47 protein-coding genes and 1 riboswitch (1 of these 48 cut by a window edge) are annotated in these 50,643 nt (G+C 34.5%); of the genes, 34 read left to right on the top strand and 13 right to left on the bottom strand.

Translation table 11 applies throughout. The annotated features are described in order from the left end of the window. The first annotated feature begins 358 nt into the window (after nucleotides 1–358). Nucleotides 359–2,560 carry a beta-propeller domain-containing protein gene (locus CRO45_RS16760; RefSeq protein ID WP_097150773.1) on the top strand — a complete coding sequence of 734 codons (2,202 nt, stop codon included), beginning with the start codon at nucleotides 359–361 and terminating at the stop codon, nucleotides 2,558–2,560. Between the two features lie 53 nt (nucleotides 2,561–2,613). Here the strand turns inward: CRO45_RS16760 and CRO45_RS16755 are convergent, their stop codons facing one another. Then, nucleotides 2,614–4,098, bottom strand: coding sequence for a polysaccharide deacetylase family protein (locus CRO45_RS16755; RefSeq protein WP_097150772.1), 1,485 nt, complete (start codon nucleotides 4,096–4,098; stop codon nucleotides 2,614–2,616). Nucleotides 4,099–4,233: 135 nt separating this feature from the next. On the opposite strand from CRO45_RS16755, the gene CRO45_RS16750 reads away from it, so the two are divergent. Both CRO45_RS16750 and CRO45_RS16745 read left to right on the top strand, forming a co-directional pair. Beyond that, complete coding sequence (locus tag CRO45_RS16750; protein ID WP_097150771.1) at nucleotides 4,234–4,989, top strand: threonine/serine exporter family protein; 756 nt, start codon at nucleotides 4,234–4,236, stop codon at nucleotides 4,987–4,989. 12 nt (nucleotides 4,990–5,001) lie between these two features. Continuing rightward, nucleotides 5,002–5,487 (top strand): threonine/serine exporter family protein, encoded by a 486-nt coding sequence (locus CRO45_RS16745; RefSeq protein ID WP_097150770.1) that lies wholly within the window; start codon nucleotides 5,002–5,004, stop codon nucleotides 5,485–5,487. A 56-nt stretch (nucleotides 5,488–5,543) separates the two neighbouring features. Here the strand turns inward: CRO45_RS16745 and CRO45_RS16740 are convergent, their stop codons facing one another. Continuing rightward, nucleotides 5,544–7,556 (bottom strand): bifunctional diguanylate cyclase/phosphodiesterase, encoded by a 2,013-nt coding sequence (locus CRO45_RS16740; protein WP_235864638.1) that lies wholly within the window; start codon nucleotides 7,554–7,556, stop codon nucleotides 5,544–5,546. Between the two features lie 367 nt (nucleotides 7,557–7,923). Here CRO45_RS16740 and CRO45_RS16735 point away from each other — a divergent pair, with 367 nt between their 5' ends. The 4 genes from CRO45_RS16735 (at nucleotide 7,924) to CRO45_RS16720 (ending at nucleotide 13,615) form a co-directional block, all read left to right on the top strand. Then, nucleotides 7,924–9,666 (top strand): ABC transporter ATP-binding protein, encoded by a 1,743-nt coding sequence (locus CRO45_RS16735; protein ID WP_097150769.1) that lies wholly within the window; start codon nucleotides 7,924–7,926, stop codon nucleotides 9,664–9,666. Then, nucleotides 9,663–11,498 (top strand): ABC transporter ATP-binding protein, encoded by a 1,836-nt coding sequence (locus CRO45_RS16730; RefSeq protein WP_097150768.1) that lies wholly within the window; start codon nucleotides 9,663–9,665, stop codon nucleotides 11,496–11,498. Before CRO45_RS16735 ends, CRO45_RS16730 begins: the two co-directional genes overlap by 4 nt. Nucleotides 11,499–11,592: 94 nt before the next feature. Next, on the top strand, nucleotides 11,593–12,474 hold the full coding sequence (locus CRO45_RS16725; RefSeq protein WP_097150767.1) for a GNAT family N-acetyltransferase: 882 nt from the start codon (nucleotides 11,593–11,595) through the stop codon (nucleotides 12,472–12,474). A gap of 220 nt (nucleotides 12,475–12,694) precedes the next feature. Then, the gene (locus tag CRO45_RS16720; RefSeq protein ID WP_097150766.1) at nucleotides 12,695–13,615 is read left to right on the top strand and encodes a 1,4-dihydroxy-2-naphthoate polyprenyltransferase; all 921 of its coding nucleotides are present in this window, start codon (nucleotides 12,695–12,697) and stop codon (nucleotides 13,613–13,615) included. Nucleotides 13,616–13,685: 70 nt separating this feature from the next. Here CRO45_RS16720 and CRO45_RS16715 read toward each other — a convergent pair whose 3' ends face one another. Then, nucleotides 13,686–14,186, bottom strand: a complete 501-nt coding sequence (locus tag CRO45_RS16715; RefSeq protein ID WP_097150765.1) for a CarD family transcriptional regulator — start codon at nucleotides 14,184–14,186, stop codon at nucleotides 13,686–13,688. Nucleotides 14,187–14,321: 135 nt separating this feature from the next. On the opposite strand from CRO45_RS16715, the gene CRO45_RS16710 reads away from it, so the two are divergent. Both CRO45_RS16710 and CRO45_RS16705 read left to right on the top strand, forming a co-directional pair. Beyond that, the gene (locus CRO45_RS16710; protein ID WP_328588647.1) at nucleotides 14,322–14,759 is read left to right on the top strand and encodes a MarR family winged helix-turn-helix transcriptional regulator; all 438 of its coding nucleotides are present in this window, start codon (nucleotides 14,322–14,324) and stop codon (nucleotides 14,757–14,759) included. 136 nt (nucleotides 14,760–14,895) lie between these two features. Next, nucleotides 14,896–15,906, top strand: a complete 1,011-nt coding sequence (locus tag CRO45_RS16705; protein WP_097150764.1) for an LLM class flavin-dependent oxidoreductase — start codon at nucleotides 14,896–14,898, stop codon at nucleotides 15,904–15,906. Between the two features lie 34 nt (nucleotides 15,907–15,940). On the opposite strand, the gene CRO45_RS16700 is transcribed toward CRO45_RS16705, so the two are convergent. Next, complete coding sequence (locus tag CRO45_RS16700) at nucleotides 15,941–16,771, bottom strand: S1C family serine protease (protein ID WP_097150763.1); 831 nt, start codon at nucleotides 16,769–16,771, stop codon at nucleotides 15,941–15,943. A 223-nt stretch (nucleotides 16,772–16,994) separates the two neighbouring features. Between CRO45_RS16700 and CRO45_RS16695 the strand changes: the two genes are divergently transcribed. The 9 genes from CRO45_RS16695 to CRO45_RS20150 all read left to right on the top strand — a co-directional run bounded on the left by CRO45_RS16695 (nucleotide 16,995) and on the right by CRO45_RS20150 (nucleotide 24,916). Next, complete coding sequence (locus CRO45_RS16695; protein WP_097150762.1) at nucleotides 16,995–19,244, top strand: YcdB/YcdC domain-containing protein; 2,250 nt, start codon at nucleotides 16,995–16,997, stop codon at nucleotides 19,242–19,244. A 107-nt stretch (nucleotides 19,245–19,351) separates the two neighbouring features. Beyond that, nucleotides 19,352–19,449, top strand: a riboswitch (guanidine-I (ykkC/yxkD leader). Between the two features lie 58 nt (nucleotides 19,450–19,507). After that, nucleotides 19,508–19,867 (top strand): DMT family transporter, encoded by a 360-nt coding sequence (locus CRO45_RS16690; protein WP_097150761.1) that lies wholly within the window; start codon nucleotides 19,508–19,510, stop codon nucleotides 19,865–19,867. Then, a complete protein-coding gene (locus tag CRO45_RS16685; protein ID WP_097150760.1) occupies nucleotides 19,867–20,184 on the top strand; it encodes a DMT family transporter in 318 nt (105 codons plus the stop codon). Before CRO45_RS16690 ends, CRO45_RS16685 begins: the two co-directional genes overlap by 1 nt. A gap of 65 nt (nucleotides 20,185–20,249) precedes the next feature. Further along, complete coding sequence (gene thpR, locus CRO45_RS16680; protein ID WP_097150759.1) at nucleotides 20,250–20,816, top strand: RNA 2',3'-cyclic phosphodiesterase; 567 nt, start codon at nucleotides 20,250–20,252, stop codon at nucleotides 20,814–20,816. Between the two features lie 271 nt (nucleotides 20,817–21,087). Then, entirely contained in the window at nucleotides 21,088–21,921 is an 834-nt protein-coding gene (locus tag CRO45_RS16675; RefSeq protein WP_097150758.1) for a phosphate ABC transporter substrate-binding protein, read from the top strand. Between the two features lie 51 nt (nucleotides 21,922–21,972). After that, nucleotides 21,973–22,866 carry a phosphate ABC transporter permease subunit PstC gene (pstC, locus tag CRO45_RS16670; RefSeq protein WP_097150757.1) on the top strand — a complete coding sequence of 298 codons (894 nt, stop codon included), beginning with the start codon at nucleotides 21,973–21,975 and terminating at the stop codon, nucleotides 22,864–22,866. Between the two features lies 1 nt (nucleotide 22,867). Next, nucleotides 22,868–23,692, top strand: a complete 825-nt coding sequence (gene pstA / locus CRO45_RS16665; RefSeq protein WP_097150756.1) for a phosphate ABC transporter permease PstA — start codon at nucleotides 22,868–22,870, stop codon at nucleotides 23,690–23,692. 68 nt (nucleotides 23,693–23,760) lie between these two features. Beyond that, complete coding sequence (gene pstB, locus CRO45_RS16660; protein WP_235864640.1) at nucleotides 23,761–24,528, top strand: phosphate ABC transporter ATP-binding protein PstB; 768 nt, start codon at nucleotides 23,761–23,763, stop codon at nucleotides 24,526–24,528. A gap of 247 nt (nucleotides 24,529–24,775) precedes the next feature. After that, nucleotides 24,776–24,916, top strand: a complete 141-nt coding sequence (locus CRO45_RS20150) for a hypothetical protein (RefSeq protein ID WP_170949535.1) — start codon at nucleotides 24,776–24,778, stop codon at nucleotides 24,914–24,916. Nucleotides 24,917–24,984: 68 nt separating this feature from the next. Here CRO45_RS20150 and helD read toward each other — a convergent pair whose 3' ends face one another. The 3 genes from helD to CRO45_RS16645 all read right to left on the bottom strand — a co-directional run bounded on the left by helD (nucleotide 24,985) and on the right by CRO45_RS16645 (nucleotide 29,090). Beyond that, the gene (helD, locus tag CRO45_RS16655; RefSeq protein WP_097150754.1) at nucleotides 24,985–27,240 is read right to left on the bottom strand and encodes an RNA polymerase recycling motor HelD; all 2,256 of its coding nucleotides are present in this window, start codon (nucleotides 27,238–27,240) and stop codon (nucleotides 24,985–24,987) included. A gap of 164 nt (nucleotides 27,241–27,404) precedes the next feature. Further along, nucleotides 27,405–28,496 (bottom strand): copper resistance D family protein, encoded by a 1,092-nt coding sequence (locus CRO45_RS16650; RefSeq protein WP_097150753.1) that lies wholly within the window; start codon nucleotides 28,494–28,496, stop codon nucleotides 27,405–27,407. 3 nt (nucleotides 28,497–28,499) lie between these two features. After that, nucleotides 28,500–29,090 carry a copper resistance CopC family protein gene (locus tag CRO45_RS16645; RefSeq protein ID WP_097150752.1) on the bottom strand — a complete coding sequence of 197 codons (591 nt, stop codon included), beginning with the start codon at nucleotides 29,088–29,090 and terminating at the stop codon, nucleotides 28,500–28,502. A 394-nt stretch (nucleotides 29,091–29,484) separates the two neighbouring features. On the opposite strand from CRO45_RS16645, the gene CRO45_RS16640 reads away from it, so the two are divergent. From CRO45_RS16640 to CRO45_RS16625, 4 genes are all read left to right on the top strand, one after another. After that, nucleotides 29,485–29,856: an ArsR/SmtB family transcription factor gene (locus CRO45_RS16640; protein ID WP_141400336.1), complete on the top strand. Its 372-nt coding sequence runs from the start codon at nucleotides 29,485–29,487 to the stop codon at nucleotides 29,854–29,856. Then, the gene (locus CRO45_RS16635; protein WP_097150751.1) at nucleotides 29,849–32,002 is read left to right on the top strand and encodes a heavy metal translocating P-type ATPase; all 2,154 of its coding nucleotides are present in this window, start codon (nucleotides 29,849–29,851) and stop codon (nucleotides 32,000–32,002) included. Before CRO45_RS16640 ends, CRO45_RS16635 begins: the two co-directional genes overlap by 8 nt. A gap of 325 nt (nucleotides 32,003–32,327) precedes the next feature. Next, complete coding sequence (locus CRO45_RS16630; protein ID WP_097150750.1) at nucleotides 32,328–33,032, top strand: ABC transporter ATP-binding protein; 705 nt, start codon at nucleotides 32,328–32,330, stop codon at nucleotides 33,030–33,032. After that, on the top strand, nucleotides 33,019–34,131 hold the full coding sequence (locus tag CRO45_RS16625; protein ID WP_170949534.1) for an ABC transporter permease: 1,113 nt from the start codon (nucleotides 33,019–33,021) through the stop codon (nucleotides 34,129–34,131). The genes CRO45_RS16630 and CRO45_RS16625 overlap by 14 nt, the downstream gene beginning before the upstream one ends. Before the next feature lie 48 nt (nucleotides 34,132–34,179). Here CRO45_RS16625 and CRO45_RS16620 read toward each other — a convergent pair whose 3' ends face one another. Then, nucleotides 34,180–34,470: a DUF3784 domain-containing protein gene (locus tag CRO45_RS16620; protein ID WP_097150748.1), complete on the bottom strand. Its 291-nt coding sequence runs from the start codon at nucleotides 34,468–34,470 to the stop codon at nucleotides 34,180–34,182. Between the two features lie 316 nt (nucleotides 34,471–34,786). Between CRO45_RS16620 and CRO45_RS16615 the strand changes: the two genes are divergently transcribed. Then, nucleotides 34,787–35,356, top strand: a complete 570-nt coding sequence (locus CRO45_RS16615) for a hypothetical protein (RefSeq protein ID WP_097150747.1) — start codon at nucleotides 34,787–34,789, stop codon at nucleotides 35,354–35,356. Between the two features lie 150 nt (nucleotides 35,357–35,506). Here CRO45_RS16615 and CRO45_RS16610 read toward each other — a convergent pair whose 3' ends face one another. After that, a complete protein-coding gene (locus CRO45_RS16610; RefSeq protein ID WP_097150746.1) occupies nucleotides 35,507–35,923 on the bottom strand; it encodes a hypothetical protein in 417 nt (138 codons plus the stop codon). A 555-nt stretch (nucleotides 35,924–36,478) separates the two neighbouring features. Between CRO45_RS16610 and CRO45_RS16605 the strand changes: the two genes are divergently transcribed. The 7 genes from CRO45_RS16605 to CRO45_RS16575 all read left to right on the top strand — a co-directional run bounded on the left by CRO45_RS16605 (nucleotide 36,479) and on the right by CRO45_RS16575 (nucleotide 44,253). Continuing rightward, on the top strand, nucleotides 36,479–37,210 hold the full coding sequence (locus tag CRO45_RS16605; RefSeq protein ID WP_097150745.1) for a glycerophosphodiester phosphodiesterase: 732 nt from the start codon (nucleotides 36,479–36,481) through the stop codon (nucleotides 37,208–37,210). Between the two features lie 277 nt (nucleotides 37,211–37,487). Next, nucleotides 37,488–39,083 (top strand): ABC transporter substrate-binding protein, encoded by a 1,596-nt coding sequence (locus CRO45_RS16600; RefSeq protein WP_097150744.1) that lies wholly within the window; start codon nucleotides 37,488–37,490, stop codon nucleotides 39,081–39,083. A gap of 59 nt (nucleotides 39,084–39,142) precedes the next feature. Continuing rightward, complete coding sequence (locus CRO45_RS16595) at nucleotides 39,143–40,057, top strand: ABC transporter permease (protein WP_097150743.1); 915 nt, start codon at nucleotides 39,143–39,145, stop codon at nucleotides 40,055–40,057. A 14-nt stretch (nucleotides 40,058–40,071) separates the two neighbouring features. Continuing rightward, nucleotides 40,072–40,995, top strand: a complete 924-nt coding sequence (locus CRO45_RS16590) for an ABC transporter permease (RefSeq protein WP_097150742.1) — start codon at nucleotides 40,072–40,074, stop codon at nucleotides 40,993–40,995. Between the two features lie 74 nt (nucleotides 40,996–41,069). Next, entirely contained in the window at nucleotides 41,070–42,053 is a 984-nt protein-coding gene (locus CRO45_RS16585) for an ABC transporter ATP-binding protein (protein ID WP_097150741.1), read from the top strand. Further along, nucleotides 42,054–43,097, top strand: a complete 1,044-nt coding sequence (locus CRO45_RS16580) for an ABC transporter ATP-binding protein (RefSeq protein ID WP_097150740.1) — start codon at nucleotides 42,054–42,056, stop codon at nucleotides 43,095–43,097. It abuts the gene before it with no gap. A 10-nt stretch (nucleotides 43,098–43,107) separates the two neighbouring features. Beyond that, nucleotides 43,108–44,253 carry a M20 family metallopeptidase gene (locus CRO45_RS16575; RefSeq protein ID WP_408057167.1) on the top strand — a complete coding sequence of 382 codons (1,146 nt, stop codon included), beginning with the start codon at nucleotides 43,108–43,110 and terminating at the stop codon, nucleotides 44,251–44,253. A 96-nt stretch (nucleotides 44,254–44,349) separates the two neighbouring features. Here the strand turns inward: CRO45_RS16575 and CRO45_RS16570 are convergent, their stop codons facing one another. Further along, nucleotides 44,350–45,372 carry a DUF2804 domain-containing protein gene (locus CRO45_RS16570; RefSeq protein ID WP_097150778.1) on the bottom strand — a complete coding sequence of 341 codons (1,023 nt, stop codon included), beginning with the start codon at nucleotides 45,370–45,372 and terminating at the stop codon, nucleotides 44,350–44,352. Between the two features lie 491 nt (nucleotides 45,373–45,863). Between CRO45_RS16570 and CRO45_RS16565 the strand changes: the two genes are divergently transcribed. After that, entirely contained in the window at nucleotides 45,864–46,394 is a 531-nt protein-coding gene (locus tag CRO45_RS16565) for an amidase domain-containing protein (RefSeq protein ID WP_097150738.1), read from the top strand. 184 nt (nucleotides 46,395–46,578) lie between these two features. Beyond that, complete coding sequence (locus tag CRO45_RS16560) at nucleotides 46,579–47,163, top strand: nitroreductase family protein (RefSeq protein ID WP_097150737.1); 585 nt, start codon at nucleotides 46,579–46,581, stop codon at nucleotides 47,161–47,163. Nucleotides 47,164–47,269: 106 nt separating this feature from the next. Here CRO45_RS16560 and CRO45_RS20145 read toward each other — a convergent pair whose 3' ends face one another. Together CRO45_RS20145 and CRO45_RS16550 are read right to left on the bottom strand one after the other, a co-directional pair. Further along, nucleotides 47,270–48,007 carry a sensor histidine kinase gene (locus CRO45_RS20145; protein WP_170949533.1) on the bottom strand — a complete coding sequence of 246 codons (738 nt, stop codon included), beginning with the start codon at nucleotides 48,005–48,007 and terminating at the stop codon, nucleotides 47,270–47,272. 872 nt (nucleotides 48,008–48,879) lie between these two features. Then, a complete protein-coding gene (locus CRO45_RS16550; RefSeq protein WP_097150735.1) occupies nucleotides 48,880–49,506 on the bottom strand; it encodes a hypothetical protein in 627 nt (208 codons plus the stop codon). Nucleotides 49,507–49,825: 319 nt separating this feature from the next. On the opposite strand from CRO45_RS16550, the gene CRO45_RS16545 reads away from it, so the two are divergent. After that, the gene (locus tag CRO45_RS16545) at nucleotides 49,826–50,125 is read left to right on the top strand and encodes a hypothetical protein (RefSeq protein WP_097150734.1); all 300 of its coding nucleotides are present in this window, start codon (nucleotides 49,826–49,828) and stop codon (nucleotides 50,123–50,125) included. Nucleotides 50,126–50,288: 163 nt separating this feature from the next. Next, nucleotides 50,289–50,552, top strand: a complete 264-nt coding sequence (locus tag CRO45_RS16540) for a hypothetical protein (protein ID WP_097150733.1) — start codon at nucleotides 50,289–50,291, stop codon at nucleotides 50,550–50,552. A gap of 59 nt (nucleotides 50,553–50,611) precedes the next feature. On the opposite strand, the gene rlmD is transcribed toward CRO45_RS16540, so the two are convergent. Further along, on the bottom strand, nucleotides 50,612–50,643 hold the 3' end of the coding sequence (gene rlmD, locus CRO45_RS16535) for a 23S rRNA (uracil(1939)-C(5))-methyltransferase RlmD (RefSeq protein WP_097150732.1). The gene runs 1,366 nt beyond the window's last position; only the last 32 of its 1,398 coding nucleotides appear in the window; its start codon lies off the right edge, out of view — the gene reads right to left on this strand; the stop codon is at nucleotides 50,612–50,614.

The following is a 50,643-nucleotide window of genomic DNA, read 5'->3' as shown; positions in this document are numbered from 1 at the left end:
TGTGCAAAATAGCCCTCTATCTGAAAAAAATTAGCATAGTAGGGCTATTCGTAATGCGTACCAATAAGGTACGTTTTTTTATATTTCGGGCTTACCAAAATCGCAAGTAACCTCGCAAAATTCGCAAGTAAAACCAAAATCGCAAATAATTTTTAGAAAACGCAAATAAACTCCCGTAAACCGCAAGTAAATCATTCAAAATCGCAAGTAACCCAGCAAAATTCGCAAGTTAAACTCCCCACCCCATCCTCAACCCCCAAACATCCCAAAATTTTCAGAAAATAAATTTCCGAATATTGTAACTTATCCAATATAAATAGGTCTAATCCGATAAAGAAGTACTTAAAGGAGTGACAAGATGAAAAAACGATTCTATATAGGAGGATTACTTATTGTTTTAGCTGCAATTGTAGTAGGAGCGGTACTATTCCTAGGAAAGAAGGTTGAGGTAGAGGCGACATCTAAAGTAATGGTGAACCATCCATACCTTATCCATTTTTCTCAAAGCCTAGATGAAGCAAGTATAGATAACGAGCACATCTATTTAACGAATAGTGCAGGAGAAAAAGTTGAAGTTTCAATGAAGTTGCTAAATAACAATAAAACTCTTGCAATACTTAATGCAAAATCAGGCACGTATACAGCTCACATAGAAAAATCAGCTTTTAAGGATATTTCATCTAAAACGGAAAAACAGGAAATTGAATTTGAAGTAGTTGATGAAATTAAACATATTGCATCGAAAGAAGATCTCCAAAACTTCTTCTTAAATGTAGCTAATCGTGAGAAACGTTATTACTCTGGAGGAGAATTCGAAACAACTACAGTTGAAAGTTCTGACATGTCCGCAGCTGAATCAAAAAGTGATAGCGCTGGAAGTGGGGGTTCTGATCATTCTACAACGAATAACCAGGTAGAAGGGATAGAAGAAGGGGATATCGTTGTTACGGATGGTGAATTTATTTATTCTACTTTCGATAGCAACATTATCATTACAGATACCCGTGACCCAAAAAATATGAAACAAGTAAGTAAAATCCCACTGGATCAGTATAGCTATCCAATGCAAATGATGATACATGAGAATATGTTAATTGTTATTAAAGATCAGTATGTAGAGACGAAACATCCAGACAAACAACATTATATGGGTGGGTATAGCCTAACAACGGCAGCCATTTACAATATTGAAGACCCTACAAATCCATCATTAATACGTGAAGTAGGTCAGGATGGGTATATGAGTGCTGTGCGCAAATATAATGATGTACTTTATATTGTATCGAACAAAACTCCAAACTATTGGATTTTATATGATACTCCTGCAGACGAAGTTGAGTTAAGACCGTATGTTTATGATAGCGCGGAAGAAGAAAAAATCGCCCCAATGGAAATTGATCAGTTAACAATTTTACCTGGCGCGACAGAACCAAGTTACACGATCATTTCTGCAATTGATTTAAACAATTTCCAAAATGAAAAAATTGAAACGAAAGGTTTTTTAGGTGGGAGCCAAAACCTTTATATGTCATATAACGCTATTTATTTAACTGCTAACAACTACGAAATGCCTACAACGTTAGAGCTTGATGTTGAAGTTGATACTTCAGACGCTGTTTCTACATCAATTGCTAGAGATATGATCATTGCGCCTATGTCGACAAATACAGACATTTATAAATTCTCAATTGATGGAACGACAATTAACTTCTCTGCTTCAGCTTCAGTTGAAGGGACAGTATTAAATCAATTCTCGATGGATGAATATAATGGACATTTCCGAATTGCTGTAACCGAAGGACATTCTTGGGGGGCAGAACCTACTTCGAAAAACCATTTATACATCTTCAATGACAAGTTAGTTAAAGTAGGGGAAGTGACTGATTTAGCAAAAGGTGAGCGCATTTATTCTGCGAGATTTATGGGAGACAAAGCGTATATAGTTACCTTTAAAGAAGTTGACCCTCTATTCGTCATTGACCTAGCTAATCCAAGTGCACCGAAAGTATTAGGAGAATTAAAAATCCCAGGATTCAGTAATTACCTACACCCACTTGATGAAAATCACCTAATTGGGATTGGATACGATACGAAAACTATGGTTGATAGCTATTCTAAACAGCCATTTACAGTAACGGGTGGGATGAAAATATCACTATTTGATATTACCGATTTCTCAAATCCAAAAGAACAAGATAACGTAATAATTGGTGGTCGCGGTACGTACTCAGATGTCCAATACAATCATAAAGCGCTATTCAGAAATACTGATTATAGTTATTTTGGGTTCCCGATAACACTTTATAAAGAAAAAGGGGAATATGAAACTCAATATCAAGGATCTGGAGCAGTCATTTATGAAATAACAGATGAAAATGGAATTCAACTTAAAGGGAACTTAATAACTCCAGCAGCTAATGGTGAAATGTATGAAAATTGGGAGTTAATGATCCAACGTATGCTCTATATCGACGATACACTTTATACAGTTTCTAGAAATGAAATTAAAAGCTACGACTTACAGACGTTTAATTTGTTAGGTAGTGTTAAATTGCAGTAATTGAAAAACGATTGGCAACCCTGCAAGGGGTAATGCCAATCGTTTTATTTGTGTTATTTATTTTGTAGTATTTCACTAACTGTTACAAATTCATAGCCTTCATCTTGCAAATATTTTAGGACACTTTCAAGTCCATCAGCAGTCGATTGGTGGATGTCATGCATTAAAATAATGGCGTTATTGTGCATATTTTTTTGAACACTTGGTAATAGATTAGTAGAATCGCGGTATTTCCAATCCAACGTATCAATTGTCCACATCACTACTGGTAGGTCAATTACGCTAATGACAGAATCATTTTTTGCACCATATGGTGGTCTGAATACTGTTGGATATTCACCTAATACATTATGAATTGCAACATTTGTTGCGTTAATTTGGTCCATTACTTGATTTGAGGATACTTTTGTTAAGTTTTCATGATTCCAAGTGTGATTTCCGATTTCATGACCACGTTCTAACGTTTCTATTACAATATCAGCATACTTTTCTACTCGATTACCAACGACAAAAAAAGTTGCCTTTGCATCGTACTTATCAAGCGTGTCTAGTATACTTGTTGTTACCGTTGGGTGAGGTCCATCATCAAAAGTTAAAGCAACTTTTTTGCCAGTATTGCTGCTACTTTCTTTTTGTGGTGGAGGATTCGTGATTACAGAATGATTTTCGATTCCTGTTTGAAACTCTTTAGATAGTAAAGGATATATTGATGATAATGGAATAGTAGCCATAGGTACACCTATATCGCTATTACCAATTTCCCCTTTATTGAAATACAGAACTAGTGACTCTTCAATGATTGCAAATCGCTTGAAGTAAATCCATTTTGGTTCAGTCACTTTAAATAAAGCTTCTTGATTAATATGTTTTTGATAATCGTGGTTATTCACTATAGAATAACGTACAACATCTGATAATGATGTTAAGTGATTTTCATCGTCATTTAATATTTGTTGAAAATCAATTATACTTCCCGTTTCTAGATTAAAGAAAAGGGTATAGATTGATGTGTCGTAAGTATTACTTTTTACAGCCACATTTTTAGTGAAAACGAGTGAAAGATATTGATCTTGATGTGGATACATTTCTACTTCTATCTTTAAATTGTTTTCTAGATTTGTAGTCGTTTCATTTTGTTCAACAGTGTCTTTTAGGCGTATGATATTTTCATATTGGTTTTTTGCGTCGGATATGTATTTGTTTATTTCAGTATTAACTGATTCAAAGTTTGTTTTTACATATTGAATTGAGTAGGGTTTTGTGGAATCTTTTAATGTTTCATTTACTAAACGAATTCCGTCGATATTTGTATTAACAATTTCTTGAGTTGCTGATGAAGATATTTCTGGTTCAACATTTGAGTTTACGGTACCTGAACCTGATTGGTTTGCCGTTTGACTGTTTGCAGAAGCATTTTGAAACTTAAATTCATTACTAGTAGTAGTGAATATAATGATGAACACGGTTAACGTAGCAATCGTAGTAATTAGGACAATATCAATTAATCGACCGCCAAACTTGCGATCATTATTATTCATATTGAATACAAACCCCTTTCAAAAGTAGTTGCTTATGAAAAATATGTAAAAATAAATTGAAATAATATGCATTTGTATTGAGATTTCTATTTTTGTTCGATACTATGAGCAAGGAGAAAAAGGAGAATCTTGATTATGTCGAATAATGAAATCAATTTTGAAATGGCCTTAGACTGTTTCTTGCTTGCAGGTCGAATTATGATAGAGAGTGGAGCTGAAACATATCGTGTGGAAGATACGATGTTACGCATGGCCCGTTCACTCGGAATAGAAGATGCTCAAAGTTATGTAACACCAACAGGAATTATCCTATCGATTGGAAAAAAGCAAATAACAAAAATTACCTCTATATCAAACCGTATTACTGATCTTCACAAAATAGCACTAGTAAACAATGTTTCTCGCAAACTTACTAATAAAATAATAACATTAGAACAGGCTTACGAGGAGTTAATAAAGATACAAAAGACGAATTATTTTTTACCGATTTCCCTACAGTTGTTAACTGCAGCTTCCGCCGGCAGTGCATTAATGATTTTGTTTGGTGGACTATGGTCGGATCTACCAGCAACATTTGTAGCAGGTGCAGTTGGTTTTATTGTGGTGACTATCCTACACGATCTGACAAAAGTAAAATTTTTCTCAGAATTTTTAGCAGCACTCTTTATAGGATTAGTCGCACATTTTGCCGTAAAGTTTCACCTTGGTACAGAAATCGACAAAATAATTATTGGTGGTGTCATGCCACTAGTTCCGGGATTACTAATTACAAATGCAATTCGTGATTTAATGGCAGGTCATTTTACCTCAGGTATATCACGTGGTGCAGAGGCATTCCTAACTGCTTTTGCTATTGGTTCTGGTATTGCGCTTGTTGTAGTTGCTTTTTAAGGAGAATGAAAAATGGACTATTTAATACAATTTATAATGAGTTTTATTGCAACTGCATCGTTTGGAGTTATTTTTAATGCACCAATAAAGGCAATTCCTATTTGTGGTCTAGTTGGTTCAGTTGGTTGGATGGGTTATTACTCGTTTCTTCAAGTCAATGCCACAGAGGTTCATGCCACATTTTTAGCATCATTTGTAGTGGCAGTTGTTGCGCAAATATTTGCAAGATGGTTTAAAACACCGATGATTGTATTCTATGTAGCGGGAATTATACCGCTTGTCCCTGGTGGTATTGCTTATAATTCTATGCGCAGTATTGTGGAATTAGACTATACAAGTGGGATTGAATTTGGCATGCGAGCATTTATGATTTCTGGAGCCATAGCGATGGGGCTTGTATTTGCGGAAGTAATAATTCAACTAAATTATAGAACGTTAAACAAAGGGAAGACCTCAATGCAATCATTTGCAAGAATCAAACGTCAAAAAGTTAAATAAAATTTAAAAAAGGCTACTAATCATGACGTATTAATCTATGATTAGTAGCCTTTGTTCTATTTAACAAGTCTTTCGATTTCTTTTTCATTCACAGGTTTACTAATTAAGAAACCTTGTATATAGTTGCAGCCAAATTGTTTTAGTTGTTGAAGTTGTTCTTCAGTTTCAACGCCTTCTGCTAAAACAGTAATATTCATTGATTTCCCAAATTGAACGATACCATTCACTAGTTTTTGATTTTTGTCTGACATCATTAATGAATGAATAAAGGTTTGGTCAATTTTTAATATTTCTATCGGTAATAACTGCATATAGCGGAATGAAGCATAGCCTGTTCCAAAGTCATCTAAGACAAAGGTAATACCTTCATTTGCTAGAATCTTCATTTGTTTAATAATATTCGATTCAGCTTCCGCTTCTAACGCAAATTTTTCTGTAATTTCGATTTGTATTAAATGAGCTGGACAACCTGTATTCGTTAATGAATTCATAATGGTTTTTGCCATGTTTTTATCACGGAATTCTCGAACAGATAGGTTAATACTTACCTTTAACCCGAGTCCTTTTTTAGACCATTCCACAGCTTGATTACAAGCTTTTTCAATAACGAATGAGCCGATATCATTGATGAGTCCAGTTTCTTCTGCTATAGGTATAAGCTCGTCCGGAGAAACTACTCCGATTTCTTCATCTTCCCAACGTACCAAAGCTTCAACACCAATGATTTTCTCTCTACTTAGATCGTATTGTGGCTGATACAGCACTTCTAAATTTTCCTGGTCAAGGGCAAGGAGCAAACGTTTTTCAATCAACGACTTGCGATGTAATGCTTTATGTGATGCAGAAGAAAGTGATGTAATGCTATTACCACCGGCTTCACGTACGGTTTGTAACGTTTTTAAGGAAGCTTTCATCAATTCAGTAAAGTTCGATTGGTCTTTCGGAGAGTGCGTAATACTCCCACTTAGTGAAATTGGAACAGCTACATTTCCAAGATAAATCGGATTTTGTTTTAAATAGTGTAAAAATCCTTGGATAAACCATTCGCTTAATGGAGTTAGGATAACGAACTCATTTGAGTTGATTCTTGCCATAGTACTATCTTGGAAGTAAATTTTCATACGTTTAACGAATTCTGTTATGAAACTCGTTTCAATTTGAACATTATGAATTTCTTTTAAAGTATAAAATTTATCAATACTGATATATACAAAGGCAAAACTTAAACGATCATCAATCTTTTCATTTACAACTTGTTCTAAACGATAAGAATTCATTAAGCCTGTTTCGGGATCGATATAAGCTATTTTTTCTAGACTATCTCTTTTTAACTTTTCTTCTGTAATATCATGTTCTATTAAAGTGTATTGAAAGCGATGTTCTGTAGCTGAATAGGTAGGAATAGCTGTCAAATTTACCCAATAAGATTGTCCATCTTTTGTAACTTTTTCGACTTCTCCATGCCATACATTTCCTAAATTGATGGCTTTCCAAATTTGCTCTGTCACTTCTTTACTTTCATCTGTATCAGGGAATAGCTGCCAAAACGTTTTACCAATTACCCGCTTAGGCGTCCAATGACTTGTTTTTAAAAATTTTTGATTGCAGTTAATGATGAATCCCTCATCATCAATTGTAACGTACATAAATGTAGAGGTGAGACCATCTCTAAGGTCAATTAACTCTTGCATCGTTGTATTTACTTTTTTCAATTGATCATTAATGGGGCAAATAACTAAAGTACAAGGTTCACCTTTATAGTTTGAAGGTACTATAAAAATTGACGAATCAATTAAACGTTCATCCTTAGACAATAGTTGTATATTTTCAAATTGATAGATATCTTGTCTACTAGCTATAAGTTCCCAAGAATGCTCCGACAATGTTGATAGTAGGGTAGTTTTTATCTGATTGTTATTTGTGAATTCACTAAAGGAATATTGAAATACATCTTCACATAATTGGTTCCAGATAATTACTTGATTTCGTTTATCCATCAGAAAAGATGGAAAAGGAGAATTTAGTATTAACTGTTCGTCAATACGCTCATTCGTTTTTACAAGTGTCATTCTTTTAATCTCCCTTTTAGAAGAATATTTTACTATCTATTATAAAATCAATTCGATATTTAGTCATTATTTTAATAATGGATTATTTATGGCAAATGGTTAAAACGAGACTAAGTACCTAATGAATGATGTAAAAATTATGTAGATTATTAAAAATGTACGATAATTTTGTGTCTGAAGAGAAATTAGTAAAGTATCATTGAAATAGTAAATACATTTTTTAGTTGTTTTATAGGAATTTAGAATAGAAATGCAAGTTCAAATGTGTGAAGATTTTGACAAGTTGTTCTATACTAGTAGGATAAAATTTATATAGATAAATAAGTAAGAACAAAAGGGGGTTCTTACAGGGGTTTAGGGGGTAGGCATGAAGACAGTATATTCTTACGTAAAACCGTATTGGTTACCAGCATTATTTGCCTTCATCTTAATGCTAACTGAGTTATTCATCGAACTTGTTCAGCCGTTAATTATTGCGAAGATCATTGATGATGGAATTGTTGTTAATGATATCGAAGCTATTAAGAATTGGGGAATTGTTTTAGTCTTTTTAGCAATTGTGGCACTCATTGCGGGAATTATTAACTCTTATTTTGCTGCACACGTTGCTCATAGTTTTGGGTTTGACTTAAGGAATGCTTTATTTAGTAAAATACAAGCATTTACTATGGCGACCTATTTAAAATTTCCTACATCTGGTTTAATTACTCGATTAACCAATGATGTAACTCAAGTTCAAAACGTTTTATTTATGAGTCTTCGAATCTTGGTAAGGGCACCACTTTCCGCGAGTTTAAGCTTGGTAATGGCTTTTATTATCAATCCTAAAATTGCCTTATTTTTATTAATTGGAGCGCCAATTGTAGTTGGATTTTTGTACTTTATGGTGAAAAAGGGAATTACCTATTTTGCACAAGTACAGTGGCGACTTGACCGAGTAAATCGGGTTTTACAAGAGTGTTTGCAAGCGATTCGATTAGTAAAAGCTTATATGCGTAACGAATATGAATCTAGTAGATTTCAACAGGTAGCAAATTCTTTAAAACTTGATACAACTAGGGCACTTCGAATTATGGAATTTATAATGCCTGCATTGTTATTAATTATGAATCTTAGTTTACTAGCCGTTATTTGGTTTGGATCAATTGAAGTAAGTACGGGTAATGCACAAGTAGGTGAGTTAGTTGCAATTATTAACTATGCAATGCGAGTAACAGGAAACTTCTCTATGTTTGCTTTTATTATTATCGCGATTGCACGTGCAAAAGCTTCATCAGACCGAATGAAGGAAGTTCTTTTAGTTGATGGTAATGGTCTTGAAGTTGAAAAATCTGAAAGTGAATTGAAAAATGATAATCTAATAGAAGAAATAGGAACTGTTCGTTTTGAAAAGGTATCATTTACATATCCGAATACAGAGTTACTAGTACTATCAGACATTTCTTTTGAAATTAAGCAAGGAGAAAAACTTGCTATTATGGGTGAAACAGGTTCTGGAAAAACAACATTACTTAATTTACTACCAAGGTTTTATGAGCCTACTTCAGGAAAGATATTTGTAAACGGCCGAAATGTTCTTGACTGGCAATTAGAAGAACTAAGAGCCATGATTGGGTTTGTCCCACAAAAATCATTGTTATTTACAGGCTCCATTCAAGAAAACTTAAAATGGGGAAAACAGGATGCGATATTTTCTGAGGTTCGTTTAGCAGCAGAACAAGCTCAAATCCATGAAACCGTTGAAACATTCCCAAACAAATATGATACACGAGTAGGGCAAAAGGGTGTTAATTTATCTGGTGGTCAAAAACAAAGACTATCGATTGCAAGGGCACTCGTCCGAAAATCGAGAATTTTAGTTTTGGATGATAGTACTAGTGCTCTTGATGTAAAAACTGAGGCTGCTTTATGGGATGCTTTAGAGGAAGAAAACACAACGATGTTCGTAGTAACACAAAAGGTAAGAACAGCAAAAACAATGGATAAAATTCTATTGTTACATGACGGGAAAGTAGAAGCATATGGTACACATGACGAATTGCTTCAAATAAGCGAGCGTTATCGCCAAATTGTCGAATCCCAGCAAGAACAGGTAGGTGAAGAAGGGTGAACTTCATACGAAAACCGTTCGGATATGAACCGATTCTGACAAAAGACGATTTAAAAAGAAAAGTTGAGAAGAAAAAAGGACCGCGGGCTAACGACTGGAAAAGCACGTTGCTAAAGATATGGAAAATTGTCGATGAACAAAGATTTTTACTTATTACCGTGTTCTTTATGGTTGTAATTAGTTCGATTCTATCATTAGTAGGACCTTTGTTAATTGGATATATTATCGATGAATATATATTAAAAAGTCAGTTTCAAAATATGTTGCCAATTGTTCTTACGTTGATTGGTGTATATATTATTTTGTCGATTTCTCTATTTTTACAAAATTTTTGGATGATCGGTATTTCGCAAACAACTATTTATAAAATGAGAACTGGACTTTTTAATCATTTAATGAGATTACCTGTTTCGTTTTTCGACAAACGTCAACATGGTGAGCTGATGAGTCGTGCAACAAATGATATTGAGACAGTAAGTGCAACATTAAACACGTCGTTTATACAAGTATTTTCAAGTTTACTAACTTTAGTTGGTACTGTGATTGTGATGCTTTATTTAAGCCCGTTATTAACGGTTTTGACGATGTTAATCATCCCACTTATGTTTCTTTCAATGCGTTGGATTACAAAAAGGACTGGAAAATTATTCAAAGAACAGCAAGCAGCCGTTGGAGCGTTAAACGGAACGATTGAAGAAACAATTTCTGGGCAAGCAATTGTTAAAGCTTTCTCCCAAGAGAAGCGAGTTATTGAAGAATTCCGTGAGAAGAATGCAAAATTACGCAAAACAGGATTTTGGGCCCTTACTTACTCAGGGTTTATACCAAAAGTTATGAACTTCTTAAATAATATAAGTTTTACGATTGTCGCTGGTATTGGAGGGATTTTAGCTTTTCATGGTCATGTATCAATTGGTGTAATTGTTATTTTCACTGAATATGCACGACAATTTACACGTCCTTTAAATGACTTAGCTAACCAGATTAATACGGTTCTATCAGCAATTGCCGGGGCAGAACGAGTTTTTTCAATTATGGATGAAACGAAAGAAGTAGATGATGGGAAACTATCAGAAGATACACGTTTGAAAGGTGAAGTTGAGTTTAAAGATGTTCACTTTAAATATGAACTAAGTGAAGATCAAGAAACGTTAAAAGGTGTAAGCTTCCACGTAAAACCAGGTCAAACAGTAGCTTTAGTAGGTGCGACAGGTGCTGGGAAAACAACAATTATGCAATTAATCGCACGCTTTTATGACGTAGGTGAAGGTCAAATTTTATTTGATGGAAAAGATGTTCGAGAACTGAAACGGGAAACCTTACGTAGTCAAATGGCGTTTGTATTACAAGATCCGCTTTTATTTGAGGATTCTGTATATGAAAATATTCGCTATGGAAAATTAGATGCAACTGATGAAGAGATTATAGAAGCTTGTAAAAAGGCAAATGCCCATGAGTTTATTATGAAGTTGCCAAAAGGGTATGACACGATACTTGCTAGTGATGGTAGTGAAATTTCCCACGGGCAAAAGCAACTTCTATCTATTGCACGAGCACTCGTAGCAAATCCTGTAATTCTTCTATTAGATGAAGCTACTAGTAGTATTGATACTGTAACAGAAGTGAAAATACAAGAAGCTTTAGAGTTATTAATGGAAGGAAGAACAAGTTTTGTCATCGCACACCGTTTAAATACAATTAGACATGCCGATCTTGTATTTGTTATGCATGAAGGGCAACTAGTCGAATCTGGTACACAACAAGAGTTGATTAATTTAAATGGTATCTATGCTAAAATGTTGGAACAAACAGATGTTTTAGGGAATAAGTGAATTTAATAGTAAACAACACAAAAATTCGTGGTTGCACTCCATTCTATGTAACTCTAAAATGATAGAGAATATACAAAAGAATTGGAGTATAATCATGAATTTTTCTATTATAACGGCATCTTTCCCGATTGATGCTGAGACGTTTGAAGAGATTAAAACATTATGTGATGAAGCAGGAAATGTAGATAGAGTTAGTTATTCTTCCCTGTTAAATTTACATGAGTGTAGAGAGTTATATAGTAAAGGTTTTTTCGTTTTAGCTTATGATGATGGGCTAGACAAATTAGTAGGGGTTGCTAGTGCTAGTGATATTATGGGGTTAAATACATACGAATGGTCAATGGTTGTAAGTCCAATGTATCGTCAAATTGGTATTGGAACTGCCATTTTCAAAGTGTTACATGAAGGTTTATATGATCGTGGTGCAGAAGGTGAACTTGCCCTTGCTCATGAGAATAGTACATATGGAAGAACATTTTTAGAACGTTTCGGTTTTCGTTATAGTTTTTCTGAAGCAACCTTTGAGGCCAAAGCATCTGTAATTGATTTAGAAGATCATATCTCTATTCGACAATATACAGAGGATGACCAAAATGCATTAATTCAAATTTTTGGTGACGCTTTTGGTGATTTCCGTGACGAATCAATTGATTTAATTGAGTACAATACAGCAACTGAAGGAAGTGTTGTTTGGGTTGCTGAAATGGATGAGGAAGTCGTTGGAACGATGACAACGACAAAAGAAGGCGAAGTGCAAAAGATTACAGCATTAGCTGTTCATCCAGATATGCAAGGAAAAGGGATTGGAACAGCGTTATTAAACTGGTCAAAACATTTTTCTTTAAGAAACGGCGAAAGATTTGTCATGTTAGATGTAGAGTTAGAGAACGAACGAGCTCTATCTGTTTATGAAAAAGCAGGGTTTCAAAAATGTATGCAAGTAGATTATTTTGTCTATAGTAGTAAACGAGATTAAACAAAAACGAAAAGCCTACAAATCATTCTGGTTCGTAGGCTTTTTTACATGTATACGAAGATTAATAAATTGGGATTTCGACAATTTAAGTGGATAATCTTTCATTCTCGCACTTATGAAAGAATTTGTTATAATGGATAGATGGAAAGACTCATCAAACAATATGTAGATGAAAATTATAGTAGTTACAAATATTATTATAGGGAAGTTGAATCGATCAATGGAAGCAATTCAAAAGGAAATTAGCCCTGCAAAACTAATGTGGAAGATGACACGACCACATACATTAACTGCAACTTTTGCACCAGTAATATTAGGTACGGTAATTGCGTTATATGATACAACAATTAATTGGTTGCTGTTTGTTGCGATGATGGTTGCCTGTCTAGCATTACAAATAGCGACAAATTTATTTAATGAATATTATGATTTCAAACGTGGTTTAGATACAGCAGAATCTGTCGGCATAGGCGGAGGAATTGTTCGACACGGTTTGAAACCGAAAAACGTACTGACAGTCGCAATTTTGCTATATATATTTGCAGCAATCATTGGTGTTTACATATGTGCGAGCAGTAGTTGGTGGTTAGTGGTCGTTGGATTATTTGGTATGGCAATAGGCTATTTATATACAGGAGGTCCACTTCCAATAGCATATACACCATTTGGCGAATTATTTGCTGGTGCATTAATGGGATCGGGCTTTGTATTAATTTCATATTTTATCCAAACAGGTACAGTAACGTTGTTAAGTTTTATGATTTCTATCCCAGCGATGATATTAGTTGGGGCTATTAACATGTCTAATAATATTCGCGATATAGAAGAGGATACGAAAGGTGGAAGAAAGACGCTTGCCATTTTATTAGGTAGAGATGCTGCTGTGATGGCATTGGCGAATGCATTTTTCATTTCGTATTTATGGATTATTATTTTAATCGTGATAGGGGATTTAAGTGCTTGGGCATTAGTAGTTTTATTAAGTTTACCAAAGCCAATTTCGGCAATTAAAGCATTCCGAAACGGTGTAAAAGAACCTGCACTTATGCGAACTGCCATGAAATCAACTGCCTTAACAAATACACTTTTTAGTTTTTTATTGTCTATTGGATTATTTATTAACTATTTTATAAACGTATAAAAAAAGAAGTAATCTTTTCCTCTATGTTGAGGGTAAGATTACTTCTTTTTTATATTCTGTCATTCTATATTTAGATTTGTTGTTTCAAACATTCTACAACTCGATTATAAATATCATCACTAGTCGTTTCTAATGAAAGTGCGAGTTCCGAGAATAATATATTTTGTATAGATGTTAATAGCTTCATATCTTGTGAACTTAACTTTTTTTCGAACAGTTGTAGTTCATGTTGTTTAACCATTAAAGTGTTAACTATTTTGGCAATCTCGTATCGATCTCCATGTTTAATAGCTTCAGAGTAAATATGAATGCGATGATTATTTTTTTCAATCCAGTCTACACCGGGGTGTTCGAAGGAATCAATAATCTTTTGAGCAGTTGCTTTATTAACAACATCTTGTAAATTTATTTTATCGCTATGAATTGGAACATTAATAACAAGTTGAGCATTATTAATAGGATGCATTACATAATAGGTTTTAGTTTGGTTCGAAAAGTTTTTTTCAGTTATATCGTCAATTTCACAAATGCCATGGGAAGAATACATGATTAAATCCCCAACACTATACATACAGTCGCCACCTATTCGGGTATTTTCGTCAACTAAGTTTACAATATAAGTGTAACATGGAATTGTCAAAATGTCAATTTGGTTGACAAAGAATGGACGCTCTTCTATAGTAATATTGAAAATTTAGTAGAAGAGGTGCTCATTTTGAGTAAACATCTAAATAGTCTTGGTCTAGTTAACTTAATAATTGAGAAAAACGATTATGTACGTCATATGATTGAAAGTATGTGGGAAGAACAGAGTGATATAAAAATTTCACAAACTGAATGGTATATCATGCATAAAATCTATGGCCAGAAACCAACCATATCAGATGTTTCAAAAAATGTGACTATTACAAGACAAGCAACTCACAAAAATATTAAAAGTCTACAAGCAAAAGGGTTAGTAGAAATAAGTAATTCTGAACATAGTAAGAGAGATAAATGCATAAGTTTAACCCAACTAGGGGTACAATGCTGCGATAAACATACAGAGTTAAAGTCCAACTTAGAAAATAAAATTGCTCAAGTAATTGGTGAGGAACAATTAATTATTTTGAAAAATATTTTAAAGTTAAATTGGGATATATAAATTTTTTTTGCGAGAAGGATAATGGGTCCTCTCGCTTAGATAAGCCTAGAAAGTGGATATATTAATACATTGTTCGTTACAATTGAAATAATTAAGTTAGTATAATTGAAAAACTGACAAAGGGGGAGTTCAATTGATGCGATTAAGCGTATTAGATCAAGCACCAATCACTAAAGGAAATACAGCACAGGACGCATTAGCAAAAGCAGTTGAGCTTGCTATTGTTACTGAAGAACTAGGTTATGAACGAATTTGGATGGCAGAACATCATAGTACACAAGGTTATGCAAGTTCAGCACCTGAAATAACTGCTGCGTATATCGCAGCAAAAACAAATCGTATCCGTGTTGGTACTGGTGGGACGATGATTATGCACTATTCACCATATAAAGTGGCTGAAAACTTTAAAACGTTAAGTGCCCTTGCACCAGGACGTATTGATTTTGGTATTGGACGTGCACCAGGTGGAGATCAGTATGCAATGTATGCCTTATCCGATGGACGAAGACCGGAAGTTGAAAATATTTATGAGAAGATTGATGCTGCATTAGCATTTATAAATGAGGAAATTCCGGATAACCCTTATTATAGAAGAGTTACAGCTTCACCAAATAATGTTCCGTTACCTGAAGCTTGGATATTAGGTTCAAGTGGAAACAGTGCAATAGAAACTGGTAGAAGAGGAGTCGGCTATTCTTACGCGCAATTTTTCAATGGCTACATGAACAAGGGCGTTTTTGATGCTTACCGAGATAGTTTTGTGCCATCAGCCTTTATGGAAAAGCCGGAAATTATAGTTTCTTATTTTGTTACAGTAGGCGAGACCAAAGAAGAAGCAGAATATGAGGCAAAACCAGCAAATATCTCGCGAATGTTATTTATGCGCGGCCAAGTCAACCCACCACGCCTTACCCCTGAAGAAGCAAAAGATTATCCGTTAACAGAAATGGATAAGATGTGGCTTGAAGAAAATCGTAAGTTGAATATTGTAGGTACTGCAAAAGAAGTAGGGGATTATTTAAGACAAGAGCAAGAACTATATGGCTTTGATGAAGCGATGATTTGTACAATTCCCCATTCGCAAGAAATGCGTTTAAAAGTATATCGTTTGCTTGCGGAAGAATTTAAACTAAATAAAAATGAATGAACAAAAAAGTGCGTCCTTTATTTCGACGCACTTTTTATTTGATGTTTTTAAGTTTTTCATTCACCAATTCAATCGGAATAAACAGTCCTACATTTCCATGTTCTTTATCATCCAACGTTGCAAACACTACGCCAATAACATACCCACTCATATCAATGACAGGACTGCCACTGTTTCCTTTGTAGACGGGTGCATCCATCATATAGACGTCCTCTTCCCAATCCGAAAGACTCTTTGTCCCAAGTATTTGTCCTTCATTTGCAATACCTGAAAAGAAGAGAGGGTTACCGATAAAATAAACAGCCTCCCTAAATGTGAATTCATAGTTTTTAGCCAAATCTAAAGTGGGTAGGTCAGTTCCTTCTACTTGTAAAAAGGCAATATCAATCTCCGGATAACTTTCAATTACTTCAGCTTCATAAATACCGTCCTCAGGAAAATAGACAGTTAGAGATAATGCATCTTCGATAACATGAGCATTCGTTACAATTAGGCCATCATCTGAAATTGAAAAGCCTGTCCCTTTACTTTCATGTGTTGAGATTTGTACGACGGACTTTTTATATGTTTGAATATTACTTTGGAATGACAGTGAAGTCGATTTCTTTAAAAATTCTACGGCTGGAATAGAGAATATTTCAAAGAATATAGCAAACGTACTAAAGGTAAGCATAATGGCGATGAGCCATGCGATAAACCTTGCAAAAGGCGGTTGACGTTTTCGTTTTATTTGTTTACCTTCAAGGCGATCTAAACGTTCTAGTCGTTGCTTTTCTAGCGCTTCTGCTTGTGCTTCAAGAACAAGTTCTATTAACTCTTCTTCGCTAATAGGATCTTGTTCAGGTTGTTCCTTTTCTTTAGCCATATCAACACCTCCAGCAAACCTTTCTTCTATCATAACGGACCTTTGGTTTCTTTTAAAATGATAGATTTTCAATGTAGTTCTTATTCATTATAGGAAAAACCAATTATTAACAAAATAGTATATATTTTTACGTTATTATGGAAAACTTTTCTATTATTTGTTCTACTATTCTAAGTTTTTAGTATATAATTGGTTTGATTGCAAATTATTGGGAGGGAATGTTTTGAAACTTATAAAAAAACTAGGGGTCATAACTTTGTCTACTGGTCTAACAATAGGGATATTAGCACCAGGTGCAAGCGCTACATCGTTAGGAAATATTCAACAGAATGATGTACAAATTCAAGTTTCTCAAGTTGATAGTGTTGTTACAAAAAGTGATTTGATTAAAAGATTTAAAGAATTTTTCCCAAATCAATTTGATTTCTTAGATGATAGTGATTTTCATATGTGGACTGGTAGAAGCTATCCTGATGAAGAAGATACAATTCGATATGACCTTAGCTTCGATAAATCAGTAAATGGTAACTTTGTTTATGGTGGTGCAAGCTTTGTAGGAGATGACTTAGAAATTGTAAATTTCCACTACCGTTCAGATAACGCGGTAGATGCATTATTCCCTGCAAAAGTTTCGAAAGAAGAAGCAAAACAAGTAGCTCTTTCATTTATAAGTAAGTTTCCGGAAAGTAGCGAATATAAATTACAACCAGATAATTTCAACTACTATCCTAGTCAACTTCTAACTGAACCTTTCCGCTATTCATTTACTTTTGTTCGTTTGAAAGATAATGTACCTATTTCAGATCAGCAGATTCAAGTAACTGTACTTGGTAACGGGGAAGTTAGTGAATTTTATCGTTATTCAAATAGTACTGGAAGTAAAACTTATGATGATGTAACAAAGGTATTGCCAGAACAAGATATGTTAACAAAGATTAAAGAAAATCTATCAATTGATTTACAGTATAGTATTGATGTTGACTATGAAACAGGAGCTAGTGGTGTAAAGCTCGTTTATGCACCAAATAGTAGTGTATACGGTATTCATGCTCTTACGGGAGATTGGTATAAGTTGTATGAATTTTCACCACAAGTACCGAAGAAAAATGAAATTCAACCTATTGTTACACAAGCATTACCACCTAAAAATCCAAATATCACTATAGAAGAAGCAAAAGCTTTAGCTGAAGAGCTGCTCGCAGTTGATTCTGAAGATTTTAAACTAAGAATTGAATCTATTGATGAGGTAAATGACTATAATGGTCAAGACGTAATCAATATAAATTATATGTATGAATATAAAAATGGTGGAACAGGGACGAATTTAGTTCTTGATAAACGTACAGGTGAAATCATTCAGTATACGGATATTAGAAATCATTTATCCCGTGATTTGGGTATTGATGAAATTGAAGATGAGAAAAATGAAAATGTCAAACTACTTTCCGAAGAGGAAGCATTGAGTCACGCATTGGAGTATTTAAAAGAGTACGCACCATCTTATCTTCATAACTATTCTATGCCAATTGTAGAAAATATTTTTAACGAAGATAGAGGAACATATAGTTTTGCCTTTCCAAGAATTGTGAACGGTCTTGTAGTTAGTGGAAATTATATTTCATTAAGTGTATCTTCTGAAGATGGCTCATTACTTGATTTCAATGTGAGTTTTACAGATATTAAGAACTGGCCATCTGTAGATAAGGTCATTTCTAAAGAAAAAGCGACTGAGAAATACTTTGAAAACTTTAAGTTAGATCTTAACTATACGAATTTATGGTCAAGCAAAAATAAGGATCACTACTATCTTGTGTATACTCCATTATTCAATGATTCACGATTTAACTCATTAGATGCAAACAATGGTGAGTGGATCGATTCAGTAAAGAGTAAGCCGGAAGTAATCGCTCCAGATTGGGCAGAAAATGAACTTAAATATATGATTGAGTCTGGAATTATCAACGCTGGTGATGCGAAGACTTTTGATGGAAATGCAAAGGTTACAAAAGGTAGTGCCATTGAAGTAATCATCAAATCGATGTCACATACTTATTTCGGTTACCCATATGGAGAAAGAAATAAGTCCCACTCCTTTGATAATATAAAACCGGATCATCGATTATACCAAGTTGTTGAGCGCGCGGTTTCAAATGGTATTCTTAAAAAAGACAACAATACGTTTAATCTGGATGAGAGTCTTACAAGAGAAGAATTAGCAGTTTGGTATATTCGTACATTAGGACTTGAGGAAGCTGCAAAGAGCCAAGGAATTTATCAGCTGAACTTTGATGATGCAGAAGATGTAAGTCAAGAAAACGTTGGATATGTTGCGTTAGCACATTCATTAGGATTAATTACAACTGAGAATAATAAATTTAATCCAAAACAAGAAGTATCCTATGCAGATTTAGCTGTTTCCACAGTTCGTTTAGCACACGAGGTATATAAAAAGGGAATCCATATTAGATACTAATAAAAAATCCGCCCACAGAGGGCGGATTTTTTCCGTTCATTCAAAAAACCTCAATAAAATATTGAAATCTTTCATGAACTGTGAAATAATATGAACCAATTGAAAAGTGAAAAGTTTTCTAGGGTTCCGCTCATATTGAGGTCAGGTCCGAGAGAAAACGCACGTATACATACGTGTAACACGGAAGGACAAAAGCCTGGGAGATACTATTTATAGTAATCTCTTTGGCTTTTTTTGTTTCGTAAAAATAGGAGGGAACAAACATGAACAAACACTGGATTAAACTGCTAATTGCGGTCGTTTTAGAAGTAATTTGGGTGATTGGTCTAGCTCATTCATATGACGTTTGGACCTGGTCTGGAACGATTATAGCAATTCTTTTATGTAATTACTTTTTAATTACAGCTACAGAATATCTTCCAACTGGAACTGCCTATGCCGTTTTTGTTGGGTTAGGGTCAGCGGGGGCTGTCATTTCAGAAATTGTAATTTTTGGAGAACCAATTCATCTAATGAAAATTCTTTTCATTATCCTTTTACTTATTGGGGTAATTGGTTTGAAATTAGTAACTGATCAGGAAGAGAAGAAGGAGAAAGAAAAAGTTGAGGAGGTTAACGAATAATGGCTTGGATTGCATTAATTTTTGCTGGATTATTTGAAACATTTTTTGTTGCGATGATGAATCAGTATAGCGTTAATCGAAACTGGAAACCCCTTGCATTCATGCAATTAGGATTTGGAATCAGCTTATACTTACTTCAATACGCAATGCAAACAATTCCAATGGGAACAGCTTATGCAATTTGGACTGGAATTGGGGTTGTAGGTGGAACATTTGTAGGAATGCTTTTATATGGAGAGTCTAAAAGTTGGAAAAGAATCTTATTCATTGCACTAATTCTTATTTCTGCAATTGGCCTAAAATTAGTGAGTGGATAATTTGGTCGAATGATGTAAAAGATGTTAGTAGTTCATTGTATGTACTTTAGTAAAGGGATGACGTTATGACAGATAATAAACACCATTACTTCTTTGCAATTAAGTTACCAAATGAAGTGAAAACTTTCTTGAATCGTTGGGTGCAAATGCATAATACACAATATCCATTTAAAAGATGGGTTCACCCGGAAGATTATCATATTACATTAGCTTTTTTAGGCTTTGTAGAAAAGAATCTGTTAGAAAAAGTACAAAACCAAGTTGGAGATATGCTTAAACATGAAGATTCTTTTGACCTTACCCTTGATGAAATAGGAACTTTCGGATCTAAAAAGTCCCCAAGAATATTTTGGGCGGGTGTAAAAGAATCAGAAGAATTAAATCTGTTGCAAAAAAAGATCTTTAAAATTTGCTTAGAATCTAATTTGAATTTAGATAAAAAACCATTTAATCCACATATCACTTTGGCGAGAAAATGGGAATCAAATCAAGTATTCCCTAGTGAAAAAATGCCTTTACTAAAAAATAGTGAGGATGGGGATTTTTCATTTACAGTAAGTGAAATTGCATTATACGAGACGCATCTCAATCGAACTCCTAAATATAAGGAATATGCACTTTACACATTTTAAAAAGTTAATAATATCAACTAAATCTAGGGTGCCTCAGAAGTATGTATTTAAGCTTCTGAGGCACCCTTTTAATATTAGATTTTTTAAGATGATAGAGTGATTGTAAAACTATACAAATATTTACATAAATTTATCCAATATTCAACAGTTTTTACAGCTGATTTACTACCAATTAATAAATTTACAAAACCTTTACAAAAAAGCGGTAGTAAATTTACACGTCAAATTTATTCTAGAGTAGGCTAATTGATGTTTCGGAGGTTTAATAGTGATGTTAAAAAAATTTAAAACGTTTGGATTAGTAGTAATTCCATTAACTATTTTATTATCAGCTTGTACTCCATCAAATGATAGTGAATCGTCAAATGGAGGTAATTATACACTTGCAATTTCAGGTTCAACGTCAGTAGGGCCATTAGCTGAGAAATTGGCAGCCAAATACGAAGAAAATGCAGATATTAATATAGAAATTAACCAAATTGGTTCATCTGCAGGAATTACGAATGCCACAAATGGTGTATCAGAAATCGGGATGGCATCACGTGATTTAAAAGAAGAGGAAATAGCAAACGGCTTAACGGACCAAATCATTGCTTATGACGGTATCGTGGTGGTTGCTCATCCGAGTAATAAAGTAGATGATCTTACAATTGAACAAGTAAAGCAAATTTTCACTGGTGAAGTAACAAATTGGAAAGAGCTTGGCGGAGAAGATATGGAGATCGTCGTTGTGTCCCGAGAAGACGGGTCGGGTTCACGTGATGCATTCCAAGAAATTGTTGGATACTCATCAGGAGAACTTATTAGAAATTCTATTGTAGCAAGTGGAAACGGAAATATTAAAACGACTGTAGCAACAAATAAACATGCAGTTGGATTTATTTCCTTTGAATATATTGATGAATCTATCTCACCTATAAAAATAAATGGGGTAGAAGCTAAAGCGGAAAATGTTTTGAACGGCACATATAAATTATCTAGACCTTTCTTATTCGTTTATAAAGACGAAAACCTAAGTGAAAAAGGTCAACAATTCATCGATTTTATTTTAAGTTCAGAGGGACAAAAAGTTGCGTTGGAATCAGGCGTAATCCCTATTAAGTAAACGAAATTTATCTAGCAAGTGATATATATAGCAATTTTGGAGGAATGAAGAATGGCTAGGCCACCTGTTGAAAAGGCGAATAAAAGAAAATATATGCTAGAGAAGTTATCAGGTAGAGTGTTTCTATTCTGCGCTCTTCTGTCGGTTATTAGTCTATTGTTAATCATTGGATTTGTATTCTTTAAAGGGATTAATCCATTTGTAGCGGAAGGATATAGTTTTATTAACTTCCTTTTTGGAGATGATTGGGTACCAAGTGAAGATCAATTTGGGATATTCCCAATGATTGTCGCATCAATTTATGCAACAATTGGTGCACTAATTATAGGGGTTCCGATTGGTTTGTTTACCGCAATCTTTTTAGCTGAAATTGCCCCTAAAAAAGTAGCAAAAATAATTTCACCTGCTGTTCAGTTACTTGCAGGTATTCCATCTGTTTTATATGGTGTGTTCGGGTTAGCGGTAATTGTACCATTTTTACAAAACAATCTAGGCCTAGCAAAAGGGCAAAGCTTAATTGCGGTTATTCTGGTCCTTGCTATTATGATGTTACCAACTGTAGTGACAGTTTCAGAAACGGCTATAAGAGCAGTTCCTAAAAGTTATCGTGAAGGTTCATTAGCTCTTGGGGTATCACATATTGGAACAATTTTTAGAGTAGTTGTACCAGCTGCAAAATCAGGAATACTAACTGCAGTGGTGTTAGGAATGGGTAGAGCTATTGGAGAAACAATGGCAGTAATTTTAGTGGCTGGAAACAGTCTTATTGTTCCTACAAGTTTAACGGACAGTGTACGTCCATTAACGACAAACATTGCGTTAGAAATGGGATACGCTGCAGGTGTACACCAAGAAATGTTATTTGCAACAGGTATTGTGTTATTCTCATTCATTTTAATTTTAAACTTTGTATTAGCGAAGATTAGTGCGAAAGGTGGTAATTAAGTTGAGAAGCTTTAAAGATAATGTATTGCGTGGCCTATTATGGTTAGCAGCTCTCTTAACAATTGCTATCCTAGTCACAATTGTTGGTTATATATTTTATAAAGGAATTGGGTTAATTAGTTTTGATTTTATCTTTGGTGATTATTCTCCTACTGGTGGTGGTGGAATTTGGCCAATGATAGTAACAACTATTTACACAATTGTTATTTCTTTAGTTATTGCTACACCTATCGGGATTTTAGCAGCCGTTTATTTGCAAGAGTATGCAAAACAAGGGCGACTAGTAAGAATGATCCGTTTTGCGACGGAAAGTTTAACTGGTATTCCATCCATTATTTACGGATTATTTGGTGCGGTATTCTTTGTAACGACATTAAAGCTAGGGATGTCTATTATAGCAGCCTCATTAACTCTAACAATCATTATCCTGCCGGTGATTATTCGTACAACAGAGGAATCGTTAAAAACAGTACCAAGAAGTTATCGTGAAGGATCTTTAGCTTTAGGAAATACTAAGCTTCAAACGTTATATAAAGTCATTTTACCAAGTGCAATGCCTGGTATTTTAGCAGGTATTATTTTATCGATTGGGCGAATTGTCGGTGAATCTGCAGCGATCTTTTTAACAGCTGGTACGGTAGCAGCGTTGCCTGAAAGTATTTTTTCATCTGCACGAACGTTAACAGTTCATTCCTACTTAGTAACTCAAGAAGCTGGTGACATTGAGTTGGCAGCTGCGATCGGGATTGTGCTAATTGTGATTATTTTAATTTTAAACCTTTTAGCAACGCTTCTATCGAAAATTTTAAATAAGGCTGATTATTAAAGGGGTGAATGGTTATGACTACATTATTAAGCAAACACAACAAAAAAGTGAAGGAAGATCTACAACAAATGACTGAATCAAATGGAAAAACAAAAATTAGCGTAAGAGACTTGAATCTTTTTTATGGAGAAAAACAGGCACTCTATTCGTTATCATTAGATATTCAGGAAAAAGAAGTGACAGCATTAATCGGTCCTTCTGGTTGCGGTAAATCAACTTTTTTACGTACATTAAATCGAATGAATGACTTAATTGATGGTGTAAATATAACTGGAGATATTACCATTGATAATGAAAATATATACCAGTCTACAGACGTTATTAAACTACGAACAAAAGTCGGAATGGTATTCCAAAAGGCGAATCTGTTTCCCATGAGTATTTATGATAATGTCGCATATGGACCTAGAGGCCAAGGCATTAAGAGTAAAAAAGAATTGGATAAAATCGTTGAAGAAAGTTTACGTGGCGCTGCCATTTGGGATGAAGTAAAGGATCGTTTAAAAACTTCAGCACTTGGATTATCTGGTGGGCAACAACAACGTATTTGTATTGCACGAGCGATTGCGATGAAGCCAGAGATTATTTTAATGGATGAACCTACTTCTGCATTAGACCCAATTTCGACTTTAAAAGTAGAAGAATTGATTGCAGATATGAAAAAGGATTATACGATTGTTATCGTGACACATAACATGCAACAAGCAGCACGTGTATCAGATAAAACTGCCTTTTTCTTAAATGGAGAAGTTGTAGAATTTGATACGACAGATAAAATTTTCTCAGTACCGAAAGACCAACGAACGGAAGATTATATTACAGGTCGATTTGGATAAAAATAAAGTCCTGATTCTAATTACAGAATCAGGACTTTATTTTTTAGTGATGAAAGAAAGGTCATCCCACGGGTAAACAAACTGTAAAGAAGGCAATAGTAACTTAGGTAATAATGAGAATATAGTTAAATCTTGTACGTTTTAGAGGGGATAGTACGAAAAATTTGTCGTTATTAAAAGAAATATAAAACCGATGGAATATTTTACTTATTGTAGCAATATAATATATGTAAAGGAGGAATATATTATGAGAATGCCTGCATTGCCACAATCAAAAATGGAAGTTGAAAAGAAAGAGAAAAGATCATTTTTTCAATCCATACGCACATTTTTTTCAAAAAAATTTACTAGAAAACAAAAAACAATTCGTATACCTCCAAGAGAGTAAAGCTGTTCTATGTAAAGTCAATAGAACAGCTTTTTTTTATTAGGTAGGTTTCGAACATTTTTAGTTTTTTACAACAAGAATGTTTCCTCACTAGGTCCCACTAAATACAATTCATGCATTGCCCTTGTTAATGCCACGTACAAAAGTTTCCGATCGATTGGAGTATCATTATACGGGAACGAGAAAGCTGCGACTATTACCGCATCAAACTCTAATCCTTTCGCCAAATGACTTGGTAATATGAGAAGTTTCGCTTGGCCAAGTTCCGATGATTCAGTTAATAGTTCAACGTCTAATCCGTTCTGAAGTAAACTTTCCGCAAAATAGGCTGCTTCATCGGACGTCTTGCAAATGAGTGCTACTGAACGATGGCCATTACTCTTAATGGCATCATAAATATCGCGAATTTGTATTGGGTTAAATTTCACACTTTGAACAAAGGTAGGCGGATTTCCGTGTCGTACTACTGGCTCAACTAATGGCAAGTTTTCGTCCATTTTTGATAATACTTTATTCGCCACTTCCATAATTTCAATTGTCGTCCGGTAGCTTTTTTGCAATGTGAAATAGTTTGCTCGTGGGAATAACTTTAATACTGAGTCCCATTCAGTGAGTGAACGATAGCTATGAATACCTTGTGCCAAGTCACCAACCATGGTAAACATATCTGTTTCTAGACCAGCCTTTAATGCAGCTAGTTGGAACAAGCTGTAATCCTGAACTTCATCGATGAATACAACCTTCATTTTCCATTCATCTTTAATTCCTTTAATTTTCGCCTGCAAATAAAAGATAGCCGCTAAATCCTCTAATGCCCATCTTTCTTTAGCGTGAACACGAATAAATTGTTCTTGCTCTTCGAATGTCCATTCTGGAGTGAGTTCACGTAGTAGCATTCGGTCTGTTAAAAATTCACGGTACATTGTTTTAATTTTTGCCTTTTCAAATCGACGCATGTAGTTAGTAACAGTAGATTTTATTTCTTCCTTTATTTTCGGAATACGTGCATCACGTTCATCGATGAATCGGGTCACATTGCGTTTTCGTTTTTCAGGATCTCGGAATCCATTCAACGCTTTACCGATCATTTCTTCATAACGTGAATTTAAAGAAGTAAGAACTGCTTTCGATTTTCTTTTAACCTCGGTTTGAACAATCTTCTTAATTCGTTCAAGACGTTTTTCAATTGGCATGTAAGCAAATTCTTCTAAAAATAGCTTTTTTAAATGACTACCACGCATAATTCTGTACTTTTCAATAAAAACATCTTCATCAAAGTAAGAAGCAAGTGTTCGTTCATGACGTTTTATTAAACGATCTAATATTTCCTTATATTGCATGGACCCCTTTACTTTAGGAATGTTAAAAGGGGGGAGGGGGGTATTATCTTCAATGATTTGTTCTAACAATTCATTTGGGTTCTGTAGTTTTAGTTTTATTCCCGTTGCTTTTTGTACATAATCCGCATAGGTCGTTTGACAAATTCGGTCTACACCAAGCTCAGGTAAAACTTCACCTATATACTCTATAAACAAATTATTTGGTGCTAAAATCATTAAATGTTCAGGGTTGAAGTGTTCACCCATTGTATATAGAAAATAGGAAATACGGTGGAGAGCAATGGTTGTTTTACCACTTCCAGCTGCCCCTTGTACTAGTATTGGTTGGCGCAAGAGTGCTCGGATAATTTCATTTTGTTCTGCTTGAATGGTTGCGACAATTTCTGTTAGTCGAACATCCGCTTTACCTGAGAGTGCCTCTTGAAGTAATTCATCGTTTGTTGTTAAATCCACATCTTGAAAACTTAGAAGCTCTCCATCTTCAATCTTGTATTGTCGTTTGGAGTATAGGTGACCAGAATATTCCTCATCCCGTACACGGTAAGTTACATCTCCCAGTCGACCGTCGTAGTAAACGTTGGCAACGGGTGAACGCCAATCTACGATAATCGGCTCAAAGGTTTCACTATGAATAAGTGATGTTTTTCCTATATATAATAATTCTTCAGCTTCGTCTGGGCGTTGGAAATGGATACGGGCAAAATAAGGCTTTTGTCTAACGGCTTCTAAACTTTCCTTTTGTGTTCGGGCTAGTTCAAAAAAACGAGAGTTCGTCAAAATGTTAATGAAGCTATCACTGGAGTCTAAATATTCAACGTTTGCCATAGATTCTTTAATTTTCGAGTTCGCTGACAATAGATTTTCTTGAGATTTCCTCAAGATGTCTTCCATATATTTTCTTGTGTAGTCGAGTCGCTCAACTTCTTTTTGAAAATCTGGGTGAACAGTAATTGAATCGTTAGCATTTTGTTTTGTCTCAGTCATATACGAATCCTCCTATCTTAAAAAGTTGATGTATCGAACAATAATCGTAAAGATAATCTTACTAAATATCCCAGGTGAAGTGAAGTTTTAACATGTAGTAGATGAGAAATAAGGTGAGGGGAGCACAAAAAACTGCACCCCCGAAAAGGGCGTGCAGAATTAAACTATTGAATACTGAGCATAAGTGATAAGTAAACGGAAAAGACTAAACAAATACTCATTAAAAAAGAAAAGATTGCAGGCGCCTTTCTCATGAATGAAAAGATAGTTAGTGCTAAGAAAAGGGTTGCTAAAACTAGTAACGCTAGACTTGTCGTGTTCAAACTTATACTTACAATCATATCAGGGAAGATTTGCCCTTGATATATCGCAGAAAATAAACTAGAGACGTTACTGTCATTGATTGCTGTTTCTTTAGGTGGAGATTGTTCACTTAATGCAGCAGTTGCAGAAAAAATTAGTAAAACAACGATACTTTCAACTTTTACCCAAGGTCTTGGATCGAAGCTTGGAAATTGCTTTAGTTTCCAGTGGATAAAGAAGCCGTTAATCAAAGCGTAAACTAGCAACGGGATAATGAATAAATGCTTCCATAATAATGCTTGTCCATAGGGGACTACCCAAGAGTTTATGTATTCATCCCAATTTACCATGAAATTCATAAGAAGAATTCCTGACAGTGAAGTTACTAGCAAGGAAATGATCGCAACAGGTGTAAACCACTTTAAGAATTTTACCCAGTTTACAGTGTTCTTTGAGAACCAACTAACAACGATTAAAATTCCAATCCAAACACTCACTGCAAGTAAATGTAACGAATCAAAAGTGAAACCCCAAACTCGATCGATAGAGCTAGCATGGCTAGACCAACCTAATGTTAAAATTAATAGGATGGAAAGAGTAAGTCCAACTAGACTGTATAATCTATTCTTTACTTCATGAAACAAAATAACAAATAAGAAAATAATAGTGGATACAATTAATGTAAGCATCCATGATCTTCCGGTTTGGAATGTAAATAGTACTGTTCGGATTCCATCAGAAAATCCAATCCGAGAGGTTAATAGTAATATATTTTGTAAAATCGGTATAAATGAAAAGATGGCTATTCCAATGATAGCCATCATTAATACACTAAATGGAACAACAATTTTTGGTTGGACCGTTCTAGGGACGAAAGATAAAATGAAATAACCTATACAGAGTGCAACACATAAATATAACAAAGCTTGGCTAATAACTGTAATGACGAACATTAATTATCTCTTTCTTCTCGCTAGTATTACAGCACTAATAATGATAATAACAATTAATGCACCAATGATAATAAATACAATATTAGAAATTCCTTCGTCTTGTACTGCTTCTGCGTTTTCAGATGTAGTAGATTGATCTACTTCACTTTCTTCTTCGTTTGTTTGAGTAGTGACTTCTGTATCACTTTCCTCGTCCTCTGATGTAACTACACTGTTTTGTTCTTCAGACGATTCTGTAGTCGAAGTGTCTATAGAAAAAGTAAAACTATCTTCAATGAGATGTCCATCTTCGCCAATAATGCTCCAGTCAACTGTATAATCCCCGTTCCCAAGTGGAGTTGAAAGAACTCCAGCTAAAATGTTCTCATTGATAGCGATGTTATCTACTGCAATGGTTTCGCCATTTGCATCTTGAAGTGTAAATGTACTGCCTTGTTCAATGTTTCCTTCAAAAGTCAATGTGATTGTTGTCAATTCTTCGTTAAGAACTTCGCCATTTTGTGGATTTGAACTTTCTAATCCTGTATGTGCAAATGCAGCACTCACAAAAGTAAATAAAAGAATAAAAGTAAATAAAGAAACTTTCTTAATCATAAAAATACCTCCTAAATTGTTACAGGCTTTAAAAAAGCAATGTTTAGTAAAACCAATAACTTTTTACAGCATCTTAAAGTATAAGTCAAAACGTAACAATTTGCTGTGACGAATAGTCTACAATCCTGTGAAATCGGTTTCACAATTGTTTTTGCGATGCTAACAAAGTTCACCATAAATTAAGAACACTATAGATATGGTGTTTTTTAACATCCTAAACAAATCTACTAATATTTATTCATTTGATGTGATGTAATGGAATTTTACTTTTAATATTATTCAAATATCCATTTGAATGTTTGGGCTATACGGTATAGAATAATTTATATGAACATTCAAACGATTATTTGAATATTATAAAGTGTGAAATTTATATGTATTGGAGGTGTTTGTTTTGGTTAAAGAAATCGTTTCATGTGAAGTAACGTGTGTTGACGAAGAGAAAGTAACACGTGTGCAAAGTAAATTAAAGGAAGAAAATCCATTTGATGTAGCGAAAATATTCAAAGCATTATCCGATGATACTCGCATTAGGATTGCATATGCACTTGCTCAAGAAGATGAGTTATGTGTATGCGACGTTGCTAATATCGTAGGTGCAACAACAGCAACTGCTTCTCATCATTTAAGACTCCTACGTAATCTTGGTTTAGCGAAGTATCGAAAAGAAGGAAAATTAGTTTATTACTCATTAGATGATGAACATGTGAAAAAACTAATTGAGGTAGCTTTTGCACATCAAAAGGAGGTGGCAAAACTTGAATGAATTAAAAGAAGCTACGAATGAACAAGTCTTTCGGGTGGAGGGGTTTTCCTGCATAAACTGTGCAGGTAAGTTCGAACGAAACGTAAAAGAACTACCAGGAGTGCAAGATGCAAAAGTGAACTTTGGTGCTTCTAAAATTTCAGTTATAGGGCAAACGTCGGTTGAGGATTTAGAGAAAGCTGGTGCTTTTGAAAAACTAAAAATCTTTCCAGAAAAGATTAACGGACAAAAGGCAAAAGCACCCGAAGATAAAAAGAAAGAGACGAAAGTACCGTTCGTAAAAAAATACGAAGAATTATTGTTTTCGGCTTTATTGATTGTATTCGGTTATATTTCAACTTTTACGAATGGTGAAGAAAACCTTATAACAGTATTGCTATTTTTAGCTGCGATCCTTATTGGTGGTTATTCATTATTTAAAGTAGGATTACAAAACTTAATACGACTTGAGTTTGATATGAAAACGCTCATGACAGTTGCTATTATAGGTGCAGCTATTATTGGTGAGTGGGCGGAAGGTGCAATTGTTGTTATTTTATTTGCCATCAGTGAAGCTCTTGAGCGGTATTCGATGGACCGAGCGCGAAGATCCATTCGTTCTTTAATGGATATTGCACCAAGTGAAGCATTAATTCGTCGCAATGGTCATGAGCTAATGGTCCATGTTGAGTCCATAGAAATTGGTGACGTTATGATTGTAAAACCTGGACAAAAAATTGCGATGGACGGGGTTGTCATTAATGGCTATTCTTCAGTGAATCAAGCAACTATTACTGGTGAATCTGTACCAGTTACAAAATCTGTGAATGACGAAGTATTCGCAGGTACATTAAATGAAGAAGGTTTACTTGAAGTTAAAGTAACGAAATTAGTGAATGATACAACCATTGCTAAAATTATCGAACTGGTAGAAGAAGCACAAGCCGAACGGGCACCGTCTCAAGCCTTTATCGATAAATTTGCAAAATACTATACGCCTATCATTATGGTGATTGCCACTTTAGTGGCTATTGTCCCACCATTATTCTTTAATGGAAGTTGGGAGAGTTGGGTGTACCAGGGATTGTCTGTGTTAGTTGTCGGTTGTCCATGTGCATTAGTGATCTCTACACCGATATCAATTGTTTCTGCGATTGGGAATGCGGCTAAAAAGGGAGTATTGATTAAGGGTGGAGTTTATCTAGAGGAAATGGGCGGCATAAAAGCCATAGCTTTTGATAAAACAGGGACGTTGACGAAAGGGGTTCCTGTAGTAACAGATTTCGAAATTGTAAACAATGAAGTTAAAAAAAATGAGGTTCTCTCTATAATTTCAGCATTGGAGAGTCGATCCGGGCACCCGTTAGCATCAGCAATCGTGAAAAAAGCGGAGGATATAGGAGTTACTTATCAAAATGTAGTAGTTGAAAACTTCGAGTCCATAACGGGGAAGGGTATAAAAGGTTCTATTGGAGGAACTACATATTACGTAGGAAGTCCGAAGTTATTTCAAGATATAGTAGGTCTACACTCAGTTGAGGAACGAATTGTTCGTTTCCAATCTGAAGGGAAAACAGTGATGATTGTTGGTACAGAGTCTGAAGTTCTAGGATTGGTTGCTGTTGCGGATGAAGTTCGAGAATCAAGTCCATCAGTGCTAGAGAAACTTCACCATCTAGGTATTAAGAAAACAGTAATGTTAACAGGTGATAATGAGCGCGTGGCTGTAGCTATAGGACGTAAAGTGGGGGTATCTGATATTCAGGCGGAGCTTTTGCCGGAAGGAAAATTAAACATAATAAAACAATTACGTTCTGAATACGGAAAGGTTGCCATGGTAGGAGATGGTGTCAATGACGCACCTGCATTAGCCGCTTCTACAGTAGGAATTGCAATGGGTGGTGCAGGAACAGATACAGCACTTGAAACTGCAGACGTTGCGTTAATGGCTGACGATCTGGCGAAACTTCCATTTACGATAAAGCTTAGTAGAAAAGCGTTAACGATTATTAAAACAAATATCGCTTTTGCATTAGGAATAAAACTCATAGCGTTATTGCTAGTTGTACCAGGGTGGTTAACACTTTGGATTGCGATTTTCTCAGATATGGGAGCAACTTTATTAGTTTCGTTAAATAGCATGAGATTAATGAGAGTAAAAGAATAGATCATTTGAAAAATCAGTGGGTGAGAAGCCTACTGATTTTTTATTTCGTCCGACAAAATACAATTTAGCAGATGAAAAGTCAATAAGGCTCGAGAATGAAAATGACATACTGCATATGTCGTATAAAGATTCCGACAGTAAGCCAATGTTGATGAATTAATAATTAAGATATTATGAAATTATAACTATAACTAAATCGGAAGGCCATTAACTAGAAGAACGTTTGTTAATATTTGGGTGTAGTTTAACAGTTCTTAACAATTTGAAACTTATAGAATTTCCAATCGTATATCAATTAGAATATCTTTAACCTATTTAAGGGGAGATGGTCGAAATAGTACGAGTAGATATTAAAAAAGCAGGATATATAGAAAACGAAGCAGTTATTGAAAATATAGAATTTGATATTCCTAATGGTGAGTTAGTAGGTTTAATCGGAGCAAATGGAGCAGGGAAGAGTACAACGATTCAAGCAATAATGAAAACGGCACCTTTTCTAGAAGGAGAGTGTGATGTTGAAACTTATGGATACGTTCCTGAACGTCCAATAATCTATGAGTATTTTACACTTTCTGAACATATTGATTTCCTCATTCGAACTGTTAAACAAGATGAACGTGTGTTAAGAAAACGAGCAGAAGAATTGTGTAAAGTGTTCCGCTTAGAGCAAAAATTACACGAATACCCTACGAACTTTTCAAAAGGGATGCAGCAAAAAGTGATGCTCATTTTAGCGTTAACTCCAACTTATGATTTTTATATACTAGATGAACCGTTTATGGGATTAGACCCACAGGCGATTCGAAAATTGATTCAACTTATTGAGGACTATAAAAACCGTGGAGCTGCTATTTTAATGTCGACCCACGCATTAGATACAGCAGAAAAAATTTGCGATCAATTCGTATTGATCCACAAGGGCACCCTTTTAAAAAAAGGAACGCTAGAAGAGCTTCAACGACATAAGGACGAGCCTTTATTAGAAATATTCGATGATTTAATCGAGGATGCTGATCATGGAAAACTTTAAACTGAGGGTACAAAAACAATGGCAAATGAATAGTAAGCTATTTAAAAGTATTGCAGACTGGACGGTACTACTCTATCTTCTAATTCCTGTATCTTTATTTGTTTATTATTTATATAGGGAAACTGTTTTAAAAGGGGAGTTTGGAATATTTGAAGTAATTCCGCTCCCATTCTGTATATTTATCTTGTTGCTCATCACAACTGGGGGATACATAAGGACCTTTGTAGAACCAGCAGATAGACTTTTTTTCATCCAACATAAAGGCTCTTTTAGTGAATTAAAAGCGTTTTCGTTTATCTATTCAATAGTAAAACAAATTGTAAAAGTTGGGGTTATTCTACTATTATTTTCAGTAGTTTACATACAACTTTATGAACAGACGCTAATTGGATTAATAGATTTAGGATTTTTACTATTAATTGCAAATGTCGTAAATACGTTCATTCATTTAAAGTATTCTCTAAAGATCGTTCAATTTTTATTGAATTTAGGTCAATTTATTATTTTAACAGTAATAGCGGTAAATTTGGAAAGTCCAGTTTCTACGGGAATCTATTTAGCAACTTTTATCCTATTATGTTTTATGTATTGGGTAAAGTATGTAAGGGCTACAAAGTATTTTGATAAACAAATCGACCTGGAAATCCAATCTTATTATAAATGGCAAACTATGATTTTCTCAGCAAGTCAAGAACTGAAAAGTATGAAACCATCTAAATCACCTGCTTTATCTCCATTTTTATTTAAAGAGCGTCTGTTTAAGAGGGACCAAGACTATTTGCTCGACCTTTTAAGCAAAACGATTCTACGACATAAAAAGTATATTTGGGGGTACCTTCGTTTAGTTTTAGTAATCATCGGGCTAACATTTGCGCTCCCATTATGGGCAGATATAGTGCTTGCTGGGGTGTCTTACTTTATGTTGAAAAGTTGGGTAGAGTCACTTGTGTTCGAAGTTAGAGGGCATCCGATTTTTGTTATTTATCAGGTGAGTGATAGTGAATGGTTAAAGGCAGTGAAAACATTATCTAGATATCTAGCGAGTTATCCAATTTTATTCATAGGATTGATAATAGTGTTAACTGAATTTTTGCTATAATGGAAGAAAAGAGGGAATCCAAATAGATTTCCCCATTTTACCCTTAAATCAAATTAATATAATGATTAACCCAAAAGTTCCTGCTACAACAATAATCGAGTATATGATACCTGTTAAAGAACCGACAAATTCTAATCCAAGTGGTAAAAGGATAGTCAATATACCAATCAGCATACAAAAAAAACCTACAGTTTTTGCTAATTTATCTTTGTCACCTTTATAAGTTTTCTCATCGAAACCTGCTATTAGTGAAAGTTGTTTCTTTTTTCCTATTTTATAACCAAAAAAGAAGAGAATAAAACTTACAAGGAGACATGTAATAAACGCACCCCAAAACATTTAGAACACCTCAATTATTGTTGTTTTCGAATAAACAATGGATACTTTTATACTATCCTATAAATTTAAAGTTATCCTTAAAATTGTTGACTTTTAACTAAATTAGTAATATTCCAGTCTAATTACTGACTAAATCATGTTAAACTTTATTAGCAATCCAAACAAGGTTGCTATTTTAATCTAATTAGTAGATAGATAGACTAAAAGGAATTAAAAATTTATTGAATATCGATAAATTATTAATTATAATCAATATATCGAGAGTGGGATTAGTGCGAAAAAATTGCCTCTAAAAATGAAAAGGATAGATAACACAATGAAGGATAAGAAATGTAAATCGGTATATGTGTTATTGACCGATACAGGTACGTTATTTACAAGAATGATAAAGTTGTTTACAGATGCGCCATACAATCATGTTTCCATTGCTTTTGATGAAGGACTTGATGAAGTTTATAGTTTTGGAAGGAAATACCCAAGAAATCCACTAATCGCTGGATTTATAAAAGAAGATGTTTATTTCGGTACTTATAGATATTTTTGTAATACAAGATGTTTGTTATTGAAGATTGAAGTTTCACCAATGCAATATGATTGTATTCGTCATGTAATCCACAACTTTAATAACAATAAAGATACTTACTCTTATAATTTGTTAGGTCTCATTGGTGTGGCGATCGGTTACCCAATTAATCCAAAAAATAAATTCTTTTGTTCCCAATTCGTAGCAGAAGTGTTTAATAAAAGTGGTATGGGCTTGTGGACACTTCCTCCTGCTCTTGTTACACCTAATGATTTTTTAATGCATCCAAATTTCGAAACGGTTTATGAAGGGTCATTGTATGATTATCCATTATTAGATAAAGACTATCTTTCTGTTATTTAATGAACAACAATCATAGATTATAAGGAAAAAATAAATTTAATGAAAAGTGAAATCACTAAATAAAAGTCTCGGATCTTTGAGTAAAATAGCCGAGACTTTTTTCGTTCATGTATATTCTATGAGTGACATATAGCGGGGAAGTTTTCGAAATTATTTTAGTAGCTGTTCCACTTGTTCCATGAAAGTTTCGTCTGTGACTAAATAGCCCTTACTTTTATCGTGAAATGTTATTATGTTTTCATCCAAATAAAGTAATAGATCGAAATTTTTATTTTCGTTAGAGGTAATTCTATAGTCTGCCTCTCCTCTTGGATAAGCTTTGTTGGTTTTCCTTAAAGGAAGTTCCATTAACAATGTAAGGATTTCTTGTTGTGAAGGTTTCGAAATATCTATAGTAGTAAGTTTGGTGCCGTTGACTTTTTCAATATGTAAAGAAGGTTGACTCATTAAAAATTCTTCGGATACAAAGTCAGTTAGTTGTGAAGTTCGATTAGTAAAGATGGCAATCAATATGACTAACATTAAAATCATTGTAAGCATACCAAATAGTATTCTTCGGTTTCTCAAGAAATCCATCCCTTCACAGGTTTGTTAGGTATATCGGGGTTTACTAACGTATTTATACAATAGTAACGATTGGTATTAGTAAAGTCAATCAACTAAGTGCAGCTTATATGGCAGGTTAAAGAGGAAATAGATTTGTATAGTAGGTGTAAAATAAAGAAATGGCAGATTCTCTAAATAGGGAATCTGCCATTATTTATTAAGCTGTTTTCTTTGGAAATAAAATATAGGAAAAACTGAGGATATTGTACTGGAGGAGGAGATTGTTCATCTACACGAATTAATCGATGGACTTGCCTTACACCGTTTAATGGGACTTGTGACAATTCCGGATGATCGTGTTCGCTATTTAGTTGAACGGGAGTTAAACCGATTATTTAAATAAATGATTAAAACGCATCATAAACTTTGATGCGTTTTTTAATATGCACATAACTAACCCTAGTAAAATTTAATTATTATTAGATAAAATTTTACAATCTATGGATTGAAATGTTGAAGGTAGTAGTAAAATAATGAAATAAGTTATGAGTTGATGTTTAGGAAGGGGATGGAAAGTTGAAAATTTACGCACATAGAGGATATTCTGCAAAATATCCTGAAAATACGTTAGTGGCATTTCGAGCAACAGCTGAACTTGAGGTAGAAGGGGTAGAGTTTGATGTTCATCTCACTGCTGATCGCCAAGTAGTTGTCATTCATGATGAAAAAATTAATCGTACATCAAACGGATCAGGTTATGTGAAAGATATGACGTTTGAAGAGCTCCGCCAATATGATTATGGTTCATGGTTTAGTGATGAGTTTGCTGGTGAAGTCATTCCTACATTAGCTGAAGTGCTGGACGTATTCAAAGACACAAATCACCACATTAATATTGAACTGAAATCGGATATTTTTGTCTATGCTGGGCTAGAAGAGCTTGTGCTTCGTGAGGTAGAAAAGCAGGGGATGATGGGGCGAGTAGTCATTTCATCCTTTGATCATGAGGCCGTTAAGCGTGTAGCAGAACTTGTACCGGATGTGGAAAATGCTGCGTTATTCGTAAACATGATTTTAGATGTCGCAGATTACCAAAAAAAACTTCCGGCCAAGGCATTACATGTGTGTCTTCCTACAGCAGTTCGTAAACCGGTACTGGAAGCCATTTCGAAAGGTTCGATTGTACGGGTATGGACAGTAAATGATATTCAATACGTAGATCCATTACTTCAAATTGGGGTAGATTCAATTTTTACGGATGAGCCTGAGATGATGTTGGAATTTTTAAAAAAAGGCGTTCGTAAATAATAAATACAGCCGTATAACAAAAAATTAGATATAAATTATGTTGCTCCATATTTGGTATGTAAACTTTTAAAACAGCCTACTACCAGACTATGGGGCGTTCTTATTTTATTAGTAAAAATATATCTATATAACCAACTCTTACAGCATTACACAAAATATTAAAAATTTTGTTGAAATGTAGAAAAAAATGATTTAATATTTTGAATATTAATATTATTAAATAATATTAATCTTATATTTAATTAAAAGACGCTAAAAAATACTAGGGGGGTAAATGATGAATAGAAAATCACTTTTGGGAATTTTCCTGTTTGTATTCAGTGCAATTCTATTAGTAGGCTGTTCTGGTGGAACAACTACAGATGAATCAACTGATAGTAAGACAACTGATAGTGAACAAAAAGGGACAGATACTAAAGCTGACGGCGAGGTTGACAGAACTTTAACAGTTGCTGTTGGTTCGGATATGGTATCTTTTGATATCCATAATCATAACAATACTTCTACAGAAGCAATTCATGTCAACATGTTCAATTACTTGTTCAAAAAAGATGCAAATGGGGAAATCTACCCTGAGTTAGTTGAAGAATATAATACTATTGATGATTTAACAATTGAGATGAAATTAAAAGAAGGTGTTACCTTCCACAATGGTGACCCACTTACTTCTGAAGACGTAAAGTATACGTTAGAAAGAGTAGCAACAGACGATACGCTTAGAGAATATCCAAACTATAAACAAATTAAAGAAGTACAAGTTATTGATGAATTAACATTTAGAGTTGTTACACATGCTCCAGAACCTTCTCTACTTCACAGACTTTCACGTTTAGGATCTGGTATTCTTCCAAAGAACTATATCGAAGAGAACGGCTTTGACCACTTCCTTTCAAATCCAGTTGGGACAGGCCCATACCAGTTTAAAGAATGGGTTCGTGACGATCGTATTACTTTAGTTCCTTACGATAACTATTTTGAAGGAAAAGTTGAAGAGTGGGATGAGGTTGTATTCCGTGTAATTCCTGAAAATTCAACTCGTGTATCTGAATTACTTACTGGCGGAGTTGATATTGCTGTTAACATTCCACCGGCTGACTGGGATCGTGTAAATTCAAATGAAGGTACATCGATCGTACAAGAAATTTCAAACCGTGTAATCATGTTAATTGTTCGTTCAACTGAAGGATTACCAACTGCAGATGTACGTGTGCGTCAAGCATTAGATTATGCAATTGATGATGGAACATTAGCAAATGTTGTTCTTAAAGGCGGAGCGGTTCCTACAACTACAATGGTAGGCCCTGGTAACTTTGGTCATAACCCGGATCTTTATGAAACATACAATTATGACGTTGAAAAAGCAAAAGCATTACTTGAAGAAGCGGGATATGCAGACGGCTTTGAGATTACGCTTCAAGCTCCACGTGGCCGTTATTTACAAGACGCTGAAGTAGCAGAGATGATTGCTGGTATGCTAGCAGCTATTAATGTAAAAGTTAATGTTGAGTTTTTAGAGTGGAGTAACTTTGTTGAAATGCGTAATGCAAATGAAAACAAAGAATTATATCTACTTGGATTAGGAAATTCAATGTTTGATGGTGCTTATTCTGTTGACTGGTACCGTGCTGAACGTATGGCAGGTCATACAGATTACAAGAACGATAGAATTGAAGAATTGTTAGCTGCTTCTGCTTCAAATATGAATCCAGAAGAACGTGAAAAACAAATTCAAGAAATTTCAGCAATTGCAGCTGAAGAAGCGCCATTCATTAAGCTTTATCAAGAAAAAATTAACATCGGTGTAAGTGACAAAATTGATTTCGTTCCAACATCAGATGAAATGATTAACGCTAAAAATATTAAAAGAAAATAAATATTTATTAAAAAGGACTAAGGAGTAATCCTTAGTCCTTTACACTAAGAGGTGAGAAGATGGGTAAATATTTGATTCGACGTCTATTGCAAGTCATTCCGGTTCTTTTCATTATTTCTTTTGTTGTATTTTGTCTAGTCTTTGTAGCTGGTGATCCAGTTGCATTGATGCTTCCAGAGGATGCAAGCCAAGAAGATATTGAACTACTTAGAGAATCACTAGGTTTAAATGAACCATTCCACATTCAGTACTTTACTTACATGTTAGGACTAGTGCAATTAGACTTTGGAGACTCATTCCGTTATAACCAAAGTGCTTTACCAATTGTCCTTGAACGGCTTCCAGCCACCCTCGAACTTGCAATAGCTGCGATGATTATTGCAATTGTTATAGCAATTCCTTTTGGTATTTGGTCTGCGACGAAAAAGAACTCCCCAGTAGATTTCCTGGCAACAGGTGGAGCGGTATTATGGAAAGCGATGCCAAACTTCTGGCTAGGTATTATGTTAATTTTATTATTCTCAGTTACACTGGGCTGGTTCCCTGTATCAGGAAGAGGAGATCTAAGCCATCTAGTTCTTCCAGCAATCACATTAGGTACTGGTATTGCTGCAGAAATGACAAGGCTAATTCGCTCGAGCATGCTTGAGATTCTAAATCAGGATTATATTAGAACAGCTAAAAGTAAAGGGATAAGAAATTTCTTTGTTATTAATAAACATGCATTCCGAAATGCACTAATTCCGGTAGTGACAATTACTGCACTACAGACGTCAACTTTAGTCGGTGGTACGCTTGTTACTGAAACTGTATTTTCTTGGCCAGGTTTAGGACAGCTCCTAATCCAAGCTGTAAATACGAGAGACATGGCTATTGTACAAGCAAGTGTATTTGTAATTGCGTTTATTGTTATCCTTATGAATCTAATAGCAGATATCCTTTACAAAATACTAGATCCAAGAATTAAGTACTAGAAGGGGGAGGACATATGTCGGTAAATACAGAGACTCAAAATCAAAATCAAGTTGTAAGTTCAGTCGAGAAAAAACAAACAACTAATGGCTTTGTCCGTTGGATGCGCCTTCTATTAAAAAGTAAAACAGGAACTTTCGGGTTGATTATTGTTCTTGCTGTTATATTAGTTGCTATTTTCGCAAAATACCTTGCACCATATGATCCAAATATGATTAATCCCGCTGCAATGCTTAAACCTCCATTTTGGCTCGAGGGAGGGTCTATGGAGCATATTTTAGGCACAGATAATCTTGGTCGGGATATTTTAAGTAGAATTATTTATGGTTCGCAAGTTTCCCTTGCTGTTGGGTTAGCAGCAGTTGCACTTGCAGGAGTGATAGGTGTTTTTGTAGGTTTAGTAGCTGGGTACTACGGAGGCTTTATAGACAATGTGTTAATGCGATTAGTAGATTCATTTTTAGCTATTCCAACAATCTTATTTGCCCTAGTTATTTTAAGTATTTTCGGACCAAGTGTTACTACATTAATTGTTGTATTAGGTATTACAAACTGGGTTCAATATGCACGTCTTGTTCGTGGAGAAGTACTATCTATTAAGGAACGTGAATTTGTAAAAGCAGCCAAGTCGATTGGTGTTCGTGATAATAAAATTATACTAAAACATTTACTTCCAAATGTTATCTCACCTTTTATCGTTATATCTACTTTGAGTGTAGCGACAACTATTATTCTTGAAGCTTCTTTAAGCTTTTTAGGTTTAGGAATTCAACCTCCAACAATATCGTGGGGTGGAATTTTAAGTGACGGTCGAGATTACATAGCTACTAGCTGGTGGTTAGCAACCTTCCCAGGGCTTGCAATCACAATTACAGTGCTTGCGATTATCTTCTTAGGAGATTGGCTACGAGATGTCCTTGATCCTAGATCAGCGAAATAATAAAAAGTATTATCTTGGAATAAATACATGATAAAACAAATAACACCAGTAGATATGAAGAGGGGGTCTTGAATATGACAGAAGCTTTATTGGAGGTTAAAGATTTAAAAACCTATTTTCATACGGAGAATGGAGTGGTTCCGTCAGTTGATGGTGTCTCTTTTTCAATTAAGAAAGGGGAAACTATTGCGGTTGTAGGTGAATCAGGTAGCGGTAAAAGTGTTACATCACTATCTATCATGGGATTAGTTGGATCTCCAGGGAAGATTGTGGATGGAAAGATATTGTTTGAAGGAAAAGACTTAACAACTATTTCAAACCGTGATATGAGAAAGCTTCGTGGAAATGAAATTGCGATGATTTTTCAGGAACCTTTAACTTCATTAAACCCATTATTTACAGTAGGAAATCAAATCTCTGAATCTATTAAACTACATCAAAAAGCGAGTAAGGAAGAAGCAAAGGTTAAAAGTATCGAGATGCTTAGGAAAGTGGGAATCCCTAGACCTGAGAAAGTATATTCATCTTACCCGCACATGTTAAGTGGTGGTATGAGGCAGCGAGTTATGATTGCGATGGCCCTTTCCTGTAACCCTAAACTATTAATAGCAGATGAGCCTACAACGGCCCTAGATGTAACGATTCAAGCACAAATTTTGCAGTTAATGAGAAACCTAATCCATGAAAATGATACGTCCATTATGTTAATTACCCATGATCTTGGTGTTGTTGCAGAAATGGTTGATACAGTTATTGTTATGTATGCTGGACAGGTTGTTGAGTATACGGATGTTTATACGATCTTTAAGGAGCCTAAGCACCCTTATACTAAAGGGTTACTTGACAGTACACCGAAAATTCATGAGTTGAAAGATGAACTTCAATCAATTGAAGGGACAGTACCGGCACCTGGAACGATAACGAAAGGTTGCAGATTCCAAACACGCTGTCCGCTAGCAACTAGCAAGTGTTTCTCAGAAGAACCGGAGTTAAAAGAAATTAGACCGAATCACCAAGTCCGTTGCTGGCTCCATGAAGAAGGAGAGGTGGCAATCTAGATGGTACAAAAGCTGGAACAAGTAGAAACACAAACTAAGAAAGAAGAGTATTTACTAGAAGTAAAGGGTTTAAAGAAATATTTTGACGTAACTGAAGGATTGTTTAAAAAGGAAAGGCAATATTTAAGAGCTGTAGACAATATTGACTTTTTTGTAAGGCAAGGTGAAACCTTGGGGATCGTTGGTGAATCAGGTTGTGGAAAATCTACAACTGGTAATCTAATAATGCAACTGCTAGACAAAACAGAGGGAGAAATCATTTTTGAAGGCGTTGATTTAAGTAAATTAAAAGGCGAAGCTCTAAGGAAAAAAAGAGCTGAAATCCAAATGATTTTCCAGGATCCTTTTAGTTCATTAAACCCAAGGATGCGAGTATTTGATATTATTGCAGAGCCCCTAAAAACCCACGGTGTAGCTAAAGGAAAAGAATTAGAAAATCAGGTATATGAATTAATGGATGTCGTTGGGTTGGACCGTTCTTACGCAAGAAGATATCCACATGAATTTAGTGGTGGACAAAGACAAAGAATTGGTATTGCAAGAGCTATTGCTTTAAAACCTAAGTTAATCATTTGTGATGAGCCTGTATCTGCCCTTGACGTTTCAATTCAGTCACAGATTCTTAATCTAATGTCTAAACTACAAAAAGAGTTCCAATTAACTTATATTTTCATTGCCCATGGTTTGCCGGCGGTTAAACATATAAGTGATAGAGTGGCAGTTATGTATCTTGGGAAAATCGTTGAGATTACAACAAAAGAAAAATTGTTCGATCAGCCTTTACATCCATATACAGAAGGATTATTAGCGGCTGTTCCAATCCCTGACCCGACACTCCGTGACCAAAAGCATCGTATTATTATAGAAGGGGATATGCCAAGTCCAGCAAATCCACCTTCAGGCTGTCGATTCCATACGAGATGTCCTTATGCACAGGATAAATGTCGTAGTGAAGAACCAAGTCTTATTGAAGAGAAGCCAGACCATTTTGTAGCGTGTCATTTCCCATTGGAGAAAGGGCATGGGGTACTAATAGAAAAATAAGTATTTGGAGATGGTGGAAGTGGAAACTTTCTTAAGAGAGAAAAAAACAGAGATGCTTCAACTAATTGAGCAACTTGTCAATATAGATAGTGGTTCCTATTATAAAAAAGGTGTAGACCAAGTTGGGTCCATATTGAAGGAAAAGTATGAAGAGCTTGGTTTTTTAGTAGAGGTTAAGGAAGAAAAAGAGTACGGAAATAACTTAGTTATTCAACATAAAAATGCTGTAGATCCGAAAATTATATTAGTTGCTCATATGGATACTGTATTTCCGGAAGGCACTGTTGCCAAACGTCCTTTTTATATAGAAGGTAGCAGAGCCTACGGACCAGGTGTTGTAGATATGAAGGCTAGTCAGGTTGAGTTAATCTATGCTATTAAAGCATTGCAAAAGATAGGGTCAAAAAGTGTTGAAAACATTCAAATTATATTAAATGGGGATGAAGAAATCGGTTCTATAACATCCCGTCCATTAATTGAAGAACATTCAATTGGAAAAGAATATGCTTTAATTATGGAACCTGCGAGAAAGGATGGCTCCCTTGTAACGGCAAGAAGAGGTGGCGGTCGTTACGATATTATAGTAAAAGGTGTAGCTGCACACTCAGGTATAGAACCAGAAAAAGGTAGAAGTGCGATTGAAGAGCTTGCCTATAAGATTATTCAATTACACCAGTTAAATGATCACGAAAAAGGAATTAGCGTAAACGTTGGTATAATAGAAGGTGGTACTTCAGTAAATACTGTTTCAGCAAATGCAGTAGCCCATGTGGATATTCGTATATCTGAAATGGAACAGGCAGCCTATTTAGAACAGAAAATTAAAGAAATATGTTCTAAAACAGTAGTTTCTGGAACGGAAATTCATCTTGAAGGCGCAATTAATCGTCCGCCAATGGAATTCAATTATAAAACAGAACAACTACTGCATATTATCCAAGATGTTGGTGGAGAAATCGGTCTAAAAGTTAAGAATACGGCCACTGGAGGCGGAGGAGATGCTTCCTTTACATCAGCAACTGGAGTAGCGACTGTCGACGGTCTTGGCCCAGTTGGTGGAAATGCGCATAGCGAAGAGGAATATCTAGAAATAGACACACTTCCAGAGCGTACATTACTCCTTGCAAAATCGATTAATCGCCTTTCTGGATGTTAAGTATATTGAATTAATAAAGAGCCCTTTCCAAAGGTAATTCTAAGGAAAAGGCTCTTTTTTTACTTCAATACTATGAATAGAGCAAGGGGAATGTTTTTACCATTTTGCCACATGTTCTTCAATACATCCAAGCATTTGTTGGATTAAAAATGTGCTACCATCTTCTAATTTTACTTGTCCGTTATAGTAGCCAACTAACTGATGGACTTCAGAATTTACGACTTTCAGTTCATTTTTTGCAACACGTTCGAAAAATGGATGGAAAGTGAGCATCACCTGATCTGAAAATTTTGTAGTCACATACCAAGGTTTCATAAAATCCGTTCGGTCATAAGTAAACACAACATCTTCATGAACTTTTGTCATTTTTCCATCAATGAAGATCGCATTTTCCGTCATTCCAGTCCCGTCAGTCCATTGCCCGCCAAAATTCAAACCAACACGATGATTTCTTACAAATTGTGAAGCCATTGCCCAATTCCAAGTCACTTCACGTGGCCAAATTCCACGACCAAAGTCCAAAACAGCAAAACATTCTTCTCCGCTGAATTTATAAGTACGATTTCCTAGTTTAACAAACCCAGCTGTCGGTAATGTATGGTGCTTTGCAGTAAATTGAAATACTTTACGATTTCTTGGAATGACTACATTTAATGTTTCGTCTTCTAATGGATGTTGAATGATTAACTCTGCTTGGAGGGAGTCATTTTCAAAGTTGTTGGAAGAGACGGATAAATAGGTAGTCGATTGCAAGTGTGTAATGCTTATTGTTAGTTCCGAATTGGAGAATTGAACGGGTTCCAAAACATTCGTAGGCATTTTTAATTTACCGCCGAGTGGAATAGTGATCGTTTTTTCGATGAACCGTTGTGTTTCGTATTCTAAGAAATAAACAAAACAAACCGCAGCATAGTCTAAATGACTAACTGTTACAGAGAATAAAATTTCCTCCCCAAAAATGCACCAATAGTTCCATTTCTTCTTCCGCATAAAATGGCCTGATAAATTACAATCAATTAATGGTTTCCGAGCATAGCCAATAGCTAGTGGATTTAAATTCCCATTTTTATCGCATAAACGGGTGCGCTCCATAATTTCTCGTTCAGCGTGCTGCGCCAATTCAAAACACCCTTTCACATCAATTCTTCCTTTACCCCGTAGCAACCGTTTAGAAAACATCACCCAATTTAACATAGGAAAAAAGAAGCTAAAGAGGGAGTAAACGGATGCTTAACATCTTTAATTTTACACTTTACATTTGCAACTTAAAATATGATTTATATCTAGATAATATATCATCTATTTTAGCGAGAAAGGTAAATTTTATATGAAATTTAATGTTTCATTTTGGTTACAAACAATTCAGTCAAACTCTGATTGACTGAATTGTTTGCTTCGAGGATAGCGTTAGCGTCGCAGAAGCAAAGAAATGAGAATGGAACATTAATTTTAAATGATATAACAAATAAAGAACGTTTGAGTTATTTCTTTGCTTCGAGGATAGCGTTAGCATTGCAGATTTAAGCTTTAGCAATAAATACGAAAAAATTAGCGCGATTTAGCAGATTAAATGTGTCACATGCATACGATGTTAGAGAGGAGGGACGAAGATTCCAACAGTTTATAATCGTCTAGCAGCTGTACAATATGCAAGAACGTGGTGGAACGGAAGAAATCCAAGGTACCCGGCGTTTACAGATGATTGTACGAATTTTATTTCTCAATGTTTGAGGGCAGGTGGAGCGCCTATGACAGGAATGCCAAACCGTGGTAGAGGATGGTGGATTACAGATGGTTGGCAATCCAATCGACCCGGTGTTTTTGCTAGAGAAACTTGGAGTTATAGTTGGTCTGTGTCGCATGCATTTAAATTACACTTAGATAATTCAAAATCAGGACTAACAGCAAAAAGGGTTAACTCACCTTCAGAATTAACGATTGGTGATGTCATTTGTTACGATTTTGAAGGGGACGGTAGAATTAACCATACAACGATTGTGACAAGTATGGTAAATGGTGTTCCGTATATTCATGCACATACAGTGAATAGTGCAGATCGACTTTACGACTACAGAAACTCAAGGGCATATACGCCAAACACGATTTACTATTATTATAAAATTGATGATGTATTTAATTAATTTCTTTAACTAACGTTTTTATCTACTGTTAGATGTTTGGATGTAGAAATGGTCTAAAGATGCATAGTGAACGGACTTATTAAAAAATAAAGTAATAACTTTGGATACTATTACAGAAATTCTGTAATATGAAAGTGGATAAACTTGTTGGAGACAACAACGTTGTTAAGGAGAGAAAAATAAAATGAGTGAACAATCTTTATCGATTAGAAAAGCAATTGTAGAAAGGCGTTCTATAAAGAAGTTCAATGGTCAGCCGGTTGAGCGTGAAAAATTAATGCAAATAATCGATGATGCCGTATGGGCGCCAAATCATAAAAATCGTGAGCCATGGCGAATGGTAGTGGCGTGTGGAGATGAATTGAAGGATCTACAGCAATTACTTAGAGATACTGCAATACCGAAATGGAGAGAACTAACTGCTGAATCGCTAGAAAAACAGATGCAAAAGTTTACGACACCTGGTGCCTATGTGTTTGTAATTGTCCCTGAGGATGTGCGTCAAAAGATTCGGTTAGAGGATTATGCTGCTGCAAGTACTATGATTCAAAACATGCAACTACTTGCTTGGGATTTAGGAATAGGATCATGTTGGAAAACACCAGAATACTTAGATGCGCCTGAGTTTCGCTCGGTGATTGGGGCTAAATCAGGAGAGAGGATTATTTCAATGCTTCAATTAGGTTATTTTGATGATATACCTAAAGCGCGTGAACGAAAAAAATCTAGTGAGATTGTGACCACTTTTAGCTTAAAACGTGAAGAATAAGGAAATTGTTTACTTTGGATAGGGGAGAACTGTCCTAGTAGACATATTAAACGCTTATCCAGCAAGTTTGGATAAGCGTATTTTGATTAAATATAAATGAAATGTCTTATATAGAGAGAGCGAATTTCTTAATAGAAATTTCTAGTTCCTGCATAAACCAACCATCTTCAACTTGAGTAGTTAGATCGACAGCATCGTAGTTTTTCAGAATGTCTTTCACATTATTTAATCCAATACCTCGATTTTTTCCTTTAGTAGAGAAGTTTTCTTTATAAATATCATCTAGTTGAATCTTAAATTCCTCAACAGTATTATCAATACAAATTAAAGTCGAATTATTATTTGTTTTCATGAATGCAATGCTAATTTGAGGGTCCGTTTGATTGCTGCAAGCCTCTATTGCATTGTCAGTTAGTATTCCAATAATACGAGTTAAATCAATGATATCCATGTCAATTGAATCTATCGGTTCAGGAATCTCAACAACTAACCTAATTCCAAGTTGGTCTGCTTGGATTACTTTTGTAGCTAGCAAACCTTTTAATTCAACGAGTTTTAAATTGTCTAGATTATTAAAAGCTTCATTCTTAAAAAGTGTATTTTGTTCTGCTTTTAAAATATGCGATTGGAAATAGTGTTTTAATCCAGGTAGGTTATCAGTTTCTAAGTAACCTCGAATCGATAGTAAAATATTTGAATAGTCATGCTGGAATTTTTGCATTTCTTTATTAATTTTTTCTAGTGAATTCATGTAATTCATATGTTGTTTATTTTCTATTTCGAGTCGTTCTAATCTTTCTTTAATTTCAATACGTTTTGTAGATGTTCTATACAAAACGATCATACTAAAAAAATATACTCCTTCTAATACAAATTTAACCCTTGAAATAATGAGCTCTTGGTTAAGTTCAAGACTTATACTATTTAAACATAAAAGTGTGATAGTTAATGCTGATGTGAAAACGATAAATAGACGCGATTTCACCGAAACAACTATAGTAGGATTTACTCTTAATATAAACTTTTTATAGTAGTATGTGAAAGTGAAAAATGTAACTAAATAAAGAGAAATATATATGTACGAAAACATTAGTCCTTCTAAAACTAATAAGGACGATAATCTAAAGGCTATGTGTTCAGTAATAATTCCTCCGAAGACTAGTGAACACATATCGACAAAAGCTCTAATAGATTTAGAAGCATAGTTAAAAAAGATTAATGTGCAGATTGAAATATAGGCTATAGTTATAAATTCATAACCTAAAAATTGTAGCCCTATGGATGGGATGAATATAAAAGTTGCACATATAAAGATCATTTTATATGTCGGAATAATATGTAATGTGTAAAAAAGTGTAAAGAAAAGAACTATGACCTCTATAAGAGGTAAAGCAGGGAGAACCAAAAACTAGCACCTCGCATTCATATGAATATCATAAAATCAACATTTATAAGATTCTGAAAATTAAATTTATTACTATGTATAAACTTGTAAAGGATGCATAAATTATATGAAAATTTAGAGTGGTTCAATAATAATTACATATTAACATGTTTTTCCTAATAAATAAACATTTTCTAACAGTGATTATTATTAAGTTTTTGAGTATATGAGAGAATGAGGAATAGTTAATTACTATTTTATGAAATATATTAATTGTTATATTAAAAATATTAATTATCTAACTCATAATATAATGTAAAAAATCCCCATTCCTAAACGGAAAGGGGATTTTCATTCATACGTTTTTCTGGATAATATTCATAACTTTTACTAGGTTTAATTTTAGTGAATTTCTTACGCCAATCTTGGTATAAAGAAATAACTTGATCGTAAGCTTTATTATCTTCTTTACGAACATGTAGAATCATATCATAGTAAACTTCTACTGCTTCACAATATTCTTGACCAAACAATTTGCAACAAACATCTTTATCGACACGACCGTGTTGAATTCCTGTAGAAATTGTCTTCAGGTGATACAGTGCTTCGTGAATATCAAACTCTTCTCTAGTCGCTACTTGATCTCTAGTTAAGGGGAAATCGTATCTGAAATTATGAATTCCCTTTACATCCGATACAAAAGAATTGTCATAGTACGCTAAATCAAAGACATTTGCCTTATACTTTCGTAGATGCGGGATAATTGTTTCGGTGAAACGATCGGCATACGTAATCGCTTTTTCTGTTGCATCACGCTTATCCTTTGCTAAATCGATTTTGACCAATTTATTTAATCTTACCCAGACAATGACTAGTAAAAAAATTGTAAATAAAAGAATAGCAGTTTCTATAGGGTTTTGTTGCACTAGTCTAATTAGTAATTGATTCCAAGTTTCCAAATGTTCTCACTCCCATTCAATGAAAATATATTTATCTTTAGTATGTTAGTTAATAATGAATTCTATTCTTCATATATGCAAAAAAAATATAAAATATGAGTAATAGATTAAAAAAGTATAAAAATACATAAAAGTTTTATATAAAAAACCGTATTTTCTAAGAAATCTCTTAGTAGGGATTCTCTTTTAAAATACGGTTTTTTTAAGTTAGTAAAGTTTTTGCTAAAGAATTTTAGAATATTAACATACTGGATCTCGTAGTTTCGTAAATTACAATAAATCATTGAAAAGGAAAAATGTCTTCCTGTTGGAGGTTCGTATGAAAATTCTCTTAAGAATCTATTTAGTTATAACTCAAATAATATACATTTTCACTTTGCTAACATGGTTCCGTTGGGCAATGCTAGCTTTAGCAGTTTTAGAAAATAATCTGACCTTCGATATTGTTCTATGGATTTTATTCTTACCAGTCTTAGGATATCCTCTTCTAATCGTTAGTTGTGCATTTTATAGTTGGAAAAGTCATAATCAAAAACCTATTCGATCCCTCATTATGAATACTGTACCAATACTTTGGATTATTGCTCATTCGGTTCTTTGGCTAAATCTTTCAACTTAATTAAAAGCCGTATTTGGAAAGATAACTCAATGATTTGAGTACACCAAATACGGTTTTTATCGTTACGTTAAAATTAAACATACTCGTCCTAAGTTGAACGTAGATTATATTATGAGATAACTTTTTGATTTGCTTGTGACATCACATACCTTGGGGGAGAAGGATGAAGCTTTATTTAATTGCAACGCAAAGCATTTATTTTGTATCTTTAATACCTTGGCTTTTTTTCTGGGTGTTGGCCTTTATATTGATAATGCATGACCCGACTTCTCAAAATACATTATATTTTATGATTATTACACTCTACCCAGTTGCAGTAATTATTTGCACCATTATTGCATGGTATTTTCATATAAATAAGAGAAGCATATCTATTGCGATTAATTTAATTCCAGCGATTTGGTTAATTATTTATTCGTTATTATAAAAATAAAGGGGTCCAAGCATTGGAAGAGATTTTACTTCCAATACTGGACCCCGAAATTATTAATTTTCTTCTTTCCTAACTAATAGTGAGA

This window comes from Ureibacillus acetophenoni (assembly GCF_900220965.1).
Taxonomy (GTDB): domain Bacteria; phylum Bacillota; class Bacilli; order Bacillales_A; family Planococcaceae; genus Ureibacillus; species Ureibacillus acetophenoni.
This window is presented reverse-complemented; position numbering and strand designations above follow the sequence as displayed.

What these genes read in the sequence shown, in the direction of transcription:
- CRO45_RS16760 (WP_097150773.1), top strand. Translation starts at nt 359, where the DNA reads ATGAAAAAACGATTCTATATAGGAGGATTACTTATTGTTTTAGCTGCA.
- CRO45_RS16755 (WP_097150772.1), bottom strand. Translation starts at nt 4,098, where the DNA reads ATGAATAATAATGATCGCAAGTTTGGCGGTCGATTAATTGATATTGTC.
- CRO45_RS16750 (WP_097150771.1), top strand. Translation starts at nt 4,234, where the DNA reads ATGTCGAATAATGAAATCAATTTTGAAATGGCCTTAGACTGTTTCTTG.
- CRO45_RS16745 (WP_097150770.1), top strand. Translation starts at nt 5,002, where the DNA reads ATGGACTATTTAATACAATTTATAATGAGTTTTATTGCAACTGCATCG.
- CRO45_RS16740 (WP_235864638.1), bottom strand. Translation starts at nt 7,556, where the DNA reads ATGACACTTGTAAAAACGAATGAGCGTATTGACGAACAGTTAATACTA.
- CRO45_RS16735 (WP_097150769.1), top strand. Translation starts at nt 7,924, where the DNA reads ATGAAGACAGTATATTCTTACGTAAAACCGTATTGGTTACCAGCATTA.
- CRO45_RS16725 (WP_097150767.1), top strand. Translation starts at nt 11,593, where the DNA reads ATGAATTTTTCTATTATAACGGCATCTTTCCCGATTGATGCTGAGACG.
- CRO45_RS16720 (WP_097150766.1), top strand. Translation starts at nt 12,695, where the DNA reads ATGGAAGCAATTCAAAAGGAAATTAGCCCTGCAAAACTAATGTGGAAG.
- CRO45_RS16715 (WP_097150765.1), bottom strand. Translation starts at nt 14,186, where the DNA reads ATGTATAGTGTTGGGGATTTAATCATGTATTCTTCCCATGGCATTTGT.
- CRO45_RS16705 (WP_097150764.1), top strand. Translation starts at nt 14,896, where the DNA reads ATGCGATTAAGCGTATTAGATCAAGCACCAATCACTAAAGGAAATACA.
- CRO45_RS16700 (WP_097150763.1), bottom strand. Translation starts at nt 16,771, where the DNA reads ATGGCTAAAGAAAAGGAACAACCTGAACAAGATCCTATTAGCGAAGAA.
- CRO45_RS16690 (WP_097150761.1), top strand. Translation starts at nt 19,508, where the DNA reads ATGAACAAACACTGGATTAAACTGCTAATTGCGGTCGTTTTAGAAGTA.
- CRO45_RS16685 (WP_097150760.1), top strand. Translation starts at nt 19,867, where the DNA reads ATGGCTTGGATTGCATTAATTTTTGCTGGATTATTTGAAACATTTTTT.
- thpR (WP_097150759.1), top strand. Translation starts at nt 20,250, where the DNA reads ATGACAGATAATAAACACCATTACTTCTTTGCAATTAAGTTACCAAAT.
- CRO45_RS16675 (WP_097150758.1), top strand. Translation starts at nt 21,088, where the DNA reads ATGTTAAAAAAATTTAAAACGTTTGGATTAGTAGTAATTCCATTAACT.
- pstC (WP_097150757.1), top strand. Translation starts at nt 21,973, where the DNA reads ATGGCTAGGCCACCTGTTGAAAAGGCGAATAAAAGAAAATATATGCTA.
- pstB (WP_235864640.1), top strand. Translation starts at nt 23,761, where the DNA reads ATGACTGAATCAAATGGAAAAACAAAAATTAGCGTAAGAGACTTGAAT.
- CRO45_RS20150 (WP_170949535.1), top strand. Translation starts at nt 24,776, where the DNA reads ATGAGAATGCCTGCATTGCCACAATCAAAAATGGAAGTTGAAAAGAAA.
- helD (WP_097150754.1), bottom strand. Translation starts at nt 27,240, where the DNA reads ATGACTGAGACAAAACAAAATGCTAACGATTCAATTACTGTTCACCCA.
- CRO45_RS16650 (WP_097150753.1), bottom strand. Translation starts at nt 28,496, where the DNA reads ATGTTCGTCATTACAGTTATTAGCCAAGCTTTGTTATATTTATGTGTT.
- CRO45_RS16645 (WP_097150752.1), bottom strand. Translation starts at nt 29,090, where the DNA reads ATGATTAAGAAAGTTTCTTTATTTACTTTTATTCTTTTATTTACTTTT.
- CRO45_RS16630 (WP_097150750.1), top strand. Translation starts at nt 32,328, where the DNA reads ATGGTCGAAATAGTACGAGTAGATATTAAAAAAGCAGGATATATAGAA.
- CRO45_RS16625 (WP_170949534.1), top strand. Translation starts at nt 33,019, where the DNA reads ATGGAAAACTTTAAACTGAGGGTACAAAAACAATGGCAAATGAATAGT.
- CRO45_RS16620 (WP_097150748.1), bottom strand. Translation starts at nt 34,470, where the DNA reads ATGTTTTGGGGTGCGTTTATTACATGTCTCCTTGTAAGTTTTATTCTC.
- CRO45_RS16615 (WP_097150747.1), top strand. Translation starts at nt 34,787, where the DNA reads ATGAAGGATAAGAAATGTAAATCGGTATATGTGTTATTGACCGATACA.
- CRO45_RS16600 (WP_097150744.1), top strand. Translation starts at nt 37,488, where the DNA reads ATGAATAGAAAATCACTTTTGGGAATTTTCCTGTTTGTATTCAGTGCA.
- CRO45_RS16595 (WP_097150743.1), top strand. Translation starts at nt 39,143, where the DNA reads ATGGGTAAATATTTGATTCGACGTCTATTGCAAGTCATTCCGGTTCTT.
- CRO45_RS16590 (WP_097150742.1), top strand. Translation starts at nt 40,072, where the DNA reads ATGTCGGTAAATACAGAGACTCAAAATCAAAATCAAGTTGTAAGTTCA.
- CRO45_RS16585 (WP_097150741.1), top strand. Translation starts at nt 41,070, where the DNA reads ATGACAGAAGCTTTATTGGAGGTTAAAGATTTAAAAACCTATTTTCAT.
- CRO45_RS16580 (WP_097150740.1), top strand. Translation starts at nt 42,054, where the DNA reads ATGGTACAAAAGCTGGAACAAGTAGAAACACAAACTAAGAAAGAAGAG.
- CRO45_RS16575 (WP_408057167.1), top strand. Translation starts at nt 43,108, where the DNA reads ATGGTGGAAGTGGAAACTTTCTTAAGAGAGAAAAAAACAGAGATGCTT.
- CRO45_RS16560 (WP_097150737.1), top strand. Translation starts at nt 46,579, where the DNA reads ATGAGTGAACAATCTTTATCGATTAGAAAAGCAATTGTAGAAAGGCGT.
- CRO45_RS20145 (WP_170949533.1), bottom strand. Translation starts at nt 48,007, where the DNA reads ATGATCGTTTTGTATAGAACATCTACAAAACGTATTGAAATTAAAGAA.
- CRO45_RS16545 (WP_097150734.1), top strand. Translation starts at nt 49,826, where the DNA reads ATGAAAATTCTCTTAAGAATCTATTTAGTTATAACTCAAATAATATAC.
- CRO45_RS16540 (WP_097150733.1), top strand. Translation starts at nt 50,289, where the DNA reads ATGAAGCTTTATTTAATTGCAACGCAAAGCATTTATTTTGTATCTTTA.